We start from the raw sequence: 57,671 nt of genomic DNA on the forward strand, positions 1-57,671 counted from the left end.
TTTCAGGCTGTCTCTCTTTTAAAAGTTTCAAAGGCAACGCAACATTATCATAAATTTTCAAATTTTCTAACAAATTGTAATGCTGAAACACCATCCCCATTTGTTGCTGCTGCTGGCGGACTTCTTTTTTAGAGAAGGTTTGAACATTTCTGCCATCAATGCGAATTTCCCCTTCACTCGGTTGTTCCATTAAATTCAACAAACGTAACAACGTGGACTTGCCAGAGCCACTTTTCCCAACAATCCCAACGATTTCTCCTAGTTGGACAGAAAAGTGAATATTTTTTAACGCGTGTGTCTCTTGATAGACTTTCGACACATTCACTAACTCAATCATGATTACCTCCTAAAGGCCGACAAACAAACTGTAACAACTAAAAAAACTGTATAACAATTAAAGTAATTCTGTGAAACAATTAAAAAAAACTATTACGAATTAAAAAATAACATACGTTTCTAAAAACAGCTTCATACCAGAGATGTAACTACTTACATCATCTACTAAAACAGAAAAAAAAGCAACCTTTTTATTTGTAAAAAAAACACTATCTGTTTTTTGTCTGTATTATTTTGTACAAATGAATTAAAAATTTCCTGTTTCTACAGCTATTTCCCCACGCTCCTCTAAAAAAAGACATTCTCAGAAACGAGGCATCCAAAAAGGGAAAAGCGCTCGTAACGATAATGTCTCTAATGGTTTACTTTTTAAATACAACTGTTTCTTCGACAGTAATTCTTTCAGCTAATGATTGAATCACTGGACAGTTTGGGGAGACAAGCTTTAAACACCGTGTCGCCCGTGCTTGAAAGGCTTCTGGAACAGCCACATAAAAGTGAATCGCCACCTGTTTTAATGGTTGCGCTCGTCTCTCTGCTTCTCTTGAATATGTGACCTCTATTTTTTCAAACTCAAAGGGAATGTGTGAATTTTCCAAAACGGATTGATACACGTAACCGCCACAAGCACCAATTGCCGAAACAAGCATTTGAACTGGCGAATATCCCTCTTCTTTTGCTAGCACCCAGCGCGCCGTTTTCGTTTGTAATTCAAATTTTTCCACACCACGAATAATCGTCAAACGTTCTACCATTGCCATCTTCACTCCTTTTTACTCTTTCTTAAAAGATACTACAAAACAGCGTTAAAACAAACATTTCCAACTTCTCAACTTAGCAAGTCCTAAAAAAAACAAAATTCTCACTTGACAAACAACGTAACACCTGATAATATACTTCCGTTCAAATCGTAACCATTACGATTTAGATTTTATAAATCCAAAAAGAAAGGAAGTGCCTTATGGCTAAAAAATCAAAAATTGCTAAAGCAAAAAAACAACAAGCAATGATTGCAAAATATGCGCCTATTCGCCAAGCCTTAAAAGAAGCTGGCGATTATGAAGGTCTTAGCAAATTGCCAAAAGATGCTCGTCCAAGTCGCTTAAAACTCCGCGATCAAACAGATGGGCGCCCACGTGGCTACATGCGTAAATTTGGCATGTCTCGGATTCGTTTCCGTGAATTGGCTCACCAAGGCTTGATTCCTGGCGTCAAAAAAGCAAGCTGGTAACTCATTATTTCGATAAAGACAACTAGCGAGGACAGTCGCATTTGGGCTGACCTCGCAGCCCCCTTTATCTTTTATACGCAATTAAAAAAATCAAATTGGAGGACGGTACTATGCGCCAAACCATTACGTTAGCTTGCGCTGAAACTGGCGAGCGCCTTTACTTAACAAGTAAAAACAAACGAAATACACCAGAAAAATTACAGCTGAAAAAATATTCACCAAAATTACGGCGCCGCGCACTTTTCACTGAAGTCAAATAACAGGAGGAAAACTTGATGGGCATTCCAATCACCATTGTTTCTGGCTTTTTAGGCGCAGGAAAAACAACCTTAATTAACCATGCGCTTGCGCAATCACCGTTTCCTAAAGAGGAAATTATTATTATTGAAAATGAATTTGGTCAAACAGGCGTTGACCACGCATTACTTTTACAAACCACGGAACGAATTATTCAATTAAATAACGGTTGCATGTGCTGCAGCTTACGAGGAGATCTTCTTGCCTCTTTATCAGCAATCTTAGAAGTGTATCAAGAAGAACAACAACCCATTGCCCAAGTCATTTTAGAAACAACAGGCATTGCTGATCCGCAACCAATCATTCAAACAATTTTAACGACCCCGCACATCAAAAATCATTTCTATATAGACAGTCTCTTAACGGTCGTTGACGGGCATCATTGGCAACAGCAACTTCAAGAAACCGAAGCCATCAAACAACTGGCCTTAGCAGATCGCCTCTTTTTTTCTGTCAAGGAACCAGCAGACATTACTCAGCTACCAACGTTTCAAAAAACCCTTCGTACCATTAATCCTTTTGCTGATATTTTATCCTTTCAAGCCAACGAGCCTCTTTTAGCAAGTGACTTTTTTCAATTAAACAAGTTTACGGCAACTCTTACAGAACACGAAATGACTCATTCCCCGCATGAGCACGCCCACGAGCATCATCACCATACCTTTCACTCCCTCACGCTAACGGCGTCCGCAGCCCTCAACGAACCTCTTTTCACTCGTTGGCTTGATTGGTTAATGTACACGCATCAGGAAAAATTATACCGTTTCAAAGGGATTCTCGCCTTACAGGAGCATGACTTGGCCATTGCCATGCAAGGCGTCAACCAGCAAGTGGCCTTTCAAATGACGAATCAAGCATCCCAAGAAACGACAATTGTTCTAATTGGCAAAGAATTAGAGACAAAAAAAATTCAAGCAACTTTTCAAACTCTCAATAAAATAGCTACTCCGTAAATTTTTTACGAATGGAGGTCCTATATATAATGGAAAAAACTGATTTATCTAGCGCTTATCGTCGACTGAAAAGTCCCAACATCAAAACACGAAAACGCGCACTTAAAATCATTAAAGAACATAAGCGCAATAAACAAAAGAAAATTGCGTAATTCACTAAAGGAGCACACCTATGAAAAAATTTACTCTTCCCCTGTTAGCCGCCTTATCACTAATCCTTTTCGGCGCTTGCGGCAAAACAAACACCTCTGATAAAACCGCTGACGGTAAAGAAAAACTATCCATTGTCACGACTTTTTATCCTATGTACGATTTCACTAAAAATATTGTAGGCGCTGAAGGAGACGTCAAATTGTTAATCCCTGCTGGTTCTGAACCTCACGATTATGAACCATCCGCCAAAGATATGGCTACCATCCATGATGCTGATGTTTTCGTTTACCACAATGAAAACATGGAATCTTGGGTACCAAAAGCTGCTAAAGGCTGGAAAAAAGGAGCCCCAAACGTCATTAAAGGCACCGAGAACATGGTCTTACTTCCTGGTAGTGACGAAGACGGACACGACCATGACCACGAACATGGCGAAGAAGGCCACCACCATGAATTAGACCCGCATACTTGGGTTTCGCCCCATCGTGCCATCCAAGAAGTCACAAACATCAAAGAACAATTAGTCAAACTTTACCCTAAAAAAGCCAAAACATTTGAAACAAACGCAGAAAAATACTTAACAAAATTAACGGCCTTAGATAAAGAGTTTCAAACAGCCTTGAAAGACGCTCAGCAAAAAAGTTTTGTTACCCAACATGCTGCATTTGGTTATCTTGCCTTAGATTACGGCTTAAAACAAGTGCCAATAGCTGGTTTAACACCTGAACAAGAGCCAACAGCAGGGCGCTTAGCAGAGTTGAAAAAATATGTCACAGACAACCAAATTCGCTATATTTATTTTGAAAAAAATGCCAACGATAAAATCGCTAAAACGTTAGCTGATGAAGCAAATGTTCAATTGGAGGTCCTAAACCCGCTAGAAAGCTTGACACAAAAACAAATGGATAATGGCGAAGATTATCTTTCTGTAATGAGAGAAAACTTAACCGCCTTGAAAAAAACAACAGATACAGCTGGGAAAGAGGTTCAGCCAGAAACCTCTGAAAAAACAGAAAAAACTGTAGCTAACGGCTATTTCAAAGACAGTGAGGTGGCTGAGAGAACATTGGCAGATTACGCTGGAAATTGGCAATCCGTCTATCCTTTATTAAAAGATGGCACATTAGACCAAGTCTTCGATTACAAAGCGAAACTGAAAAAAGATAAAACACCAGTCGAATACAAAACCTACTATGATGCTGGCTATCAAACCGATGTCGACCACATTAACATCACTGATTCCACCATTGAGTTTCTGGTCGATGGCAAACCACAAAAATTCACCTATAAAGCAGCCGGTTATAAAATTTTAAACTATGCAAAAGGCAACCGTGGCGTCCGTTTCCTTTTTGAAACAGACGATGCCAATGCTGGGCGGTTTAAATACGTCCAATTTAGCGACCACAACATCGCACCAACGAAAGCCGCTCATTTCCACATCTTCTTCGGCGGCGATAGCCAAGAAAGTCTATTCAACGAAATGGACAACTGGCCAACATATTATCCAAACGACTTAAGCAAACAAGAAATTGCTCAAGAAATGATTGCGCATTAAGCATTCAAAAGAGAGGAGGCAGCATTAGCTAATGCTGCCTCCTCTCTTTTTTTATTTAGTCAAGCACACCATGCTCTGCTTCAAACGTCGCTAGCAACTGGCGCACTTCATCCGTTGATTTTGTATTCATTAATTGTGCTCTTAAATCACTGGCACCTGGAAAGCCTTTGACATAAATTTTGAAGAAGCGATGCAATCCAACAATGGAGCGAGGCACCAATTCCGCATATTTGTCTTGCAAATCCAATTGTAAACGTAACAACCCCAGCAATTCTTGTGGCGTATGTGTTTTGGGTTCTTTTTCAAAGGCATAAGGATTTTTAAAAATCCCCCGGCCAATCATGATCCCATCTACACCATATTGTTCTGCTAATTCTAGGCCCTTTTGACGATCGGGAATATCCCCATTAATCGTAATTGTCGTTTGCGGTGCGACACGGTCCCGAATAGCCATAATTTGCGGGATGACCTCCCAATGGGCATCCACTTTGCTCATCTCTTTTCGTGTTCGTAAATGAATGGATAGATTCGCAATGTCTTGTTCTAATAAATGCGTGATCCACGCATCCATTTCCGCCATTTCAGTAAACCCAATGCGTGTTTTGACACTAACAGGTAAGCCACCTGCTTTGGCGGCGTCAATCAATTCAGCCGCAACTTCCGGGCGTAAAATCAGCCCGCTGCCTTTCCCACGCTCAGCCACGTTAGGCACAGGACAACCCATATTTATATCTAATCCTTGAAAGCCCATCTCCGCTACGCCGATACTCATTTCACGGAAAAATTCAGGTTTATCTCCCCAAATATGTGCCACCATCGGCTGTTCATCTTCTGTAAAAACGAGGCGCCCGCGCACACTGTCTTTCCCTTCAGGATGACAATAACTATCTGAATTAGTAAACTCTGTAAAAAACACATCTGGCGCCCCAGCTTCTTTCACGACATGACGAAAGACCACATCAGTGACATCTTCCATTGGTGCTAAAACAAAAAAGGGCTTTGGCAATGTTGCCCAAAAATTCTTGCTCATCTTCATATACTCCATTTCTGATTTTTTCTTTATTTTCAACGACAACTTGTCGACATATTCTGGTGCGAAACATTGCTATTATACAGGGAAATGCACGAAGAATCAAAAAAGGCATACTTAGAAACAAGAAAGCTGTCTGAATCTGCTCGCTAGAGTGAGTGATTCAGACAGTTTAATCTTTTTACGTAAGGCTTAACTACGTAAGCCACGCCCTGTTTCTACAAGGTACCAACAAATGCCATATAAAACGACAATAAATAAGATTAAAATGGTCATAGAAATACCAATTGGCACATCTTGAACCCCTAGAAAACCGTAGCGGAACCCAGAAATCATGTAAACAATCGGATTAACTTTTGAAACAGCTTGCCAAAATGGCGGCAACATGGAAATGGCATAGAAAACCCCACCTAAATAGGTTAAAGGCTGTAACACAAAGGTCGGCACAATCGATACATCGTCATAGGATTGCGCAAAAATACCATTTAACAAACCAGCTAAAGAAAAAAGAATCGCAGTCATCAATAAAGTCATGATGACCATCAGCCAAGAAACAACGTGCAACGGCACAAAAAATAGAGAAATGATGGTGACTAACGCTCCGACCAAAATACTACGCCCAACGCCACCAATCACAAATCCCCAAATAATCACATGAGTTGGAACTGGCGCCACGAGAATTTCTTCGATATTTTTCTGGAATTTTTGTGAGAAAAAGGAAGACGAAACATTGGCGTACGAGCTTGTAATGGCTGACATCATAATTAAACCTGGCACGATAAATTCCATATAAGAAAAACCGCCCATGTCGCCAATTCGACCCCCAATCATTTTCCCAAAAATCACAAAATATAAGGACGTCGTAATCACTGGCGGCACCAGTGTTTGGACCCAAATCCGTAAATAACGGTTGGTTTCCTTCACAGCTAAACTTTTTAAAGCAGTAAAATACAGACTAAACATGTTGATCCTCCCTTTGGTACGTATCCTCGGTAATCTTCAAGAAGAGCTCTTCCAAACGGTTGGACTTATTCCGCATTGACAATACTTTGATTCCTTGTTGACTTAGCTGTTCAAACAAGTGATTGACTCCTTGGTTTCGTTCCACTTCCACCGCTAACGTTAACTCGTCCTCAAATACGCTTTGATAGCCTTCAATAACTGGCGCCTGCGTATAAGGGGCTAAATCAAAAATAAACGTTTCAAATTGTAATTTTGCTAACAAGTGCTTCATGCTGGTGTTTTCAATCAATTCACCAGACTGAATAATCCCAATATTGCGACACAACATCTCAGCTTCTTCTAAGTAATGGGTCGTCAAAATAATCGTGGTTCCCTGCGCATTTAACTCTTGTAAAAAGGCCCACATTTCACGGCGTAATTCAATATCGACACCTGCAGTTGGTTCGTCTAAAATCAATAACTTCGGCTCATGCATCAGCGCGCGAGCAATCATCAAGCGACGTTTCATTCCGCCAGAAAGCATTCGCGCCCGTTCGTTCCGTTTTTCCCATAAATTGGATTGTTTTAAATACTTTTCACTCCGTTTCATGGCTTCTTTACGAGATACCCCATAATAGCCCGCTTGATTGACCACAATCTGCTGGACCGTTTCAAACGGATTGAAGTTAAACTCCTGCGGCACTAACCCAATTTGTTGCTTCGCTCGAACCAATTCCGTATCCAAATCATACCCAAAAATTTTGACTTTCCCCGAAGTCTTATTAACTAACGAGGTCACAATCCCAATCGTCGTTGATTTTCCTGCGCCATTCGGTCCCAAAAGAGCATAAAAATCGCCTTCTTCAACTGTTAAATCAATTCCCCGCAGCGCTTCGACACCTGAAGCGTACACTTTGCGTAAATCTTGTATCACAAGAGCATCAGTCATTCGTAACTCTCCTTAATGTATAAATATTCATGAGTATTATTGTAACACTTCTCGATAAAAACGGGGGTTATTTTGATTAATTTTCAAAATTTTGTTTAGCTATTTTTCGGTAACAAACTAGCTAGCGATTAACGTGTTTATTTTGACTCGAAACTGTTTAAACAGTTTCAAGAGCGTTAAAAACCTTTTAAATCAAGGGTTTAGAGTTCTCTTTTTTTGGCATAGAACTTGCTTTATATAAAAGTGAGGTGAAAAGAATGAAAAGAAAATTTTTAATTGCTAGTCACGGAAACTTAGCGAAAGGCTTCCAAAGTTCCTTGGATATTCTCGCAGACAAAGGAAAAGAGCTGGCGGTCATCAATGCCTATGTAACTCCTGATGACTACACGCCAATTATTCAAACGTTTCTTCAGTCCCTTGGCGCCGAAGAACAAGCTATTATTTTAACAGATTTATATGGCGGTAGTGTCAATCAAAAAATTGTTCAAGAAGTCATGACGACAAAACCAGACAATGTTTTTATCATTTCCAATGCCAACTTAGCCATTGCCTTGTCGCTGATTTTCTTAAAAGAAGGCGAAAAGCTAACCAAAGAAGATGTTCAAGCAGCAATTGCTGAAGCACAAATTCAATTCGTTGAATTAAACCCATCAAATGAAGAAGAGAACTTTTTTTAGGAGGAAGTTAAAATGATTACACAAGTACGAGTAGACGACAGATTAATTCACGGCCAAGTAGCCGTAGTTTGGACCAAAGAATTGAATGCCCCTTTATTAGTTGTAGCGAATGATGAAGCAGCCAAAAACGAAGTAATGCAAATGACGTTAAAAATGGCTGTCCCCAATGGCATGAAATTATTAATTCGCTCAGTCGATGATGCGATTGATGTTTTCAATGATCCTCGTGGCAAAGACAAACGAATTTTTGTAATTGTGAACAGTGTAGCGGATGCTACTAAAATTGCGAAAAACGTGACAGATATTGAAAGTGTGAATGTTGCCAATGCTGGTCGCTTTGACAAATCAGATCCAGCTACCAAAACAATGGTTTTCCCAAGTGTCCAATTAAACCCTGAAGAGTTAGAAGCAGCCAAAGAATTAGCCAGTTTGACTCACGTGGAAAGTTATAATCAAGTACTGCCAACCAACTCAAAATTAAGTTTAAAACAAGCCGTCAATTAAAAGGAGGAAATGAACAATGCTTATGCATGCAACAATGGCAGCTTTAGCTGTATTTATCTGTTTTGCTGGAAACTATTTAACTGGTCAAAGTATGATGGAACGTCCCTTAGTCGTTGGATTAGTCACAGGAATTTTAATGGGCGACATGAAAACAGGGGTCCTAATGGGTGCCTCTTTGGAAGCAATTTTCTTAGGCAATGTTAATATCGGTGGTGTTATCGCAGCGGAACCTGTAACTGCGACTACTTTAGCCACAACGTTTGCAATTATTTCAAATGTCGAACAAAAAGCCGCCATGACGTTAGCCGTGCCAATTGGGATGTTAGCCGCTTTCGTCGTAATGTTTTTAAAAAATGTCTTTATGAATATCTTTGCTCCTTCTCTTGACAAAGCAGCCCGTGAAGGCAACCAAAAAATGGTTGTGACACTGCATTATGGAACGTGGATCATTTATTATTTAATCATCGCTTCGATTTCATTTATCGGAATTTTAGCAGGAAGCGGGCCAGTAAATCTGTTTGTTGAAAGCATTCCACAAAACTTGATGAACGGTTTAAGCGCAGCTGGCGGACTTTTACCTGCCGTTGGGTTTGCTATGTTAATGAAACTATTATGGGATAATAAATTGGCCGTCTTTTACATTTTAGGCTTTGTATTAACCGCGTACCTACAATTACCAGCCGTTGCGGTGGCGGTCATCGGGACAGTAATTTGTGTCGTGAGTGCCCAACGGGATGTAGAATTTCGCGACATTCTAAAAAGAAAACCTGCGGCGTCTTCTGCGGTTGAAGGCAGCGCGAAAGAAATCGAAGAGGAGGACTTTTTCGCATGAAGTTAAAAGAGAATTTATCTAAAGAAGAGAAAAAAATGATGCGCTCTGTTTTCTGGCGTTCTTGGACGATGAACGCTAGCCGGACAGGAGCTACACAATACCACGCAGTGGGTGTCATGTACACTTTACTCCCAGTTATCAATCGTTTTTATCAAACCAAGGAAGAACGTGCCGAGGCATTGGTGCGCCACACCACTTGGTTCAATGCAACCATGCACATCAATAACTTCATCATGGGGCTCGTTGCTTCGATGGAAAAACAAAACAGTGAAGACGAAAACTTTGATGCTAGCTCTATTACAGCGGTTAAAGCCTCATTAATGGGGCCACTTTCAGGCATCGGCGATTCCTTCTTCTGGGGCATCTTACGTGTTATTGCTGCTGGTATTGGGATTTCATTAGCTAGCACCGGTTCGCCATTAGGTGCGATTGTCTTTTTACTTTTATACAACGTCCCTGCATTCTTAATTCACTATTATGCGTTGTATAGCGGCTACTCAATCGGTGAAAGTTTTATCCAAAAAATGTACGAATCAGGCGGAATGAAGATACTTACAAAAGTATCGAGTATGTTAGGTTTAATGATGATGGGCAGTATGACTGCCTCGAATGTAAAATTCAAAACGATTCTTGAAGTTTCTGTTAAAGGAAGCGAAGACGTAGTTAAAATCCAAGATTATTTGGATCAACTATTCATCGGTATCGTACCATTAGCCGTGACGTTACTTGCTTTCTGGTTATTACGCAAAAAAGTCAATGTCAACGTGGTGATGTTTGGCATTATGTTCTTAGGCATCTTGCTAGGATTACTAGGCATCTGTTAAAATTGAAGCAATAAACATTTAATTATTAAACACTTAGAGCCTGAGACAAAAATCCAAAGTGATTTTTATCTCAGGCTTAAAAGCTGATAAACGGCGGGAACAGCAACCCCTGTCCCGACCTCTCTTTTGGAAGGACGATGAATCATGCGCTTGGAGACCTACCAACACTTAGTTGATATTTTAGAAACCAGCAATACCCCGATGAGCACACAAGAAATTGCCACAAAAATCCAATTAAGCCGCTCGGTAACCAGCTTATACTTAAATAAATTATTGGAAAAAGGTGAAGTCCAACAAACGGGAAAAAAACCCGTTTATTGGCAATTAACCCGTGCAACAAACCCAACGACCGATGTGTTTCGACAATACATCGGTAGCCAAGGCAGCGCCAAAAAAGCCATCGAACAATGCAAAGCCGCTATGTTGTATCCCCCATTGGGTATGCCTTTATTAATCCATGGAGCCAGTGGCGTCGGCAAAAGCTTTTTGGCAAAACTGATTTATGAGTATCTGAAAAATGAACAAATCATTGGCCTGGAAAAATTTTACACCTTTAACTGTGCCGATTATGCCAACAATCCCGAATTACTGTCATCCATTCTCTTCGGCCATACCAAAGGCGCATTTACTGGGGCTGAATCAGAAAAGCAAGGACTCTTAGCCCAAGCTAATAATTCCGTACTCTTTTTAGATGAAGTACATCGATTATCCAACGAAAACCAAGAAAAACTCTTTCAGTTTATGGATACAGGGACCTTCCGCCCCATTGGTGAAGAAGGAAAAATGGTCCATTCCAAGGTTCGACTACTATTTGCGACCACCGAAAACCCGAAAAAAGTCTTATTACCAACCTTTTATCGCCGAATTTCCGTAATCGTCTCACTTCCCAACTTCAAAGAGCGCCCCATTCGAGAACGGATTGCGATTTTGAAAAACTTATTCCACCGAGAAGCGAAACGAATGACCAAAGACATCAACGTGGACGAAGAAATCTTTACGGCATTATTAGAAAATGACGAACCTGGCAACGTGGGGAGTTTATCCAACAAAGTGCAGCTCCTTTGCGCGTCGCAATTACGAAAAACTTTGCCCAATCAACCCGTCGTCATTGGCGATGCGACTCAACCAATGATTGCGATTCCTTTAGACAAAGAAGTGTTAGAAGAAGACACACTTTCTTCCGATATTTTCGCAACCTTTGAAGCCTTATATACAAAAGAAAAAACACTGGCCCACTTAAAAACTGAACTAACACAATTCATTAAATATTGTTTAGACGATGAAATAACCTTGGAAAATGATTATTTTTTACAAAACCTAGTCACGAAAGTCCAAACCAAAAACAAACTAATTATTAACCAACCTGAGCAAACTGAAAAACCGATGAAAGATGTTGCCAAATTGCTGAAAATTTTACCGCCAACATTTAACGAAACAATGCTCCTTCCAGTCCAAGCACAGTTAAAAGAACACTATCCGCGAACGGTTTCCCTCGTGAAAAACTTAGTCAGTCCGCTGCCAGAAGAATACCTTTTCTTGACAGAGGTACTCTTATCTGTATTACTTAGCGGAGAAATTTCTGAAACGATTCCTTACCAAGCGCTCCTCGTAGCGCATGGTGAATCGACTGCCACAAGTATTCAAGCCGTTGCCAACAAATTATGTGGTACCTATATTTTCGATGCGATTAACATGCCCTTAACCTCCTCCGTCCGAGATATCGTCGCCGAAGTTAAAGACTGGCTTTCTCAGCGGGACACATCACAAGGCGTCATCATGCTCGTCGATATGGGTTCCCTGACACAACTTTATAAAAGTTTGAAACCGCAAATTCTTGGAGAACTCTTGGTGATCAACAACCTGACCACTGCCTATGCGTTGGAAATTGGTCATCAATTAATGAACGAACAACTTTTCTATGGTATTGCTAAAACCGCTGAAAAAAAATTTAAAACCGATGTACAGTACTTTGAAGGCTTTTCAGTGGAAAAAAATATCATTGTCTCTAGTATTTCAGGTCTGGATATTGCCAAGCAAATCAAACAAATCTGTCAAAAATACCTGTATACTGACATTAAAGTCATTACCCTAAAATACAAAGATTTGGTGAACACATTAGACATTGCCAACGCCGAAGAAAATTATTTAAAAGAAACCTCGCTGATTTTGACGACGTCCTACTTAGACAACCATACAAATGTTGCTAGCGTGAATCTCTTAGACATGTTAGACGAAGATGCAGGAACCCAGTTGATGGAACCTTTCCAAAACTTGATGCATCCCAATAACATTGATAACATGATTAACGAATTTGTTCACTTCTTCTCGAAAGAGGGCTTGTCAGAAAAACTAGAATTTCTAAATCCTGACGTCATCATTAAACAAGTCGAAAACGTTACAAAGAATATTGAAAAACGCTTCGATCTCACACTCAGCGGCAAAATGAAATTTAACTTAATGATGCACAACGCGCTCATGGTAGAGCGGACAATGCTCGGCGTTGAAGACTATGAAATCCCTGCTAACCTAGAAGAACTAACCATTAACCAAAAACCATTTTTCCAAAATGCTAAGAACATTTTCTATACCCTAGAACAGTTTTATCGAATAGATATTTCCAACTGGGAACTCTATGTGATTTATGAAATTTTGTCTTCTCGGTGAGTGTTATAGGAAGAGTCTCTTTTGTTCAGATGATTACCTTAAAATATAGCTAGTGGGCCATAAGTCATTTCGACTTATGGCCCACTTTTTTTAGTTTGTATTAAAACACTTTCTATCAACAGAAAGTGTTTCAATAAATATTTCGTTTAGGCAGCGCCATTTCCTGTAGTGTAAACGAACAGGACAGTGAACAGGATGGACACGCCAACCATTATTAATTTTTTCGTTTTGTCGGGGTCCTCTTGAAGTAGCCATTTAATCAACAGACTGCCTCTAATCCGTTGACTTGCCTTCTCTTTTTCAGTCGCTGACTTTGTATAACGCCAACCACAAAAGTGCCAACGAAGTAAATTGGCGTACCAAGCTCGATAGTTTTTAGATAGAAAACCACCACAGATGAACAAAGCTCCTAATAAAATATCCAAATACAACCAAACAATAAATGTTAACGGAATATCGATTAATGAATAATTCTTCACTTCAATCACTTGATCTTTCAAACCAAATTGATGAATAATCCGTTCTTGGTATTCAGAATCCGTCTCCGCTTCTTCTTTTCCCCCAACAACTTTTATGGCTGACTCGACGCCCATACCTTTTATAAAAGCTTGCTTGGAATGACAATACTTACATTCCACCACTTGATCAGCGGTATCGTACCATCTAAACGCATTCGCCCCACAACTTTGACAAACCACACTACTCATTTTTTGCCTCCGATATTTGTTATTTTTTATGGTTATGTTTCATTACTTAATGATACCATTTTTTGGAGAGGATTGGCGTGGGTTAGAGAGATTGTTAAAAAAGACACTTTCTCGCAACGAGAAAGTGTCTTGAAACATTGTAATTGATTGGTATGCGAACACGTTCGTAGCGACTCCAAATAATTAACGTTTTGAGAACTGTGGTGGTTTACGAGATTTTTTAAGACCTGGTTTTTTAGCACCAAATTATAGTAAATATTAAAATCCTTATAAAATGTGGTGTTCAGCAATCCTGTAGTGAGAAATAATTCAAATTTTTTACATTTGTTTTAGTTAAATGGTGTGAATTTTTTATAATAAAATTGAGCAATTGCGAGCCGAACAAGTACTAAAAACTAGATAACTTTATAAAGCTGTCTAGAAAAAGTGCAGTTACTTAAACTAAGTATCAATTCTATTTAAAATTTCATTAAGAGTATAGTAGGTAATGAGAATTGGTTCTGGAATTTCTATCTGCAGTTCTTCTACCCATTGATTTTCAACATTCTTTGAAAAGAAATGATCGTTCAATTTTCGAATTTCAACCAATAATTCATCTGGACCAATACATTTTTGCTCTTTTCTATATTCTGTAACTTGACAATAAACAAACTGTAAATTGCCCATTGTTTTTATTTTTAATGCCATATCTTCTATAAATTTTTCTAAGACATCCCTACGTTTCTGATCTAAAAATGAGATTTGGGCTTTAAAATTAGAATATACTTTCGCGTCTTTACCTTGACCTTTATGAATCTCTGTTTTCCAAAGTATTTTTCCATCATGAGATTCATAATTTTGTAATTCTGTTCTAAAACGATTTATTATTAGATAAGGAACATGATATTTAAATCTTGCTTTCTCTCTCTTTGGTTTTTCTTTTTTGTCTTCAAAATTAACCCCGTTCAAATTGTAAAAATCATCATCAAAAAAAGTTTTTCTTTTAAATGTATTAGAAATCGTTAAATGATCTTGTTGTCTTATTGCATCTGCTAAAGCAAAGGAGAATTTTGGTGGCACTGCATTTCCTACAAGTTTATATTTAACGGAATCAGATTCACCATAAAATCTATAATCGATAGGAAAAGACATGCAAGTTGCTAATTCCCTTATAGTTGGATATCTATACCTACCATTCTTATAGGGAAAAATCATCGATTCTCTAGACGATGCGCTCATTGTGGCCATTATGGTTCTGGAAGGTTTTTCTTCATTTTCTGGAAAAGACATTTTCCCCATATAACCTTTATCAAGCTTTTGTCTTTTAGCTTTACTCCACTCAAATTCAGGTATTTCTTTAATATAGTGATGATCAGTTACTTCATTTCCCAACATTTTAAAATCATAATTTGGATCAGTTATTAATACTTCCTTTTTATCTTTAGGAAGTCCTAATGAAGTTTTTACAGTTTTTAAAGTGACAAAATCTTTATCAAGCGTTTTTTTCGGAGCAGGAAACTCTCCGCAAATAAACCTTTCCCGATTAGATGGGACTCCGTAATACTTTACATTATAGATACCAGAGCTATTGAGATTTATATGTAGTACTTCATCTCCTGTTAGCCCTAACTCTTCCATAGTGTAACTTTCTTGAATATAATTTTTTATATTTTTAACGTTTTCTAATATCCAATATTTCAGCATAGAGTTTTTTTTGAATTTTTTCCGTGCAACAATTCTTAAATACGATTTCAACAATAAGATTCCTAGTGTCTTATCAGCTTTACCGGACCTATTTGAATTTGAAAACGCCACGCAAGGAGGTGACCCTATAATTATTTCTGTATCAGGTACAATTTTTTCAAATTCTTCATCAGGTAAAATTGATAATTCATAAATATCGTATTTAATAGCTATTGGTTCAACATTACTAGGATGATTTTTATTATGAGTTAGTAATGCAGGTTCCCATATATCAAAAGCTCTAACAATTTCAAAACCAGCTTGATGGAACCCTTCGGAGAAACCACCTCCACCACAGAACAAATCAACTACTTTGTATGACATTTTTTTCACCTATCAATTCTATTTTTTCAGATTGCCATGTTACTTTATAGCTTTGAGGAGAAAGTACTCCGTTACTTTCAATATAACTGATAACGTTACATATTTCTATTGGTTTTTGAGTTAATGAGTAATGAACTAAGTATAAATAATACTCATTGGGAAATTGAGTTGCTTTTTCAATTTCATTTTTACTTATAAAGAAGGAGTAGTTATCTCCTACACACTTTACCTCAATCATTTTTGTTGGTAATTTTTCTTTTTTTGAGAAAAATGAACGGATATCATAACCAGCTTTTGTATTTATTGGAGAAATATATTCAACATTCTTATTAGGATATCTATGTCTTTCAATATTTAAAACGTATCTTTCTGCTAATTCACCTAACTCTTCTTGCTTAGATAATTCTTTGTATAATTCCTCTAACGTCTGTTGAGAAACAGTCCTTCTCTTTTTTATAGACATTTTTTCCACATTTTCGTAATCATTAAAAGAAAACGAATCATCTTTATTCCTTTTTATTATCTCTAATTCCAAACATAGATTTCTAACCGCAAAGTATCTCATAGGTATATTGAATTTTTTTATTGTATCGTATGAACAATCAAAAAAATCTTCTCTCTCATTTATTAAATACTCTATTAAATAAAAACTGAATTCATCTATTGAAAACTTATTCTCTAACTTTATTATATTAAATAGTGCAATAGTATTACCTAATGCTTCACTTGAGAAGTCGTTAAAATATTGCATACAATACTCTACGTTTTTCTTCATCTTGTTACATATCTCAAAAACATAGTGTATTTCAGGCACCGAAAGTAAACTTTTCGGAATTTCGTTTTTCATAATCACAAATCACCGCCTTGATATCCTCTTTGTCTACCTCGTTTTCATTCAACAAATGGAATAAAGGTATTGTTCTACTCTCTGTTACTCTTAATAATACACTTTCTTTAAATTTCAATCTATCATGAATTGTTTCACCTATAGAATTTTTTGAAGATAGATAGTAATAATTGGTGTCTATATTTTTACTAAGACCATACCTGTGGATCCTATCTTTAGACTGAAGAAACCTTGCTCCATCAAAATTTCTTTCTAGATAAATTGCATTGTGACAATTTTTATGAAGAGAAATTGATTCAGCTACAGCATATGGATTTGCAATAAGTACATCGAATTCAGAATTTTCAGCACTAAACTCTTCTACTATTTTTTCTCTGGTTATTATGTCTTGATCTGTCAATTCATTTTCAACAGGAGTCTCACCGTAAATTATTCTATTATTTACTCCATTTTGATTAAGAAATTCTGAAAAGAAATGCAGTGTATCAATATAAATTGCCCAAACTACAACTCTTCCACCAGAACTAATAATTTTCTTGATTTTTTCCAAAGCTGAAAAATATAAATTTGGTACTTTTTTATTCTTATCATATTCTCTAACTAGAGATAAAAATTCTTCATCTTGTTCTGTAAAAAGAGTAAATTCTTTTATATATTCGTTTATTGGTTTCAATAGTAGTCTTGGATTAGAAGCTGATTGCATAAGTCTTATAAGCTTTGCTTTTCTCATATTTGTTAAAAGGATGTCTTCAAAATCTGTATCAGATATAAATTTTTTTTCAACATAGTTGTATATTTCTTTTTGAGCATCATCCATTTCAATTCTTTCAAGTTTATTTTCAGTCTTTGGAGGTAATTTCAAATCAGATTTTCTTATTCTTACAAAATATGGACTTATATCATCTAATAATATTTCAACTCTTTCATCATTCAAGTTCTCAGTCATATCATCTAATTGATTTGGCTTAAATCGAATAATTTCTTTATCCGGCCAAATAAACTTGAATAAATTACTTAAATCCTTGTAGCCATTTGGAGCAGGAGTACCAGTAAGAATAACTCTACTTTGGGCAAACTTAGATAATTCCATAGCAGTTTCTGCAATTTTTCCGCCTTCAGTATTTTTAATTTTGTGTGCTTCATCTAAAACCAGCATAACCTGATTGTTTTGCAAAAATGATTTTAGTTCAGTTTGTAATCCTAGTATACCTTGATATGAAATCAGGGTAATCTGTGAGGTTTTTTGAGAATAAAAGTATCCTTTTTTTTCTTCCTTATCCATTGAGGCAGTGATAGTTGTCACTGAAGGTGATGTTCCAAAACAATCTGTATATTCTTTTTTCCAAGGACCAAAACTACTTAATGGACCAACAATAAGTAATTTATTCACAAATTTGCTGTCTTTAAGTGAATTTAAATAGGCATATGATCCATATACAATACTTGTTTTTCCTGCTCCTGGAACAGAGAAGTTACATGCATTTTGCGAAAAAGACAAATGATATGCAGAAAGCAATTGGAGTGGATATAATTTTCTAATCAGCCTTGAATCCAGAATTTTGCAAAACCTCTCAAACTCTTCTTTTACCACATTACCTTTCCATATATTTTTGGCTTGCCTTGAAAACTCTTTAAAACGTTGTCTCTCATTTTCAACATTATAAAGGTTTTTTTTTGCTTGTTCTGTAATTTCAAAATCAACTTCTTCTATTTCCTCTAAATAATCTATTATTTCTCCAATGTCTTTATCTTTAAGCTCTTCGCAATTTATATTTATGCATTCATTGGTTACTACTGTAGTATAACAATAATTTAAAAACTGTCTATTTTTCTTGGGAAATTTACTTATTTCCCCTGATATAACAAGTTCTTTATCTGTTAACTCTATAGAAAAAATTTCTTTACGCATCTTCTTCACCCTATTTATCTTTCAAACCTTTTTTAAGTTCTTTTTTAAAGTCCCAAGTTAATTTATTAATCTCTTCCACCAAACTTAGTACATCTTTATCAATAAATGCGGGGTTGTCTACATCAATGGTATTTAACGTCTTTATAGCTTTTTGTAATAAATCTAAAGGCTTATCTGCTTCTTGAATATCCTCTAATGTCCTAATGCTTTGTCCCATATTACGTTTCATAATATGAGACACTTTTTTCGCCCACTCATTATCTCGTTGATTCAAAATTTCTGTGATTTTAGAAGAATCACTATAATGACTTAAATACTCATCAATTTCTTGTTCTTCAACATTTCGAATATCTTCGTGCTTTTTCTTAAAATCATCCCAAAGAGCTTTATTTGCAAAGAAACTTTTAGGTATATTACTTTTTGAGTTTTGAGCTATATATCTAAACTCTTTACCTTCATATTTTGCTCGAATATAATCGTAGCTAATTTGAATCATATCAAAAACATCTTTTTTATCAGGAGCCCAATTGGTTTTCCCAAAACCAGAGCCTTTAAGATATATGTTTTCATAGCTAGAGAGATTAACAAATTGGCCCTCTCTCTTTTCTAATAAGGAGTACATATTCTCATATCCACAATATTCAAGATAGCCATCCATAGTTTTTAAAATGGTCATGTTATTATCTATTGTCGCTTCTTTCTCACCCATCATATCGGCAATTTCATCTTTTTGATAATTAAAATCAAACAATTCTCTTGTTTTTAAATATTTTTCAATCGGATTATAGTCTAATTTCTCATCCATTCCCATCTGATAACTTGTTTCTAACTGCAATATTTCTCTTTGGCTAACATCCTCTTCAAGAATTACAGCATTAAAAAACTGGCAATGTGTTACATCATATCTTTTATACTTCTCTCTTTCCCTATATATTTTATTTAAAATACTAGCTCTTCTATTACCATCAATTATGATTCCATTTCCAGATACAATTCCATATTGTTGTTGCTTCATCTTAACTAAACTATCTAAAGTTTTTTTGTTTCTATCAGGCTTAGAATCCCAAAGAAATTGTTCAATAATCTCATTATCTTTAGAATTTTCAGCATCAAGTTTGTGATTTTTAACTTCAAAAGTCTTTACCAAAGTTCCAATTCTACCATTATAAGGATTGTACACTAAATATTCTAAAGGAATTCTGTATACCGAATATTCTTTATCAACCCCTTTAAAAGGAAGGCGTATACCAGTCATAACTGGTTCTCTTTTCATTATCTCTATCAATTTTTGTTTACGTAATTCTTCTTTCATTGGTTGAAACAAATTTTCTCCCTCATTTCTTTCATACTGTTAATTATATTTCTTATTATACAGGTTTTCATCAAATAATTAAGTAAAATCCTAATATTCCATATACATTTATTTTTATATACACATATAAACTCTTTACTTCGCAAAACTAAGAATATTTTTAATCCATTTAACATGGCTATTACACATAAAAAAGATACTAATATATTCAAAATACTTTTTAGCATCTCTAATTTCTTTATGTTGGTATACACTTAATTTATATCTAGTAAAGCTTGTAGTGACCCCAAAAAGTTAGACTTTTTATAGAGTGGATTTTTTGGAGTTGTCAAGAAAAACCGGACACTTAGTTAAGAGAATAAGTGGATTTTTTTCAAAATCTTTAGGAGATTGATAGCCCTGGGCAGAGTGTAGGCGTTTTGTGTTATAGTAAGTTTCAATATATTTAAATATCTCCATTTGAGCCTGATCAATATCTCTAAATTGAGCGTCATTGATTAGCTCTCTTTTTATCGTTTTGTAAAAAGATTCCATTAAGGTATTATCATAAGGGTTTCCTTTTCGGCTCATACTAGAGCATGCTTCTTTTTTTCTTAACACCGATTGGAATTTAGTACTTGTATATTGTGAGCCTTGATTAGTGTGAATAATTACCCCTGGTCCAGGCTGCTCTTTTCCAAATGCTTGAAGAAAGGAATCTACAACTAATTGATCTTTCATTCTAGGTGACATAGACCACCCAACAATTTTTCTCGTACAGACATCAATAAATACAGATAAATAAAGCATTCCTTCTTTCAGAGGGATGTAAGTAATGTCTCCTAACCAAATTTTATTTTTTTCTGTCGCCTTAAATGTTTGATTAACAAGATTGGGTTGTGAGAGTGATGGGGACTTCCGATTATAATACTTGTATTTATAGGTACTTCCTTTAGCATAAAGACCAAGTTGATGGAGAAGCTTTCCTACGCGTTTTCGATTAACAAGAATTCCTTTTTTATTTAATACTTTTGTTATTCGAATCGCTCCGTACCTTCCATGATGTTCCTGAAAATAGTAGCGATTTCTTCTTTCAAGAGTTCATTCTCTTTTTTTCTTTTGGATGGTTTTCTTTTAAGAAACTCATAAAAACCGGCTTTTGAAACGTTCAATGTTTGACAAGCTCTCCGGATATTTAACTCATTTTTGTGTTCTTTTAAGAACTGAAATCTTACTTCTTGTTTGGCTTCAAGAAGACCAGGAACTTTTTTAATAATTCTAATTCCTCTCTTAGTAGGTAACGATTTTCTTGTTCGAGTTTCTTTATTTCATAATGGGCATCAAAAAGCGCGCTCCCTTTTCCAGGGAACGCACTTTCTCCATATTTTTCAACTTCTTGAACCCATCGATACAAGCTATTAGCGTGAACTTCTAGCTGTAGGCTAACTTCTTTAATAGAAAATCCTTCTTCCGACACCAGTTTTACAGCGGCGATTTTAAATGCTTTATCAAATGAACGCCTTGGCATAATCTAGATCCTCGCTTTCCCTTAATTTTTTGTCTAGTTTATTAGACCAAGTCCACTTCCTCAAATAGGGCATATGCACATGAATAAAATTACTATTCAGTTGAACCTTTGGTGACAAAAAAAAATATCTTTCCATATTCAGGCTATAAAAAGTTAGTATCGTATATAAAACAAGTCATGCGTTATGCTGAAAGAAAAGAAATTGTAAAGATAAATCCGTTTGAGCTACTTCAGTTACCTATAAATGCAGAGTTCAAAAAACAAGCAGAACAACGTAGGAAAGAAAAATTCTATTCTAAAGAAGCTATTAAACAATCTTTATACTTCATATGCAAACATTATGGACTACAAGAATATACCTTAGCACTTACCTATTCTATTGGAGCAGGAAAAGGTGAGATTTATCCATTAATTTGGAAAGATATAGATTTTGATAATATGACGATCCAATTAGAGCACAAACTACTCAAAAATAAAAAAACAGGGCTTCATACCAGAGTTTTAGGAGCAAAGAATGATTATAGATTGAGGGATATCCCCATCTCTTCCGAACTTGTTGCATTGCTAAAAGAGTGGAAAATGGAACAGTTTAGGCAACTACAAGAAGTAGGTATTTTTCAGTCAAATGAACAATTCTTATTTACGTATACGACTCAGAAGGGACTAATTAACCAACCCCTACATCCTGATTATTTAAATAATAAATTAGATAGGTTGGAATTAAAATATGGGCTACTTCATATTACGCCGCATGGATTACGTCATACGTATATCAGTGACTTAATTAATAGTGACATCAGCGAATCGATTGTTCAGTCATTAGTTGGGCACGTTGAAGGATTCAATGTAACAATAAAGAGTTACACTCATTGTGATCTAGAAAAACAAAAAGATGTTCTAAGAAGATTGAATGAAGAGCGTCGAAGTATTGGATTATGAAAACTCGTAATCAAAATAAAAAAGACACTTTCCAACCTAAGTGGAAAGTGTCCAAAATCCTTGGTGTAACAACGATTAACGTTTTGAGAACTGTGAAGCTTTACGGGCTTTTTTAAGACCTGGTTTTTTACGTTCAACCATACGTGCGTCACGAGTAAGTAACCCAGCGCGTTTTAAAGCAGAACGGAAGTCAGGATCTACTTGTAACAATGCACGAGCGATTCCGTGACGGATAGCTCCTGATTGTCCAGCATAGCCACCACCGTTTACGTTTACGATTACATCGTAAGCGCCTTTTGTTTCAGTTACGCCAAATGGTTGGTTGATAACTTCACGCAAGTCAGCATGTGGAATATATTCTTCTACGTCTTTTTTGTTTACAGTAATTTTACCAGTACCTGGTACTAAGCGTACGCGGGCAACTGCATTTTTACGACGGCCTGTGCCGCTATATTGTACTTGTGCCAATGAATTTCCCTCCTTAAATTAAGTTCGTGATATCTAATACTTCTGGTTGTTGTGCAGCATGTGGATGCTCAGCTCCACCGTATACGTTCAATTTAGTAAATTGTTTACGTCCTAAAGTGTTTTTAGGTAGCATACCTTTTACAGAAGTTTCGATAAGACGGCGAGAGTTTTTGTCGCGTAATTCACCAGCTGTCACTGATTTTAATCCTCCAGGATACATTGAGTGACGGTAGTAAATTTTGTCTGTAGCTTTTTTACCTGTTAATTTTACTTTATCAGCGTTAATTACGATTACGAAATCTCCAGTATCCACATGTGGTGTGAATGTTGGTTTATTTTTACCACGTAGTACAGAAGCAACAACTGCTGATAGACGTCCTAAAGGAACATCTGTTGCATCTACTACGTACCATTTACGTTCTACTTCGCCAGCTTTGGCCATATATGTTGTACGCACGTTTCTTTCCTCCAATTTTGTTTTCGATGTTTGACATACACTTGAGTTTCCGGGGCTCATTGTGGGGCAAACAATACCATTTAATATTTTACCTTCAATCACTGATAAAGTCAATGTTTTTCTGCGCTTTCAGAAAATAGATTTTCACTTATTTTTTCGTGCCTTTTAAACAGAAAAAAACCGCCAACGTCAACGTCAGCGGCTTTGCGAGTCGTTTTAAATTATGCGTCAATACCAGGCGCTTTGCCAAGTTTGGCTTGTAACATCCAAATATTTTTTTCGATGTCTGTTTTGTTGGCGATGAAAATGTCTTGTGTGCAGTCGTCGCCTTCTTCACCAGAAACTTCGATTCCTTTTGCGTAAAGGTCTGCTAAGTAACGGTAGCCTGCTACTAATTTTTCCATACGTTCTGGAATAGTACGGTCCCAGTTACCAATTTCATCTTCAATTTTTGTATTTTCTGCGAATTCACGCAATGTTGAGAATGGAGAGCCGTCCAATGTGATTAAACGTTCTGAAACAACATCTAATTGCTCATTGATTTGATCCATGTATTCATCCATTTGTGGGTGAAGTGTTAAAAATTCAGGTCCACGCATATACCAATGTGTTTGATGAATTACCACGGAAAATTGGCTTAAATCTGCAACGAGTTGGTTCAAAATTTCTTTTGTTTTTTCAAATTTCATTCTTTGTCATCCTCCTAAATATTATTTCTACACTCTTAGTGTAATATGAATTGTGAAAAAAGTACACTGAAAACCTTTCTTTTTTAAAATTATTATCAAATTATAATAATTACAATTAAGAATCTCATTAATTTCCTGAAATGACTGTTCCTTCATCCTCAGCGACAACTTTTTGTTCCGCTTGAGTAAGGATCGTATCGAGCGCCTCTGTCAACTCGTCAGCATCTTCTTTTCCTGTGACGAAAGCTAAAAAAAACTGATTCAGTCTCAGTTGCTCCGCCGCCGGCAAGTACCATTGTCCTTCTACTTGCTTAACCGTTAATGGCAGTTCAACTGGCTCATGGCTGACATTGATTTGTTGGATTTCTTTTTTTAAAACGGCTAACGTGTGCTGCATGTCTAGCGCTTGTGTCGCCTGTTGCGTTTGCTGAAGAAGAGCAGTGGTGGTGTCTTCAATCGCCGTCACAAAATCTAAGCCCTTAATCTGAAAAGTGATTGTCGCTTGTCCATTCAATTCTTTCGTGGCTACTAGTTGATATGAGGCTTTTTTCTTTACTTGAGCCAGTAATTCTGCGCTAAGTTTCTGGGCTTCGGTCTCGGTGACTTCAGCGTTCATTTCTTTTAAGCTATTGAAAAACTGCTTCTGGAACTGTTGACGGCTCGTCTGCAAATGCTCCGCCAAGACTTTCGGTTCACGAAAAGTTTGAGAGAATGTCGCTGTCTTTTCTTGATAAATAAAGTAATCTACCAACTGTTGCGCTGCTTTTTCGCCGGAACGAGACGGCGAACTGCAACTTGCTAATGCCCCAATGAATAACAGAAATAGTGGTAGTAGCTGTTTCTTCATTCCTCATCCTCATTTCCTCAAGTCTTCATCTCTCTTCTAGTTAAGCAACTTCTCAGCCATTTGTCAAAGCTATTTACTATCAATTATTTTCGGAATTCTGCTAATTTTTGATAACTTTGTGCTAAAACTTGTTGGGTTTCTTGAAAAACAGGATACAGCTCTTGATAAACTAGCAATTGATCTGCTCGTGGCGTGACCGTTTCATGAATCAATACCTGTTGCGCCGCTGCTTGTAAATTTGGTAACTGCCCTAAGCCTTGCCAGCCTAGCAAAACAGCGCCTAATGCCGAAGCTTCGGTGCTATCAGTGAACGATAACGTTTCTCCCAGCACATCAGCCATGATTTGACGGAACACAGGGGAATCAGCAAAACCGCCTGTCGCTCGAATCTCCTGAACGGGTCCACCGAGTTGTTTCAAATCCTCTAAAATGGTTTTTAAATTGAAACAGATTCCTTCCACCACCGCTCGAGCTAAATGTCCGGCATGGTGATTTTTGCGCAAGCCAATAAAACTTGCGCTCGCCTCTGCATTCCACAGCGGTGCTCGTTCACCTAGCAAATAAGGATGAAACAGTAAGCCATTTGCCCCAGCTGGCACGGTTGCAATTTTGGCCATAATTGGGTCATAAAGATTGGTCCCGTTTTGAATAGCTTGCTGACGTTCTTCTGCAAAAATCGTTTGGCTCGCCCAATCTAACGCAACTGCACCATTACTACTTGCGCCACCAATCACCCAGTGCTGTTCATCTAGAGCAAAACAAAACGTTTCACCTTGTGGATGCAAAAAAGGTTCTTCGACAATATACCGAAGTGCACCACTCGTACCAACGGTCAAAGTCGCTACACCCGTTCCTAGCGCTCCCAAACCTAAATTAGACAACGGGCCATCCGCGCCACCAAGAACTAAAACCGTTTCTTCTTCAACACCAAGCATCTCTTGCCAAGAAGGCGCTAACGCTGGAAAAATGAACGTTGACGGGGCAACTTTTGGCAACTGTTCCTCCTCAATAGATAAATACGCTAAAATCGACGATTCCCATTGTCGCGTGTGAATATTAAATAAACCCATCCCCGAAGCACTACTATAATCTGTCCAGTATTCGCCAAAGAAACGGTAAAAAATGTAGTCCTTAATCCCAATAAACTTGGCCGCGCTCTGCGCAATGGCTGGCTGATTTTCCTGCAGCCAGCGAATCTTGTACAAAGGTGCCATTGGATGAATTGGCATGCCTGTCAATTGATAAAATAATTGGGCCGCTGGCGTTTCTTTTAACGCTGCCGCATAATCAGCCGCTCGTGTGTCGGCCCAAGTAATCACTTGGGTCAACGGGCGCCCTTGCGCATCCATGACAATTAAGCCATGCATCGCTGAAGCAAAAGAAATGAGCCCAATTGGTTGATTCTTCACTTGTTGTGTGACGGTTCGAATACAGTTCACCACAGCTTGGAACAGCGTCTCTGGGTCTTGCTCCGCCATTCCTTCAGCCTCTTGAATTAATGGATAACGCACATAGCTAGAAGCTACGACTGTGCCATTGGGTTGAAAAGCCACTGCTTTGGCTTGCGTGGTGCCAACGTCGACACCAATCGCTAATTTTTCCATTTGATTCCCTCATTTCTTGTTTCTTTTATTATTCCTAACAAAAAAAGATTTGTCTAGTTAAACGAAAAATTTTAAAAAAAAGCGTAGTTTATTTTTAAGGAGGTAGTCTATGTTTTTCTTGAGTCTCTTTTTGATTGGTGCCTGTTTCGGTTCTTTTTTATGCTTGGTGGCGGAGCGCTTACCAGTAGGGCGTTCTTTGTGGTGGCCCCCTTCCCACTGCCAAGGCTGCCACCAGTCTTTACAAATCTATGAATTAATTCCAGTTGTTTCGATTTTGCTGCAGCGCTTTCGTTGTCGAAAGTGTCAGCAGCCAGTAGCTAAGAGTTATCTTTTAGCAGAACTTGTCGTGGGCGGCTTAACCGCAAGCTGTTTTTCAGCTGGCCTGACGATTGATGCTTTGATTATCTGGTGGTGGCTGACGAGCGCTTTTACATTAGCTTTGATTGATTATTGGTATTTAGTAGTCGAGCCGAAGATTCTTTATCCTAGTTTTCTTGTACTTTGCTTACTGAAAGTGGCGGGTCAGCATTCGTTTTACTTACTGACTGGCATTTTTTGTTTTTGTTTTTTCCGAGCCGTCCTACACTATTTTCCAGAAGCCATGGGGCGAGGGGATCTTTTGTTACTGGGTTTGTGGGGCTGTTTTTTACAGGTACCTCAGTTGCTGATGCTACTATTTTTTGCCAGTAGTTATGGCCTAATCTATGGCTACAGTTGTAAACTTTTGGGATATCCAGTTGAACAGAAACTTCCCTTTGTCCCCTTTTTAAGTTTGGGCTTACTCACAATCAGTTGGTTATAGCAAATAAAAAAGCCGCAAGGAGCATGCTCCTTGCGGCTTTTTAGGGTTTATTTATTGATGTTTTTCAACGCATCTTCAGCAGCCATTTGTGCTTCAATGTCTGAAATACTATAAACGTTTTCGCTAGCTACGCCAACTTCTTTTGGTTCCATGTTACGGTAACGAGCCATACCAGTACCAGCTGGGATGATTTTACCAATGATAACATTTTCTTTCAATCCAAGTAATGGATCTTTTTTGCCACGGATAGCAGCATCTGTTAATACGCGTGTTGTTTCTTGGAAGGATGCAGCAGATAAGAAGCTGTTTGTTTCCAATGACGCTTTGGTAATACCAAGTAAGACTGGACGACTAGTAGCAGGGACGCCACCAGCAACTAATGTGTCGTAGTTACGGTCTTTAAATTCTGCGATGTCCATTAATGTTCCTGGAAGGATTTCAGTGTCACCTGGATCCATTACGCGGATTTTACGTAACATTTGACGAACCATTACTTCGATATGTTTGTCGCCAATTTCTACCCCTTGCATACGGTAAACACGTTGTACTTCACGTAATAGGTAGTTTTCAACAGATAAAACATCACGAACTTGTAATAATTGTTTTGGATCAATTGAACCTTCTGTCAACGGTGCACCACGGTGGATGATGTCGCCTTCAGCAACTTTCATACGTGCAGTGTAAGGGACAGTATAGGTACGTGTATCTGTTTTTCCTTTGATGGTTACTTCTTTTTGACGTGTGGCAGGATCTTCAGAAATATCGATAACTTCACCGGTTACTTCTGTAATCACTGCTTGCCCTTTCGGATTACGTGCTTCAAAGATTTCTTGGATACGAGGTAAACCTTGAGTGATATCGTCACCGGCAACCCCACCGGTATGGAACGTACGCATGGTTAACTGTGTACCAGGTTCCCCGATTGATTGAGCGGCGATTGTACCAACTGCTTCTCCGACTTCAACGTCAGAACCAGTTGCCAAGTTACGTCCGTAACAGTGCTTACATACACCATGTTTTGTGTTACATGTAAAGACAGAACGGATGGTTACTTTTTCAATACCAGCGTCCACGATTTCTCTGGCAAGATCTTCAGTGATTAATTGATCCGCACCAATGATGATTGCACCAGTTTCTGGATGAACAACTGATTTACGTGTATAACGACCTAATAGACGTTCGTCTAATGGTTCGATAATTTCGTTACCTTCACGAATGGCTTCGATTTCAAGACCACGGTCAGTGCCACAGTCGTCTTCACGAATGATTACGTCTTGGGCAACGTCAACTAAACGACGTGTTAAGTAACCTGAATCGGCTGTCTTCAAGGCCGTATCGGTCATCCCTTTACGAGCCCCGTGAGTTGAGATAAACATTTCTAAGACAGAAAGTCCTTCACGGAAGTTTGAGATGATTGGTAATTCCATGATTCGTCCATTCGGAGCGGCCATCAAACCACGCATACCAGCTAACTGTGTAAAGTTGGAGATGTTACCACGGGCGCCAGAGTCAGACATCATGAAGATTGGGTTACGAGCTTCCATACTTTCGATCAGTTTTTGTTGGATTTCGTCTTTGGCACCGTTCCAAACGCCGATTACACGTTCATAACGTTCGTCATCAGTAATTAAACCACGACGGAATTGTTTGGTAATTGTTTCAACTTGTTTGTGGGCAGCATCAATGATTGCTTGTTTTTCATGAAGAACCATGATATCGGCAATCCCTACCGTCATCCCAGCATACGTTGAGTGTTTGTAACCTAAGTCTTTCATGCGGTCAAGCATTTTAGAGGTTTCCGTAATGTGGAATCTCTTGAAGACTTCAGCAATGATATTTCCAAGATTTTTCTTCTTGAATGGTAAAACTAATTCTTGCTCTTTAATGTGTGCAGGAATGTCTGTACCAGCTTCTACGAAGTATTTATCTGGTGTTTGAACAGTTAAGTTATAGTCTGTTGGTTCGTTCAAGTAAGGGAACTCAACAGGCATGATTTCGTTAAAGATGATCTTACCAACTGTGGTGATTAAGATTCGTTCTTTTTGCCAATCAGTAAATGGTTTGTCACCTAAAAGTGTTGTTTGAACCCCAATCCGTGAGTGTAAATGCACGTAGCCATTTTGCCATGCTAAAACAGCTTCGTTCATGTCGCGGAAGATCATGCCTTCCCCTTCACGGCCTTCTTCTTCCATTGTTAGGTAGTAGTTACCTAAGACCATATCTTGAGATGGTGTAACAACTGGTTTACCATCTTTCGGGTTCAAGATATTTTGGGCAGCAAGCATTAACATACGCGCTTCGGCTTGTGCTTCTTCGTTTAGAGGCACGTGAACCGCCATTTGGTCTCCATCGAAATCGGCATTGTAGGCTTCACATACTAATGGGTGAAGACGAATCGCACGACCTTCAACAAGAACAGGTTCGAAAGCTTGGATCCCTAATCTATGCAACGTAGGTGCCCGGTTAAGTAAAACTGGGTGTTCTTGGATAACTTCTTCTAAGATATCCCAAACTTCATCTTCGCCACGTTCGATTTTACGTTTCGCATTTTTAATGTTTGTCGCAATTTCACGTTGTACTAATTCACGCATTACAAATGGTTTGAATAATTCAATCGCCATTTCTTTTGGTAAACCACATTGGTACATTTTTAAGAACGGACCAACGACGATTACGGAACGACCAGAATAGTCAACACGTTTACCTAGTAAGTTTTGACGGAAACGACCTTGTTTCCCTTTCAACATGTGAGAAAGAGATTTCAATGGACGGTTACCTGGTCCAGTAACTGGACGGCCACGACGACCATTATCGATTAAAGCATCGACCGCTTCTTGTAACATCCGTTTTTCGTTTTGAACGATGATGCTTGGCGCATTTAAGTCTAATAAACGTTTTAGACGGTTGTTACGGTTGATCACACGGCGGTATAAGTCGTTTAAGTCACTTGTTGCAAAACGACCACCTTCCAATTGAACCATCGGACGTAAATCTGGTGGAATAACTGGGATAACATCCATTACCATCCAGCTTGGTTGGTTACCAGAAGCACGGAATGCTTCTAAGATGTCTAAACGACGGATGGCACGTGTCCGTTTTTGACCAGAAGCTGTTTTCAATTCTTCTTTTAATTGCGCAACTTCGCCATCTAAATCGACGTTATCTAATAATTGTTTCACGGCTTCGGCACCCATAGCAGCTTTGAAGGCTTGGCCATATTGTTCACGTTTTTCACGATATTCGCGTTCCGTTAACAATTGTTTTTTCTCTAAGGTTGTGTCACCTGGTTCGATGACAACGTATGAAGCAAAATAAATGACTTCTTCCAATGCACGAGGGCTCATGTCTAAAACAAGACCCATCCGAGATGGAATTCCTTTAAAGTACCAGATATGTGAAACTGGTGCGGCTAATTCAATATGTCCCATACGTTCACGACGTACTTTTGAACGAGTGACTTCAACGCCACAACGGTCACAGACAATACCTTTATAACGGATACGTTTATATTTACCACAAGCACATTCCCAGTCTTTGGTTGGACCAAAAATGCGTTCACAGAATAACCCTTCACGTTCGGGTTTTAATGTACGGTAGTTAATTGTTTCGGGTTTTTTAACTTCCCCATAAGACCAGCTTCTGATTTTTTCTGGTGAAGCAAGCCCTATTTGCATACTTTCGAATTTATTTACATCGATCAAAAGGAATTCCCTCCATTTCCTTATTTAGAGAAGCTGAGTCAGCAACTTGTTAGCAAATGGCAAGCATCCCTTGAAAGAAGGTCTAACGACACTTGGAACAAGTAATGGCTTGCGCAGTTGCAACAAAGTCGCAGTTGAATCAACTCATCAGAGTGGTAGCGACAAATTAGTCTCTGTCTTCGGCTGTTTCAATTTCTTGAACAACGTCTTGCGCTTCTTCTTTCACGACTGATTCTGCTTCTTTTTCCAGCTGTTTCGCTGATTGTTGTTCCGCAAATTTGGTTAGTGCGTCAACGGTGATTAAATCATCATCGTCATCGTCCATATCGCGTAACTCAATCTCAGCTTCCTCAATGTCCAAGACACGCATGTCTAAACCAAGTGATTGTAATTCTTTCACTAATACGCGGAATGATTCAGGCACACCTGGTTTTGGAATTGGTTCACCTTTAACGATGGCTTCGTATGTTTTCACACGTCCGACAACGTCATCAGATTTGTAAGTTAAGATTTCTTGTAATGTGTAAGCAGCACCGTAAGCTTCCAGTGCCCAAACTTCCATTTCCCCGAAACGTTGTCCACCGAATTGAGCTTTACCACCCAACGGTTGTTGCGTAACAAGAGAGTAAGGTCCGATTGAACGAGCATGCAATTTGTCATCAACCATGTGGGCTAATTTAATCATATACATGACACCAACGGAAATACGGTTATCAAATGGTTCACCTGTACGTCCATCGTAAAGAACTGTTTTAGCATCGCTAGCCATACCAGCTTCACGAACCGTTTCCCAAACGTCTTCATCGGTTGCCCCATCGAAAACAGGTGTTGCGACGTGAATACCTAATTGGCGAGCAGCCATACCTAAGTGTAATTCAAGTACTTGTCCGATATTCATACGAGAAGGTACCCCTAATGGGTTCAACATGATATCAACAGGTGTTCCGTCAGGTAAGAATGGCATATCTTCTTCCGGCATAATACGGGAAACAACCCCTTTATTTCCGTGACGTCCCGCCATTTTATCTCCTTCGTGAATTTTACGTTTTTGAACGATATAGACACGAACTAACATGTTAACACCTGGTGATAATTCATCGCCAGCTTCACGAGTAAAGATTTTCACATCATGAACGATACCGCCGCCACCGTGAGGTACACGGAGAGACGTATCACGAACTTCGCGGGCTTTTTCCCCGAAGATTGCGTGTAATAAACGTTCTTCTGCAGATAATTCTGTAACCCCTTTAGGTGTGACTTTCCCAACTAGTAAGTCGCCATCTTGAACTTCAGCACCAATGCGGATAATCCCCATTTCGTCTAAGTCTTTCAATGCGTCTTCCCCAACGTTTGGAATTTCGCGGGTAATTTCTTCAGGTCCTAATTTTGTATCACGCGCTTCTGATTCATATTCTTCAATATGCACAGAAGTGTAGACATCGTCTTTAACTAAACGACGACTCATGATAATGGCATCCTCGTAGTTATAACCTTCCCATGTCATGAAGGCAACTAAGACGTTTTGCCCTAAAGCCATTTCGCCTTCTTCCATAGAAGGTCCATCCGCTAAAGTATCGCCTTTTTCAACTTTTTCACCTAAGTGAACAATTGGACGTTGGTTGTAGCTTGTTCCTGAGTTTGAACGACGGAATTTTGTAACCATATATTTGTCTAATGCGCCATTGTCGCGACGAACGCGAATTTCTTTGGCATCGACGAATTCTACGACACCGTCATGTTTACATAGTAAAGCAGCACCTGAGTCATGGGCTGATTTATATTCCATACCTGTACCTACCCACGGAGAGCGTGGTTGAATTAACGGCACCGCTTGACGCTGCATGTTGGCACCCATCAAGGCACGGTTGGAGTCATCGTTTTCTAAGAAAGGAATACATGCTGTTGCGACTGCGACTACTTGTTTTGGTGAAACGTCCATGTAGTCAACTTTGTCTACGGCAACTTCTAAGTTTTCACTTTGTAGACGCGCCATAACAACATCATTGGCAAATGTGCCATCTTCATTTAAAACTGAGTTTGCTTGCGCTACGATATAATGGTCTTCGATGTCTGCTGTTAAGTAATCTACTTGATCAGTAACACGGCCTGTCGCACGATCAACACGGCGATAAGGCGTTTCGATGAAACCAAATTTATTCACTTTTGCGTAACTAGATAAACTATTGATCAACCCGATATTTGGTCCCTCAGGCGTTTCAATTGGACACATACGACCATAGTGAGAATAGTGAACGTCACGAACTTCATAACCGGCACGGTCACGAGTCAAACCACCAGGCCCTAAGGCTGATAGACGACGTTTATGGGTTAACTCACCTAATGGGTTTGTTTGGTCCATGAACTGTGATAACTGTGAAGAACCAAAGAATTCTTTGATACTTGCTACCACTGGACGGATGTTGATTAATTGTTGTGGTGTCAATGTTTCTGTGTCTTGAATAGACATTCTTTCACGAACCACACGTTCCATACGGGCTAAGCCAATACGGAATTGGTTTTGTAATAATTCGCCCACTGAACGGATACGACGATTACCTAAGTGGTCGATGTCATCGACATTGCCGATATCTTCCATTAAGTTGAAGAAGTAGCTCATTGAAGCAACGATATCTGCTGGACGAACTGTTTTGACACTGTCGTCTGGATAGCCGTTACCAATCACATTTACGATACGTTCAGGATCTTTTGGTGAAAGAACTTGAATCACTTGGATCGTCATTGGTTCAGTTACTACCGCATCTTCGCTTGGATAGTAAGTTACGCTGTTTAAGCCGTTGTCAATGTATTCGCCTAATGTTTCCATGATTTGGTGTGTTAAAACCGTGCCTTTTTCGACAATGATTTCACCAGTTTCTGGATCAACTAGCGTTTCAGCTAAGGTTAAGTTTAATAGACGTGTTTTTAAGTCTAATTTTTTGTTAACTTTGTAGCGACCAACGTTTGCCAAATCATAACGTTTTGGATCAAAGAAACGAGCAGTTAACAAGCTACGTGAGCTATCTGCTGTTTTTGGTTCGCCTGGGCGAAGACGTTCATAAATGTCTTTCAAGCCTTCTTCTGTACGAGAATCACTTGCATTTTTGTGTAAATCTTTTTCAATTGTGTTGCGTAAGCTTTCGCTGTCGCCGAAAATTTCGAAGATGGTATCATCTGAACCGAAACCTAAAGCACGAACTAACACAGTTAAGGGAATTTTACGTGTGCGGTCAATTCGAACATAAGAAATGTCTTTCGCATCTGTTTCCATTTCTAACCATGCACCACGGTTAGGAATGACTGTTGAGCCAAAGCCTTCTTTGCCGTTTTTGTCCACTTTTCCATGGAAGTAAACACCTGGAGAACGAACTAATTGGGAAACGATAACACGTTCTGCCCCGTTGATGATGAAGGTCCCCATTTCTGTCATTAATGGGAAATCGCCGAAGAAGACTTCTTGGGATTTAATTTCACCTGTTTCACGGTTGGTTAAACGTAAGGTTACATGTAATGGCGCAGAATAGTTGGCATCATGTGCGCGGGCTTCTTCTACTGTGTACTTTGGTTCTTTTAATTCATAGTCAACAAATTCTAAGGATAAGTTTCCTTGGAAATCGTCAATTGGTAAAATGTCTTCAAACATTTCACGAAGTCCCTCATCTAAAAACCATTGATAAGAGTCTGTTTGGATTTCAATTAAATTTGGTAATTCCAATACTTCACTGATACGTGCGAAACTTCTACGTTCGCGATGCTTTCCGTATTTTACTACGTGTCCAGCCAAGCTCTTCACCCCTCTAGTTATAAGTCTATCAAAACACCGATCCGAAAAATTACATTTACGTTACATATATTAAATATATGTAACAAAAAGCATTTTTTGCAGTTTTTAAGCAAAAAAAAACCAAAAATAGAACCTGCTTCCGAAAAATTTTCTGGCGTTTCTACTTTTGTTTTCCTATAAAAAACCGGAACGGACAATATTTCGCTCCTGCTTCGTCACTTTCAGATAGTTTTTGCTCTATAGATTCTACTACCTTTATCTAGAAAAGTCAAGGGTTTCTTTAAGGTTTTCTTTTTCATAAAAAGGAGTTTTTTTGTAAAGGGTTTCTAGCAACTATAAGCTGATTTTTTTCTGGACTTGACCATCAAAATTAAAATAAGCAACTTTTTAATATTTTAGCTATCAAAAAAAGTTAGGGTTTAGTAAACTTATTATTAATAGGAGGTGAGAAAATGAACTTAGTAATTGAAACGATTACAAAAAAGTTTGAAGAAAAGGTTATTTTCGATGGGGCTAGTTTTCAATTTCAAAAAGGGAAGATTTATGGACTACTCGGCCGGAATGGCGCAGGTAAGACAACTTTATTTAACTGTATTTCTCGAAATCTTTCACTCGACAGTGGTCAAATTTATTTGGAAGAGGACGGCAGACAGAATCTAAACTATGATAATACTGAAATTGGGTTTGTTTATACAACGCCCCATTTACCAGCATTTATGACGGCTTATGAGTTTGTTCGTTTCTTCATAGACATTAACCGTGAAAAAATCAATGACTTACAGCTGCCAGAAGAGTACTTACTAACTATTGGGATTGCTAGTGAAGATCACCATCGTTTGTTAAAAGATTTTTCACACGGTATGCAAAATAAGGTCCAAATGTTGGTTTCTTTGATGGTCCAGCCGCCCGTATTATTATTGGACGAACCGTTAACATCCTTTGATGTAGTAGCAGCTCATGAAATGAAGGAACTGATAATTCGTATGAAATCTAACTCAGTGATTATTTTTTCAACACATATTCTCCAATTAGCACAGGATTTATGTGACGAAGTCGTATTGTTGCATCATGGAAAATTACAGGCCCTGCCAGCTAATCGCATTCATGAACCTGATTTTGAGCAGGAAGTTGTACAGTTATTGTTGGACAAGGAGGCATTAAGCGATGAACCAATTCGTTAGTTTCTTCAAAGAAGATTGGCAATTTTTCAATTACAAATTAATTAAAACGCTGAACGGGTTCCTCTACTTTTTGCGAAAACTACCTGGCATAAAAAAATGGATTAGCGAACGGGTTTACTCTGCCTATGATTTGAAAAATGTTTTAGGCATTTTCCTAACCGTTCTGAAAGTTTCCACTTCTTTTTTTATGAAGATTGTCATTTTTGTAGCAGTCGCCCTGCTTCAGATATTCCTAATGAATTTTTTTAAAGGAAGTCAGTCTGCCAATCTTTTTTCTCAAATTAATCAACCGATGTTGGCGCAAAGTGCGTTTCTATGGTTTGTCTTTGTCGTCCTCATTTTAGGCTTTTACAATCATTTTTCAGTGACTCTTAATAAAACCGCCATTGATTTTTATACAGAATTTGGCTTATCACGTCATCGATTTATCTTAGGTCAAAAATTTATTGCGCTTTTTAAAAATACGTGCTTTTATTTTTTGGCTGGCTTACTGTACAGCTTAATAGCTGGCAATTTGTCCCTAGCCCTAATTCTTCCACTTTCCTATTTAGCCGGTAACTTTTGGTTATTTATTTTCTGTCGATGGCTCTATATGTTCAATCACAGCAAAGCTACTCGCCGTTGGATTGGCGGAATTGCTACCGGGTTATTTTTAATGCTCCTCTTTAGTTTATACTATTTTGGCCTCATGGCTCCTTTGACCAAACTCTACACCAGTTGGCTTTCCTTACCCATCTGGTTAGTTTTAGCTTTCTGGGGCATGAAAGCTGCGTGGACCTACCCTAAACAGACGGCATTTATTGACAAAATAATTATACAATCGTTATCCTTTTACGATGCGCTCACAACTAAAAAACCTGAGCAAGACCAGTATATTGGTCAAGGTCTCAAAATGCAAAAACAGCTACAAGTGAACAAGGATCAACAAGTGGATAAGTTAGTTGGTACGGAATATTTAAACGCCCTGTTGTTTAGCCGTTACCGTCAAGTGTTTAATAAAAAAATTCGCTATTTGTCCATCGGCTTTACTTTGCTGGTTATCAGTCTTATCGGTCTGCGACTAGCGAACATTCGTGGGTACATCAGTGAAACTGAAACAATCCAACTTTTACCATTACTATTTATATTAATGTATTTTCTTTCTTTTGGTAAACAAGTCGTGCAAATGTTGTTTGTCAATTGTGATTCTTCCATGCTCTATTATCCTTTTTATCGAGAACAAAGAACTATTTTAAGTGGCTTCGTCTATCGATTAAGGCAAATATTTAAATATAACAGTTTGGTTGTTTTGGGAATTTTTCTATTATTCCTCTTGTTACAAATACTGAATGATTTTTATTTAAGTTGGCAATTTTTTGGTACCTTATTGTTATTATTAGTAGCCCTGAGCTTTCTCTTTTCTTTTCACGAGTTGTTTATTTACTATCTACTTCAACCTTTTACGGTCGATATGACCGTAAAAAACCCGCTATATAAAGTCATCACGTGGATTTTTTACTTTTTTGCTTATATGAATACGTACATTAAATTTACAGGTTTTTTCTATGTCATTTGCGTATCCATTCTTAGCATTTTATATGTCGCTATCGGGTTGCTAATCATCTACCATAAAGCCCCGAAAACTTTTAAAATAAAAGAATAGGATTCTTTTATTAGTGATTTCCCTACAAAAACTATTGAAAAAAGAGCCTGAGACAAAAATTACTTTGAATTTTTGTTCCAAGCTCAAAAACTGATAAACGGCGGGAACAGAACCAACTCCTTCGGAAATAAGCCGAAATTCCCCAAAAATTAAAGAGCAATTTTCGGAAATTTCTTCTTATTTCTCGGAGCTAAACGATTCTGTCCCGACCTCTTTTCCCCTATCTTCCTATTCACCAACAGAAAAACGAATGCATCTTTGCATTCGTTTTTGACTAACCGCCACCTAATAAAAAGTCTAGGACATTCATGCCGCCGCTTGTTTGGCTGCGATAAAGTTCGGTGTAGCCGCATTGGGTACAGCTAATTGTAATAAATTTTTTATTTTGAACATCAAAAATTTTCGCAAAGTTCCCACCTGTTGCTTGAAATTGATCCGACACATAGTGCATGTTGCCACATTTCTCACAAACATATTGTTGCTTTTCCATTCCCCTCACTCCTTCTCAATAAAACAAGTATAGCAAACGCCCACTTCATTTTCCTCCATCCTAAGATTGATTTTTTCACTAGTTGACCAAGCCTTTTCCTTTCCGCTACAATAAGCATAACGAATCGGAGGAAAAAATATGTCGACAAAAAGCCAAGTCCTAACTTTATTGATGAAACAAACGCCCGCATTCCTTTCGGGCGAAGAGATGGCACAACGTCTGTCCTTGTCCCGCACAGCTATTTGGAAAGCGATTAATGAATTGAAAAAAGATGGCTATCAAATTACTAGCGTGCAAAACAAAGGGTATCGCCTTGAAAAATCAGATGTCCTTTCTGCAGAAGGCATTCAATTGGCGTTATGGCCTCAAACGCCACCTTTAACAATTACCGTCCTAGAAACATCTGAATCTACCATGACCGATGCCAAGCGGGCGATTTTAGACCAGACGCCCGACAATACTTTGATTGTTGCTGACATGCAAGAAATGCCGCGGGGCAGGTTCGGTCGGCCGTTTTTCGCTACGCCAGGTAAAGGGATTTACATGAGCATGGTGCTTCAACCGAACCAAAATTTTGAAGAAATCGCCCAATATACCGTGATTATGGCCGTAGCGGTCGCTCGAGCAATGGATGCTCTGGCAGGCGTTCAGACAGAAATTAAGTGGGTCAACGATCTTTATTTAAACGGCAAAAAAGTTTGCGGAATTTTATCGGAAGCCATGAGCAATGTGGAAACAGGACAGATTTCCAATGTCATTATCGGCATGGGGATTAATTTTTCAATTACAGAAACCGAATTTCCTGAGGACATCCGGCAGAAAGTGACTTCCCTTTTCCCAGATGGTGAACCGACGGCGACGCGAAATGAATTAGTCGCCAACATTTGGAATCATTTTTACCAAATTTTAGACGAACGTTCAACGAAAGACTTTTTAGAAGAATACCGACAACGCTCCTTTGTGATTGGCAAAGACGTCGCTTTTACCCAAAACGGGCAAGACTTCCGCGGCGTTGCGACAACCATTAATGGAAATGGAGAATTGATTGTCCAGTTGCCTGATGGCACGGCCAAAACGTTGTCTTCTGGAGAAATTAGTTTGGACCAGATTGGTGAATGGCGTCGAGGATAAGTGGGGAAGTTTAGAAAAAAGAAAGCGGGACATCAGTCGTTTTGACTGATGCCCCGCTTTCTACTTCTGAAGATAATCAGCTGAACAAAAGCAGCCCCTTCGGAAATAAGCCGAAATCGACTTTCTCACACAAGTGTTCGGCGTATCTTAATCCTTCCAAGTGTTGAGAATCACGAAGAACGTAGTGATTCGATGATGAACAGTACCTACTTGGTTCTTGGCGCTAAGCACTTTTGTTTCAGCCGCATTATCTTGATACCTGATTATTGAACATTAACATCTATCGCTTGATAAAATGAATTAATCGTGTCATTGATATCCCAAACGGCATAAATAACATGGTATCCTTTCCTATCAGCAGGAATCTTTATTCTGTGTGTTTCCGTATCATTGACCATAAATCCTTGGCCAGGAGGTAAATCTTGACCGATCGGTTGCCCTACTACGCCAATCAGTTCCATTTCGTCCATCGTTAATGGTGCATTAGGATTCCATCCAGGTTTCGTCATATAGTATCTAAAACGATTGGTCTTATGCTTTGCCGTCATCACCCATTTAAAATTATTCTCTCCTGTTGTTATATTACTTTTTACCCAACGAGTGGCTGTTTGTTCATCTAGTTTGGAATAGCTTGCTAATCCAGCTGAAGGCAACCTTCCATTTAATTGACCCGTGTCTAATAATTTAGTTGGCGCTTCTATTCCTTGGGGTGTCGTGATAATTTCTGGCTGGGAGCTGTCTTGACCAGGTCCCCATCCAAATCCGTTTGCTTCCGCATTTTTGACTCGACTGACTGGGCTATCAACATAGCCGTGTGCATAACTCTGCTGTGCATCTCCTAAAGCAAAAACACTGATCATCGTTGCGCCTACTGCAATTATGAATAACATCATTTTTTTCATGTATATCGCTCCCTTATAAGCAAAACCCTTCAAAAAACATGTAATCTTAATCAACTGAAACGTAAAATCTCCACAACATCATTTTACTTTTTTGATAGCGACCATCAACTTTGTGCACAATTATTGTCGACATATTTATTTTAAATGAACTAGTAATTCAATAGCAACTGTTCGCCTTTTTTACTGAAAAAAACTTATATCACTCTTATAAAAAATGTTTGTTTTTTAATTTATCATTATTGAACACCAACTATTTATAGCGATTAACCGAGAACATCCTTGCCCACTCTTTTTTTTAGAATGCTCAAGTACTGTTTTTTTAACTGCTTCACTTCCCCACACCTTTAAATTTATTTAAAAAACAATAAATTTTCTTAAACTTTATTGTGAGAACCTCTGCATAAATTCTATACTTCTAGCGTTAGATAAAATAACCTTGTTAGGTGAGGCTCCTATCCAAACATAGGCTATTGCGCAGAAATGTCGAAAGACACCAATGTGTAAAACAGGAATGGTCGAATTAAGGCTCTTCTAAAAATAGCTAAGAGAAATCTTTACGTTGGATAGTGCTAAAGCTCAGACGATGAGAACCGATTGGCTTGCTATGTCCTAATTAGTCGCAAGCGCTTATTTACAATCGATGCTGGCTTAGTCTACTCTTTCAAGGGAAAAAGAAAGGGATTCTCATGCAAACATCGAATAAAAAATTTCCACTTTATGCCCTAACAACGCTTGGTTTTACTTTCCTCACTTTGTTAGTGGCGGCTAGTCCAAATTGGTTTCAACAAATGGACGAAGCTATCTATCACATCAAATGGCAATTAAATGCCCCGCTTTTAACAGCGGTCAATCTGTTGGCAAAAACAGCCACGATTGGGCCAATGTTACTATTCTTCTTATTATTAATGGTGTACCTTTTACGTAAAAAAGAAAAAATCCTAGCCTTTTGGGCTGTCAGTAATCTATTAGCTGTCGGCTTTTTAGGCAGCGTTTTTAAACATGCGGTGGGTCGGGCTCGACCAAACCTAGGCGCTTTAGCTGATCGAAGCTCTGCCAGCTTTCCCAGCGGACATTCATTGTTAGCGATGGCGCTGGTCTGTACGATTTTCATCATTTTGGCCTATCTCCATGTTGAAAAAACCAAAGGCATCAAAATTTTCTTACTAACTTATTTAGTTTTAATTGTGATGGGCCGCTTAATCTTACGCGTTCATTATCCTAGTGATGTCATCGCTGGGATGCTCCTAAGTTATAGCTGGATCAACTTTTCATTTCAAATTGTGCAACGTTATTTGCCGGCACCTGAACCAGAGGAAGCAGAAGTACCGACACAACGTCGGAGCCGCCATTCTCGTAAAAGAAAAAGTTTATTCGTAGTCTTCAGTTTAACCCTGTTATTTTTAGGCACACTTTCTGTTTCGGCCTACGGTATCAGCATGTATCGTAATTTGCAAAAAACGGCGAACACCATGTATAAACCAAGAAAATCTTCCACGAAGAGTCCCGATTTAGCCAAAGGGGAACCTGTTAGTTTCTTAATTATGGGAATTGCGAATGACTCAAAACGTAAAACCGATTATCGCTCCAACGCCTTAATGGTGGTCACAGTGAATAATCAATTAGAAAAAACTACCATCACCAGTATCCCGCGCGACTACTATGTGGAGATGGCTGGTACTAATGGGGAATACAATAAAATCAATGCGGCCCACGTTTTCGGTGGTGCCGATATGCAAATCAAAACTGTTGAAAACGTCCTAAATATTCCAATCAATCATTACTTTTCAATTGATATGGATGCTATGAAGGACCTTGGCGATGCAGTGGGTGGCGTCACTGTTGACAACGCCTTTGCTTTTGACGCTGAAGGGATTCATTATCCGAAAGGCAAACAGCATTTAGGTGGCTGGGAAGCTTTACAATACGCGCGCATGCGTTACGAAGACCCTGAAGGCGACTATGGGCGTCAACGCCGCCAACGAGAAGTTTTAATCGAATTGACCAACAAGCTACTTTCTTTTAACAGCTTGCTAAAATATCAAGAAATTCTGGACGTCATCGGCGAACATGGTGAAACCGACTTGTCCTTTGACCAAATGATGGCAATGCTAAAAAAATACACCCCGGCACTAAAAACGATCGAAACCGATCAATTGAAAGGCTACGATTATACTGGAGATGGCGTGACAGGGATTGAAGGTATATCTTATCAGCTTGTCGAAGAAAGCGAACGCGAGCGTGTCGAAAATGCTATTAAAGAACAAATGGGGATTCGTACAACTACCCAAACAGAAGAAAACTAAATTTTTTTCATAAAAAACAGTCATCTCTTTTTAAAACACCGAGGTGACTGTTTTTATAAATAGATAAATGCATACAGAAAGTCAGCTCTTAAGTCCGTTTTTACAAGACAGCGTTGTTTTTGAGAAAGATTATGCGACTCGTATTAAAAAACATTTATTATTTTTCATTAATGATCTATCCTGTTAATGTACCTAGTATACAACAGAAAAAGAAGGGAATGGTTAAATGAAACGTTCAGCTAAGTTATTTATTTTAGGAATAGGACTAACTTTTGGAGGTCTTATAACGAGTGTTCCAGCAGAAGCAAAAAATATTGTGACGAGTAACTATGAATTAGGAAGTTTTGCTCAAAATGACCCTGTCAATCACCCCTTACTAAGAAGTAAACGTAGTCTCAGTGAAACACCTCCGAGAGTGGATTTTATCGATATTTCCTCTCACAATGGAGAGATTTCTGTAGAACAATTTCAAAAGATGAAAAACATGGGAATTAAAGGCGTAGTAGTCAAATTAACTGAAGGAACAACCTACAAAAACCCGTTAGCCCCTAGTCAAATTACCAATGCTAAAAAAGCAGGTCTAACTGTTTCAACGTATCATTTTTCTTGGTTTGAAAATCAACAAGAAGCAATTGATCAAGCCAATTACTATGCGGATTACGCAGAAGAATTAGGGCTATCCCCAAATAGCGTCATGGTTAATGACGCAGAAACCACGCCAATGATTAACGCGGATGCCACAAAAGTTTCTGTTTACTTTAGAGATCAATTAGCAAAACGTGGCTTCAAAAATGTTGTCCATTATTCTAGCGCTAGTTGGTTCAATAATAATTGGATGGAATATGACGTTTTAGGTAAAGAAAATAGTTGGGTAGCAGAATGGCCGGCAAATCCAAGTGCTAATAACTTACTACACACAGACACAGCTGCTTGGCAATGGAGTAGTCAAGGCTCTTTTGATTTCGTTCCTGGAATTAACTTTGATTTCAACGTGGATTACTTAGGACGTTTTACAACAAATTAGTCAGTTATAAAACTAGAACGAAGGTATCCCAAGCACTAGTGCTTGGGATACCTTCGTTTGTTTGGACAAAAAAAGGATTGGGATAACAGTCAAAATGACATTTATCCCAACCTCATCAAAAAGTGCACTTGCCAATGGCTTTAAATATGACTCTGTGCTAAGACTTAAATTTTCATTCTCCATATTGTTTGTGCGCTATCTGGTGTCCAACCGGGGTTAGAAACATGCGCAACCATGCATACATACACACGATTATTGTAAGTCACTTCATCCCCCACTTGATAGTGGTAGCCTACTTGCCAATCAGGTGCTTTCTCTGGTGTTGTGACACTCACAATGTTACTAGCAGCTGATACTCTACCATCCATGTCTACCGCTTTAACATAAAACTGATAAGTTGTCTTCTCGTTTAAATCAGTTACGTTATAAGGAACAGTGGTGGTGGTGGTTAAATACTCATCATTTTTGAAAATTTGGTAAGCAACCGCACCTGCAGGGTTATTCCAGCCCAAGTAGACACTTGAAAATGTTGGTGTCCCAATAATCTGTAAAGCAGGAGCGACTGGCGGTTCACCATCTACTGGTAATGTTCTAATATGAACGGGTTCACTCATATCAGATTTGTTGCCAACTGTATCAACAGCCTGAACCGTTAAGTCGTATTCTGTATCTGCCGTTAAGCCGCTTAATAAAGCTTTTGGCTGATGATCCAATGTGGACATGAATAGTTTTCCATTAGCATAAATATCATAACGAGAAACACCATAGTTATCTGTAGACGGATCCCACGTCAAAGCAGCGCTATTGTTCGTAATGTTGGAAACCAACAAGTTTCGAGGCGTGGTTGGCGGTTCCGTATCCACTTCATTTTCCCCACCAAAATCAACATCAATCGCTTGATAAAAGGCATTATTGCCATCACCAATATTCCAAACAGCTAGAATCACTTGATAACCTTTTCTTTCAGGAACATTGATTATTTCATCAGAAGTCGCTACATTAGCAAATGGAGTCAATTCAAATTGATCTCTTGTTAACGGTTTATCAGGATTCCAATGTTCTTTGGTAATAAAATATTGATATCCCGCTGTTGCATGATTCATTGTAATGGTCCACTTAAAATGATTGGGGCCTGCTTTTATAGGTTCTTTGGCCCATCTGTCAAAAGTCTGTTCATCTAATTCAGCAAATTTTCCGCCACCACTGGCAATCTTGCCATCATCTGGCCCATTCCAAGGGAAACCTTTAACGCCTTCGACACTTTGAGGTTCAACTGTCACAGCTCCACATGCACTGTTGTTTCCTAAATTACACTGATACGCTCTACTCTTAGGTGTACTTACATACCCATGAGCGTCAGAGATAGCTGCTCCTCCCATAAACCCGATTGCAACCGCCACAAAAGCTAGTGTACTTTTTAACAAACTAATTTTCATAAATATTCCTCCCTTCAAAATTGGTAAACGTTTACCCACAAAGAACATAACACACTCTTTTTTATATTTCAAATAATATTATTTTCAAAAATATAAAAAATAAATTATCCAAAAAGCTGAATAAAACAATATATAAAAGAAGTTTACAACTACCTAAACTCTTTATATATAAAAAACGTGCACTTTTAAATATCATTTGATTATTAAACAAATAAATAATATAGTGTTTTAGAAAGAGGTGATTTCTATGAACATCAAAAAAATTTTACTGCTTATTGTCTTTGGTGCCTTTCTCGCATCCTGTAAGCCCCAGGATTCTTTAGTAAATGACCAACTATCCTATGAACAAGTCGTTAGCCAATTCAATCCAGTAGAACCAGACCATTTATTGAACAAACAGTTACCAAAAGGTTCTTTATTATATGTAGGAAGAGCTAGTTGCAAATATTGCCAAGAATCCAAAGTTGAAATCAACAAGTTACTAAAGTATCGTTCTGATGTCTATTACCTAGATACCGAGGACTATGAAAATAATTTGAACACACAAAAAATTTGTGCGCAATATAAAATAAGTTATATACCTACATTAATCCTTTTCAAAAATAAAGACACACTAGAAAAGTTTAAATTTAATAATGATGAATCTTTAGCAGAATGGTTGAATAAACACGTCAAAGATCCTTTAAACTAATATAACAGCGAAAGATTGAAGCAGGCGGAAAGTAAACTCCATAGAACGTGCTTGACTTTAAAACAAAAAAAGTGAGCCTGAGACAAAAATCACTTTGGATTTTCGTCTCAGGCTCAAAAACTGATAAGCGGTGGGAACAAAGAACTTGCTGAACAAGACCTTCTTCACCAAGCAATTGTTTTAGTAATTTAATAAATAATACCTTTTTAAACTGAAACATAAAAAAATAGTAATATTAAAGTAAACACTATAATAAATTTCCAGTTTTCCAATTTTTTCATAACTATCCTCCCTTACTTTCGATCAAACACAGCTTTATGTTCTGTTTTATTCCAGTTGTTTTGTGGTTTAAACCATGTAAAGAACCCAACAATTTGAGCGACCATATATGTCAGAGAATTATAAACAAAAGCGAATACTAGCCTTATAAAAAAAAGGACTTTCTTCCAAAATGTACGTTCATCACGAAAATACTCCTCCGCTTCTTGCAGAAAATAAATCGTAGGTATAATTAAGAAGTTAAAAAATTCCATACTTGCCCAGAAAATTAATACCGAAAAAAGATTTGGTAAATAATCAAAGAGACGTTTATCTATTACGCTTAATAATAATATAATCAAAATCGCTACTGGTCTCACCATTGAATACGAGTAAAACATCGTTTCTATTTTACTTAAGAGTTCGGTAATGTTTTTGGACTTAAATAACGAGATTAGCTGACGTTTAGTTGTACTAAATGCAACATACCAGTGCCCTTGAGCCCAACGCGTTCTTTGCCTATGACTAGTTAATAAAGAATCTGGTTTTTCATCATAAACTATTGCAAAATGATTCCAGCCACTTTGTTTTCCTTCAATAGAAAGTTCAACTTGCAGTTCAAAATCTTCTGTATAACTACGTGGGTTCCAACCATGTTCGGCTAAATAGCTCGTGTCTAACATAAAACCTGTACCGCCAATCGCTGCGTTCCAACCTAAAAAATAGTTAGCGGCTTGTACGGCGCGATTGGTTATAAAATATACTGCAGCATATCCTGAAGCTGTAAATGAAGAACGAACATTTTTCATTCCTAAATAGCCTTGAATAACAGTTAAATTAGGATGAGCAATACTTTGCGAATTCATTTCTTTTAAATAACTTGAATTCACAATATTGTCTGCATCAATAAATACGACATAATCGTATTTACGCCAATGATTAGTCTGAACGTATTTAGCGATTGCATGTGGCTTGCCTCTAGGCTCATCTTTTTGAGATGAATTTTTAAATAGAATAACTTTTGAATAGGAGGCTGCAATACTTTCTGTATTATCAGTACAGTTATCTGCAATAACAACAATGTCGAATAGTCGATAGTCATAGTCTTGATCAATTAAGCTCTGTATTGTTGCACCAATCACCGCTTCTTCATTATGCGCAGGTATAACGATAACGAACTTTTTTTGGTCTGGCATAATTTTATAATCACGTTTTGGTTTTTTTAAGCCGAAGATAGATAACGTTGTAAAATAAATTAAATTAGCAAAAACAATGGTTACCAAAAATAACGTTAGCCATTTCATCGGCAAAAAAATAAAATCAGGTAAAACAAACATATTACTCCCCCCTAAATTCAAAAGGCGCGGCAGCTTTTGAAGGCACCCGCACCTTTCGCACTAAACAATACTGCGGTTACTCAATCACAATAAAGCACTGACCATCTTGAACTGCAGTTGAAATATTTTTCCCAGAAACTGTTCGGGCATCTATTTCATCAAATTTATTTCTGTACGGTGTCGTTTCTCTCTTAACTTCTTGATTACTTTGGGAAATCAGATCTTGTTTCTCATCAATAGACGGTCCTGTAATCCCTACTTGAACTTTGTATTTTCCCTCTGGAAGAGAGGCTAAACTTTCATTGGTTAAAATAGCTTGGTAGCCGTTAAATCTTGATGGATCGCCAAACCAATTAGTATTTGCAGCATCTACTTTTAACGCTGTGTCGCCGTTTTCTGCAATTAGGTTTATAAATTTGTGAATATTGTCTGTATTTGACAAGTCCCACTCTTTATTATCTATTAATCCTTCTAGAATCATTCCATAATCTTGCCAATAGCCTAGGGCAAACATGTTTTCAGTTTTTGCATCTAAATGTTGAACTTCTTGTTTCACCGCCTCTGAAACTAAATGGCCATCTGTTTGAACCGCTTCTACAATTGCCCCTGCCGTCAATTTATCCTTCAAAGGGCATACCCATTTACCGACAGAATCCACGACTGTTTCACCTATTTGAACACCTGCAACAGAAAGAATAATTTTATTTCCAGGAATTCCTGTTCCAGTCAACTGCACATCTTGATCCGTAATTGAATTTAAAATAGGTGTTTCAATCTTTTCTTCTGAACCATTTAATACTAAGTGATTAGTTGCCGGAATATTCCAATGGTCCAAAATGTCTAATTGGTTACTTTGCACTAATTCTGTTGTATTGCCATTAATAGCAATAGTTGCTTCTAACAGATTCGTATTTTGATAATCTGGAACTTCAGTAGCATTGTTATACCAAGACTTCAAATTGTCAGTAACCACATCTAATGTTGTTTTCTTAGCATCAAAAACCTTGTATCCTGGTGAAGTTTTTAATTCTATATTTTTAGCTTTATTGAACATTATTGAAGAATTATTTTCTGATTTGAAGATAGGAGCTTGTACATTCGCTTCATGTAAAATATTTAAGCTTGCAGTTGGCTCTACGTCAAAACTACTATTGTTTAATTTAAGAGTAGCTATTTTATTATTGCTATAATTTCTTAAAATATTTGTCATAGAATTTTCAAGGAATTTTACATTACCAGCATGGCCTAACCTAAACAATTCTCTTTGAGTGTTAACATCAAACTTAGCATCTTTTCCGATAGTAATATCCAAAGGTTTCGTAGCAGCATGATCGACATAAAATAAGGTGTTATATAGGATATCCATCTGCACTTTAGCGTTATCTGCAATATTTAAGTATGGTCGATGGTCATTTCCTAATCCAAACCAAAAGGCTGAATCCGTTTTTCCTTCGTGAACTAACGTAAATTCACCCGAAATATCAAAACCTAACCCTTCAAATAATTCTTGGGCTACATCTGAATTAGTTGAATTTTTGTGAATATTAATAGTGTTATTCCCTGTGAATTTCGCATATCCATGAACGTTGTGAACCAATTGAGGGCCTCTATAAATAACATTTTCATAGTTAAGAGTAACACCTTTAACTGCGTCATCAACATTCACCGGTCCGTAATAATTAAGTCCTTCTATAACCAAATTTTTTAAAGAAACATCATTTGTAGTATTATTTTTGGAAATATAAATCGTGCCATGGGCCCCTTTTCTTTTCTCTTTTAATGTGTGACCCGCTCCATCAATAATGACAGATTTTTTGTTTGGATTAATAGAAATTCCGTTTGTAATTTCAATATCCGCTCCCAATTCTACTTGTGTAATGCCATTATTCTCTGACAACGCCGCTTTCAATTCCTCAAAAGTACTTACAACCAACCGTTGCGTCACGTTCTCAACTTGTCTATCGTCAACTCCGACATTCATATTCTCCTGTGCATAACTTACCGATGAATTTACCATTAGCGCTAACATAGCTGTCGCACAAAATAGCCTAACCTTTTTCATAAAAAACCTCTCCCTTTCCATATAAAAATTTTTTAAGTAAACATTTACAATGAAATAATAACAAATATGTAAGCATTTTTTTATTAATTAATGGCTTTTTTACAGCCATAAGTTTGTAAAAAATCGATATAAAATCCGTTCTCAAAAAATAACAATTGTGTTAGTATGAACGAGCACTTTAATAAAACTAAATTTTATATATATAGAAAGGAACATAATAAATTATGGGAAATATTTTTTTATCAAAAAGAAGTATGAATAAACTAACTATCTTAAAAAATTTATTATTTTCTGCTGAAGGGCTTCCTTTGAATAAAATTCTGAATGACCAACCCAGAACCAGAAGAACCTTACTACGATATATAAATGACTTAGAGGAAGATCTCCACGATATTTTTCCAAAGGAAGTTATCAATATTCAAGAAGTTGCTCAATCTGAAATTTATACAATAGAAAACAAAAAAAACTATGCTGTGGATTACATCATAGACTCTATTCGAAATAAGTATATCGAAGAAAGTAATGCCTATAGCGTTCTTTTCGAATTGTTACAAAATAAATTCTATTCAGCGAATCAGTTAGCGCTAAAACTAAACATGAGTTCTTCAAACTTATATACAATAATAAATAAAATCAATCTAACGCTTAAACCGTACAATGTTAAAATAAAATTTGGAAAATCTTTAGATAATTTTATCGGTGATGAACAAGGGATCAGAATAGCTATTTATTTTTTAGGCTGGTCTTTATTCAGAAAAAAACACACGTTAAAAAAATTTACTTCTGTTCCAGAAATCTATTTTGATACTACAGCCTTGAAAAATTCTCTAAATTTACCTATTCAAACAACCCGATCCGTGGAAATACGACTAAAAATAATTCAATACATTAACTTAAAACGTATATTACTAGACAGAAAACCAGTTGATTTACCAGATAAATTCTACATAGATACCAAATTTTTGTATCAAAATAATTTAACTTTTGCTAAAGAGATTGAAGAAAAATTTGATTCCAATGTACTGTCTAAAGAAAAAGTCTTTATCGATTTTTTTTTAAAAATCTTATTGTATGATGCCTATTCTTTTAAATATAAAGAAAAAGTCGTAAATGATTATTTGGCCTCTGATTTACAAATTTCGGAAACGGTAAAAACTTTTATATCTAATTTAAAAAAATTTTTTAACTTACAAGTGACCCATTCTGATTACATTGAAATATATTATATTTTGACTCTAATAATCATATTCATTAAACATATAAAAATTGATATATCGGCTATCATAAATTACAATATCAACCCAAAACAATTAACAGAGACTTCTTTAAAATATGGCAATTTAAAGGAGAACCTAAAAAGGTTCATCCTAGAACAATCTGATCTTTTAAAATTTGATTTCAATAACCAATTATTTATACAGATACTGGTTTGGATGCTTTATTTGATTGAGCAACCTGACCCAGTCAAAATATGTGTCCAAACATCGACAAATCTTTATTTATCACAAGCAATCAAAAAAATTTTAAAAGATTTCTTCCCTGAAAAAGCTTATGTCTATTCTAACGATCCGTATGACATAGATATTCTTATTACTGATTCCTATGAGGGAGATTTACCAGAAACAAAAATATTTTATTTCAATTCACCAAATAATCCTGATACTTGGATTGATTTGATTAATTGCATCAATAAGTACCGTTGGGAAAAACGTGAGGTTGGAAAACTGCACACGTTAAATATTGATTATTGCGTTTAGTCGACCTTGAAAATTTGTTCTCAACGTTCCCTTTAGTTGTTTTAAAAATGACTTTCATAAAATTTCTTTATTCAGAAATTTTATGAAAGTTTTTTATTTTTTATAAATAAAGCAAAACATATTATACTTACACTATAACGAAAACAGAGACACTGACGCTCTTGCAGAGAGAACATGATGGCTATTTTTAATTCGGGTATCCGTCAATCAAGGAGGAAATTTTAATGAAAAAACCGATTGTATTATTGGGGTTGTTTTTCGTCATCGGGTTAACAGCATGCACGAAACAAAATGAAACAAATCAAACAACGACGCCTACTACTGCGAGCACGACTAAAGATGCGAAAAATGATAAAAGTTTCGAACGATTAACTGCACAAGAAGGAAAAGAAATTGATGAAATGATGGAAGAAATCGATTATGAAAGACCAGAAGTAAAGGTGGATGGGGATGCCCTCGTTTATAAGGGCGCTTTGTACTATAGTGGTTTGGTGAAATTAGAAAAACTCTATAAAGAGAATCCCAAAGTGACTAGATTGAAATTAGAATCGCCTGGAGGCGTCACACTGCTGGGAATGAGTTTCGGTGAATTTGTCCATAAAAACAATTTAGACGTAGAAGTAACAGGCACTGTTTTTTCATCCGCAGCAAATTATATTTTTACTGCTGGTAAGAAAGTTTACTTGCATAAAGACTCTATCATTGGGTTTCATGGTGGTGAAGGTGATCCCACTGAGCCGATAGAAGGTATGGAAGAACGTACCAAAGAAGAACAAAAAGAGTATGAAGCGAATGCTCGACGTGGATATAATTGGCAAACAGAATTTTTTAAAGAATTAGGTGTTAATCCAAGTATTGTCAACTTAGGACAAGACAAGAAGTATGAAAAATATTCCGATGAAAAAATCGTGGGCTGGACGTATACGTTAGAAGCGTTTAAAAAATTAGGTATCAAAAATATTGAATTAGTAGATGGTGAATGGAATACGCCAACAGACATGGGGGATGGCGAGTCCTTGTTTGTCATTCAAGCCAATGACATAAAATAAAAAAAAGCGTGGGCCAAAAGTCATTATGAACTTTTGGTCCACGCTTAAAATCTGGCGTATTATAAAAATAAACCCGAACATCTATTGAGGCTAATGGGCATTTTGCCATATTATTAAGGGCCACTCATAATAGTCCACACTAGTTCCCCCTTATATAAACCGCATGTATCTATAGGGTGCAAGGACAGCCGTAGACAATCTGCAAGTTTCATTTGCAGATCCCCTTCTCCTTTCAACACTGGTTGATTTTGTGAATTAATTCGGTAAGTATGTCCGTTATACTCTATACTTAATCGATTCAAAAGTAACGCGCCAGCAGTTTTTTTCAGTGGCAACTCCTCGCGAAGACAGATTGACCAGCCCTTTTTACTGTTATCCAAAACTTTAATTTCTTGCTCATTCGTCGGTTTAACTTCTGCATCTACAGCTGGAATTTCTTGGGTTCCAAAACTGATTTCAGATGGTAGAATGACCTGTGGACCGGCGTATTGAACGACTGTACTAGCTACAGCGCTTAAATTCCAACGCATCGCTACAGCAACAACTTTTACTCCTTCTTTTAGCTTGGGTACCGCCAATTGATACTTGCCTTGTTTATCCACTTTCCCACTAGCAATAACCTTATTGTCTACTTTTATATCAATTGCGGCCTCTGGTTCGGCGGTTCCACTAACTTGTGTACTTTCCGTAGTCAATGGGTCGATTGTTGTTGGAGCAAGTTCTTTTTTCTTTGAAAACCTGCCTCCTGTGATTTTCCCAATTTTTCCAGAATCAAAAGTATTTTTAAATGTTAGATTATCTGATTTTAAATCTAATGTATGCTGTTCGGGTGTATACGTATCTAAAGAAAAACTTGCTGATAAAGGTCCCGAGTAACTAGTATCCGGATTTTCTAAACCACTCTTCCCAAGATTCCAAGTATTTATTCCTTGAGGAGAGGCAAGTGTTACGGCCGTTTTTTGTGCCCAGGCACCTAAAGCGTTCCCTTTGCTGTTTGCTATCAAAAAATTTGCTCCTTCTTGTAAAGCCAATTGATTCCCTGTTTGCACTGTGGATTGTATCCCTTCTGAAGTTGCTACTAAGGTGCCGTTGGCTTTAACTATTATAGAACCGTTATACATCAAAATAGCTTCTTCCTCTGTTCTTTTAGAGCTCACACTTAATTCAGCCTCATTTTGCACCACTAAAGTGCCGTTATTCGCAACACTACGAATAGCAGAATCCATCGCAGACGTAATTTCCGCTTTGCCATAAAGATCAATTTCCCCGTCATTATTCGACATAAGTAGTCCTAGACCTTTCGCGTGAACAGTTAAATTTGCCTTTTCTCCTACAGTTACACCGTCATTCGTGGCGATGGCAACAGCACTTGCAGTATCTTCAAACATGATCTTAGCATCTTTAGCGATATTCAGCTGTTTTCCCTGAAAAACTTCTTCTAAACTAGCACTAGCTTCGATAGTTCCGCTAAGATTAGCTGTTCCAGCTGCTAAATAAATAAATTGATTCCCCGAAGAAGTCACATTTTTATAATTAACGATAACCCCGGGATACTCAGACCAAAAGAATGAGTAAATCGGCTGATTTATCAAGTGAACTTCTTCGATGTCGCAGACAGCATTACTTAAAGCCACCCCAATACTTTGAAAATTAACATCAATAGTATGACCATTTCCTATAATTTTTTTACTCCCCACAAAATTAAATGATTCCTGGATTTTAATGTCTTTCTCTATAGAAATTTGTTGAATGTCGGCATTGAGTAAAGCTGCTTTAAACTCTGAATAAGTGCTGACAGTTGTATGACTCTGACTTACACGCTCTTCAGCAGTTTGCTGGTCTTCTTTTTCAGTTATTGCAGGCTCTTTCGTACTTGTTGTGGCAGGCGTTTCTTTTTCAGATGATGTTAAACTCTGTTGAGATTGCCCAGATTCCACAGTTTCGCTGGTTGTCTTATCCAGTTGATCATTTTTATCAGAGGCCACTGTTAGTACGTGATCTTCAGCAAAAGCGACTTCCCTATTACTTTGGTAGCCTCCTATAACTCCCAACAGTAAAAGAGTGATGACACTATAAATTTTTTTGGTTGGATTCTTCATATTCTAACCTCCCGTTGACGCCGCTATTAAACAATTCAGTTAAATAACCGTTGTAATCTAATTCAAAATAATCGTATCATACCTTATTTCTTCAAATTAGTTCTAATTTTTTCTCTGGTCTAGAATTAATTTGAAGGATTTGCCTTTTCTGACTATCTTAAAATCGATACACTGATTTAAAAATGACAATAAAAAATAATTCAAAAGATCACCGGCTTAAACGGCTCTATACTAGAGAGATATGTTAGTGCCTCTCTCTTTTCGCTTCCGTTATAGCACACTCTGTCCAAAAAACGAATAAATTCATACATTATTGTGACGTTACCTGTAAAATCATGCCCTTAAAAAAACACGCCCCAGAGAGGAAACCACTCTGGGGCGTGTTCGGTTGGCTATCCTCTCTGAAAGCTGGTTCGTTCTAGGAGAGTACTTCTGGATTTCAAGGAACCAGATAGCCAACGCTCTTGTTCTACCCCTCGCTGTCTGGGCCGAGGAAGAACAAGAACTATTAAATAATCTGAGGTTGGTTTCATTGGTAAGCTTATGAAACCAACCTCAGAAAATCCCTAATTAAAAGTTGTTGCTGTTAGTTGTCACTACTTATTACGGCCCTGTTACTAAATTCCACGTAACAGTGGCATTGTATTGCTCGCCTTTCGTCCCTTGATTAGCAGGAACTTCGAGTTTAACGTTATTGAAATTGAAGTCCAAATTATAGACATCATTGCCTGTGAATTGTTTATTGGTAATCACATTCGTGACCGAATTATTGGCAGTTAAACTAAGGGTTGGTGTCGTGCCCACTGGATTCAGCATTTCCGTTACTAAGTTGTAGTTATCAACTTTTGAAACAGCCGCTTGACCTAGTAATAACCTTGTCGCAGTCGGCAAGCTGTCTTTCGCTGACTTCGGTTGTGATAATTGAGCGGTCAGTGACCAATTCGGTTGTGATTTTTTAATTCGAACAAACGGATTACGGGTACCGTTGCCATAATAATCAGCTGCTTTCTTCAAGCCATGTTGTGTCGTAGCACCAGCAATGCCCACTTGACCGAAATCAAATGTTGGTAAGCTGATAAAGCCTTCACCAACTGGATCAGTCACTTCTTGATCCGCCCCTTCGATTCGAACGGTATCGGAAACAGTCGTCGTTGGCATATTGCCTGATAAAGCGACTTCAGCTTGTAGTACTTCCATTGGTTTTCCAGTAGCAAGTGTTGTCATACTGACTGTCAAGGTCCCACCTACAGGCACCTCAACACCTAAATTTGCACCGTTTGCCCATGATTCTGCTGTAACTGAAACAAGTTGATTCGGTCCAGAACCTAAGCGAACACTTAATTGTTTAGGGTTCGCTAGCCCTTTTGACCAGTTCGCGGTTGGTGTGATTTTCAGATCAGTTAACGGGGCTGTCCCAGTGTTCTTAATCGTCATATTCCACATCTGGTTGCCACCACTTGGCATCACTGTGACCATTCCTTTTAGTGAAGCCGCAACACTGGCTGTACCTTCTTCATAGACCACATTCAAGTCATCATTGTCATCAAAAGTGGTGTTATACGTTGGCGTAGTACTTGTTGTCAACGTATTCGGTTTCGTTTTGCCTTTGTACCAGCCTTGAAAGACGTAGGTTTTACCACCTGCTGAATAACTAGCTGGTAAAGCTTTTGCGCTCGTATACTTGAAGGTGTCGCTAGTCATCGGAATCTGGTTGCCTTGGGTGAAGCCAGTTGGTGCACTTGGTAATTTGGCACCGCTAGCATCAACAAAGTTTTCGGTGACTTTGCGATTGGTTAATTGGTAGTAAATTGTTCCTACTGGTGTGTAATAGGAATTAAATAAATTGGGTGCACTTGATACATACAATCGATTATACAAATACTTCGATTGTTCTGGAATTGTAGTAGTCGTATCAAACTCATTCACTTTAAATTGTGTCGCTGTCATTTTGTTTAGTCCGTAATACAATGGCGCATTACTGGCTGGGTTACCGATTAATGTATTATCTGCAGTTGAATAACGATTCAACGTAGCTTGTGTATAAGCACTTCCCGTGTAGACAGAGATATTTTCATAAAATTTTGGAATAGTGATTCTTGTATTGGTTGTTCCATAACTATTCACGCCACCTAAAGATACATCTGCTCTGATTGTTTTGGCGGGAATCGTTACCTGTTTGGTATTTCCTGAATTAGCTCCAGTAATTGATCCAAGCTTTGTATAAGTAGAATTAATTTCTTGTTGTAAATCAGTTGTAATTGTAAAAGGTGTTGGCGATATAATCGTCCCAGCTTCATTGACAAATTGGAAATTCACAGTCTTACTTGGGAAATTATAGTCTTTAGTCGTGTCCACCTCATACACCACATTCAGATCATCCTTATCATCAAACGTCACTGCATAACTTGGTGCTTTCGTTGTCTGAATTTTGGTTTTGTCTGTGCCTTTATACCACCCTTTAAATTTATATGTTTTTGTGCCAACTTTGTAGCTATCAGGTAAGGTGCCACTTTGTTTAAAGGTGTACGTGCTACTATCAATCACGGTTTGTTTGCCTTGGGTGAAGCCAGTTGGTGGCGTGATTTTAGTACCCGTGTTATCGACGAAGTTCTCGGTAACACGGCGGTTTTCTAAATAGTAATAAATGGTTTTATCTGGTGTTGCTAAGTTGTAGTTATTGCCAACCACTCCAGAATAGATGCCCATTGCATACGCTGTTTTATTCGAATCCCATGCCCAAGCTAATCGCCGAGTCCCAAAAACTATACCATTTGTTGTTAAACGATAAGATGTTGTGCCACTAACTGTGCTGGCAATGTCATTCGGAACGTCAATAGTTTTACGTACTTCGTCTGCTACAGGATATTTTGTCTTATCACCTGTATAAGTAGCGGTTGGAGTAATCGACATTGTTTTATAATATTTAGGAATAGTGTGATTCACATAGCGAGTGCCATATGTTTTAATACCACCCTCTGGAATCGTGTACGATTTCCCAGGAATGGCAAGTTTTTTTAGCATGTTACTCGCATCATCCGTAGCATGAATTTTTGATAAAACAGTGGTTTCTGTTTCATCGCTTTCGCCTAATTCAGCTTCGATAGTAAAGTCGGCTGGATTGACTAATTCTCCTTTTTCACCAACATAGCCGAAAGAGATTTCTTTACTTGGCAGTGTGTATGCTTTGGTTTTTACTTCTTCATACACCACATTCAAGTCATCGTTATCATCATAGGTGACTTTATAGGCTGGTGTCCCTGTGCTTAACGTATCTGGTTTGGTTTTCCCTTTGTACCAGCCTTTTAAGACGTAAGTTTTGCCGTCAGTACCTTTGTAGCTTTTTGGTAAGGTGCCACTTTGGGTATAGGTAAAGTCATTGTTGGTGATACTGGTTTTCCGTCCTTCTTCAAAGTTCGGTGGCGGCGGAATGATTGCGCCTGCTGGGTTTTTGAAGGATTCGGTGACTTTGCGATTAGTAATGCCTAAAGTAAAATCCTTGTTTGGAAACATTGCGCCGAAACTAGTAGCATAATTTGACATAGATGTATATACGATGCCAATTGTTGTATAGTTAAAAAGTTGAGGTTTTATCCCACCGTAAGCGCTAGGCCACGGTGCCGAAAGTTTATATAACGTATCATTAACCTTTGATGTTTTTAAAAAATCCATCTCACGAGGTTTTGTTAAACCATTCCAAGCTGCTTCTAGTGTAATTAATTGAGGATTATCCACAAACTCCACTGATT

The 57,671-nt window shown here is 37.8% G+C and carries 44 protein-coding genes, 1 pseudogene and 1 riboswitch (2 of these 46 running past the window's edge); of the genes and pseudogenes, 20 read left to right on the top strand and 25 right to left on the bottom strand.

Annotation, left to right across the window (positions count from 1 at the left end):
- Together IGL49_RS11530 and IGL49_RS11535 are read right to left on the bottom strand one after the other, a co-directional pair.
- Nucleotides 1-337, bottom strand: the 5' end (the start) of a protein-coding gene (locus IGL49_RS11530; protein ID WP_104854388.1) for an ATP-binding cassette domain-containing protein. Its footprint begins 386 nt before the window's first position; only the first 337 of its 723 coding nucleotides appear in the window; it begins with the start codon at nucleotides 335-337; the stop codon falls past the left edge of the window.
- Nucleotides 338-698: 361 nt separating this feature from the next.
- Nucleotides 699-1,097, bottom strand: a complete 399-nt coding sequence (locus IGL49_RS11535) for an OsmC family protein (RefSeq protein ID WP_164982933.1) — start codon at nucleotides 1,095-1,097, stop codon at nucleotides 699-701.
- 200 nt (nucleotides 1,098-1,297) lie between these two features.
- Between IGL49_RS11535 and rpsN the strand changes: the two genes are divergently transcribed.
- The 5 genes from rpsN (at nucleotide 1,298) to IGL49_RS11560 (ending at nucleotide 4,525) form a co-directional block, all read left to right on the top strand.
- Nucleotides 1,298-1,567 (top strand): 30S ribosomal protein S14, encoded by a 270-nt coding sequence (gene rpsN / locus IGL49_RS11540; RefSeq protein WP_104854387.1) that lies wholly within the window; start codon nucleotides 1,298-1,300, stop codon nucleotides 1,565-1,567.
- A gap of 110 nt (nucleotides 1,568-1,677) precedes the next feature.
- The gene (gene rpmG, locus IGL49_RS11545; RefSeq protein ID WP_002354818.1) at nucleotides 1,678-1,827 is read left to right on the top strand and encodes a 50S ribosomal protein L33; all 150 of its coding nucleotides are present in this window, start codon (nucleotides 1,678-1,680) and stop codon (nucleotides 1,825-1,827) included.
- 15 nt (nucleotides 1,828-1,842) lie between these two features.
- Nucleotides 1,843-2,817 carry a CobW family GTP-binding protein gene (locus IGL49_RS11550; RefSeq protein ID WP_104854386.1) on the top strand — a complete coding sequence of 325 codons (975 nt, stop codon included), beginning with the start codon at nucleotides 1,843-1,845 and terminating at the stop codon, nucleotides 2,815-2,817.
- 29 nt (nucleotides 2,818-2,846) lie between these two features.
- Nucleotides 2,847-2,969 (top strand): putative metal homeostasis protein, encoded by a 123-nt coding sequence (locus IGL49_RS11555; RefSeq protein ID WP_002383181.1) that lies wholly within the window; start codon nucleotides 2,847-2,849, stop codon nucleotides 2,967-2,969.
- A gap of 20 nt (nucleotides 2,970-2,989) precedes the next feature.
- Complete coding sequence (locus tag IGL49_RS11560; RefSeq protein ID WP_104854385.1) at nucleotides 2,990-4,525, top strand: zinc ABC transporter substrate-binding protein AdcA; 1,536 nt, start codon at nucleotides 2,990-2,992, stop codon at nucleotides 4,523-4,525.
- 55 nt (nucleotides 4,526-4,580) lie between these two features.
- On the opposite strand, the gene IGL49_RS11565 is transcribed toward IGL49_RS11560, so the two are convergent.
- The 3 genes from IGL49_RS11565 to IGL49_RS11575 form a co-directional block, all read right to left on the bottom strand.
- The gene (locus IGL49_RS11565; protein WP_010710860.1) at nucleotides 4,581-5,555 is read right to left on the bottom strand and encodes a tRNA dihydrouridine synthase; all 975 of its coding nucleotides are present in this window, start codon (nucleotides 5,553-5,555) and stop codon (nucleotides 4,581-4,583) included.
- Between the two features lie 192 nt (nucleotides 5,556-5,747).
- Nucleotides 5,748-6,518 carry an ABC transporter permease gene (locus IGL49_RS11570; protein WP_002354811.1) on the bottom strand — a complete coding sequence of 257 codons (771 nt, stop codon included), beginning with the start codon at nucleotides 6,516-6,518 and terminating at the stop codon, nucleotides 5,748-5,750.
- Nucleotides 6,511-7,446, bottom strand: a complete 936-nt coding sequence (locus IGL49_RS11575; protein WP_104854384.1) for an ABC transporter ATP-binding protein — start codon at nucleotides 7,444-7,446, stop codon at nucleotides 6,511-6,513. The genes IGL49_RS11570 and IGL49_RS11575 overlap by 8 nt, the downstream gene beginning before the upstream one ends.
- 257 nt (nucleotides 7,447-7,703) lie before the next feature.
- On the opposite strand from IGL49_RS11575, the gene IGL49_RS11580 reads away from it, so the two are divergent.
- The 5 genes from IGL49_RS11580 (at nucleotide 7,704) to IGL49_RS11600 (ending at nucleotide 12,947) form a co-directional block, all read left to right on the top strand.
- On the top strand, nucleotides 7,704-8,123 hold the full coding sequence (locus tag IGL49_RS11580) for a PTS sugar transporter subunit IIA (RefSeq protein WP_104854383.1): 420 nt from the start codon (nucleotides 7,704-7,706) through the stop codon (nucleotides 8,121-8,123).
- A 12-nt stretch (nucleotides 8,124-8,135) separates the two neighbouring features.
- Nucleotides 8,136-8,627: a PTS system mannose/fructose/N-acetylgalactosamine-transporter subunit IIB gene (locus IGL49_RS11585; RefSeq protein ID WP_002354800.1), complete on the top strand. Its 492-nt coding sequence runs from the start codon at nucleotides 8,136-8,138 to the stop codon at nucleotides 8,625-8,627.
- Between the two features lie 16 nt (nucleotides 8,628-8,643).
- Nucleotides 8,644-9,459, top strand: coding sequence for a PTS mannose/fructose/sorbose/N-acetylgalactosamine transporter subunit IIC (locus tag IGL49_RS11590; protein ID WP_002365419.1), 816 nt, complete (start codon nucleotides 8,644-8,646; stop codon nucleotides 9,457-9,459).
- The gene (locus tag IGL49_RS11595) at nucleotides 9,456-10,283 is read left to right on the top strand and encodes a PTS system mannose/fructose/sorbose family transporter subunit IID (RefSeq protein WP_104854382.1); all 828 of its coding nucleotides are present in this window, start codon (nucleotides 9,456-9,458) and stop codon (nucleotides 10,281-10,283) included. The genes IGL49_RS11590 and IGL49_RS11595 overlap by 4 nt, the downstream gene beginning before the upstream one ends.
- 144 nt (nucleotides 10,284-10,427) lie before the next feature.
- Nucleotides 10,428-12,947: a sigma 54-interacting transcriptional regulator gene (locus tag IGL49_RS11600; protein WP_104854381.1), complete on the top strand. Its 2,520-nt coding sequence runs from the start codon at nucleotides 10,428-10,430 to the stop codon at nucleotides 12,945-12,947.
- 146 nt (nucleotides 12,948-13,093) lie between these two features.
- On the opposite strand, the gene IGL49_RS11605 is transcribed toward IGL49_RS11600, so the two are convergent.
- The 6 genes and pseudogenes from IGL49_RS11605 to IGL49_RS11630 all read right to left on the bottom strand — a co-directional run bounded on the left by IGL49_RS11605 (nucleotide 13,094) and on the right by IGL49_RS11630 (nucleotide 21,275).
- Nucleotides 13,094-13,654 carry a hypothetical protein gene (locus IGL49_RS11605; RefSeq protein ID WP_002370144.1) on the bottom strand — a complete coding sequence of 187 codons (561 nt, stop codon included), beginning with the start codon at nucleotides 13,652-13,654 and terminating at the stop codon, nucleotides 13,094-13,096.
- Between the two features lie 441 nt (nucleotides 13,655-14,095).
- A complete protein-coding gene (locus IGL49_RS11610; protein ID WP_104854380.1) occupies nucleotides 14,096-15,700 on the bottom strand; it encodes a DNA cytosine methyltransferase in 1,605 nt (534 codons plus the stop codon).
- Entirely contained in the window at nucleotides 15,681-16,547 is an 867-nt protein-coding gene (locus IGL49_RS11615; RefSeq protein WP_104854379.1) for a DUF3883 domain-containing protein, read from the bottom strand. The genes IGL49_RS11610 and IGL49_RS11615 overlap by 20 nt, the downstream gene beginning before the upstream one ends.
- On the bottom strand, nucleotides 16,507-18,456 hold the full coding sequence (locus IGL49_RS11620) for a DEAD/DEAH box helicase (protein WP_104854378.1): 1,950 nt from the start codon (nucleotides 18,454-18,456) through the stop codon (nucleotides 16,507-16,509). The genes IGL49_RS11615 and IGL49_RS11620 overlap by 41 nt, the downstream gene beginning before the upstream one ends.
- A 10-nt stretch (nucleotides 18,457-18,466) precedes the next feature.
- A complete protein-coding gene (locus tag IGL49_RS11625) occupies nucleotides 18,467-19,780 on the bottom strand; it encodes a hypothetical protein (protein ID WP_219842245.1) in 1,314 nt (437 codons plus the stop codon).
- A gap of 291 nt (nucleotides 19,781-20,071) precedes the next feature.
- A pseudogene (locus IGL49_RS11630) lies at nucleotides 20,072-21,275 on the bottom strand (IS3 family transposase).
- Between the two features lie 111 nt (nucleotides 21,276-21,386).
- On the opposite strand from IGL49_RS11630, the gene IGL49_RS11635 reads away from it, so the two are divergent.
- The gene (locus IGL49_RS11635; protein ID WP_129317355.1) at nucleotides 21,387-22,214 is read left to right on the top strand and encodes a tyrosine-type recombinase/integrase; all 828 of its coding nucleotides are present in this window, start codon (nucleotides 21,387-21,389) and stop codon (nucleotides 22,212-22,214) included.
- A gap of 75 nt (nucleotides 22,215-22,289) precedes the next feature.
- On the opposite strand, the gene rpsI is transcribed toward IGL49_RS11635, so the two are convergent.
- The 5 genes from rpsI to IGL49_RS11660 form a co-directional block, all read right to left on the bottom strand.
- Nucleotides 22,290-22,682, bottom strand: coding sequence for a 30S ribosomal protein S9 (rpsI, locus tag IGL49_RS11640; RefSeq protein WP_002354786.1), 393 nt, complete (start codon nucleotides 22,680-22,682; stop codon nucleotides 22,290-22,292).
- Between the two features lie 13 nt (nucleotides 22,683-22,695).
- Nucleotides 22,696-23,124 carry a 50S ribosomal protein L13 gene (gene rplM, locus IGL49_RS11645; RefSeq protein ID WP_048670019.1) on the bottom strand — a complete coding sequence of 143 codons (429 nt, stop codon included), beginning with the start codon at nucleotides 23,122-23,124 and terminating at the stop codon, nucleotides 22,696-22,698.
- A 236-nt stretch (nucleotides 23,125-23,360) separates the two neighbouring features.
- Nucleotides 23,361-23,828 (bottom strand): Dps family protein, encoded by a 468-nt coding sequence (locus IGL49_RS11650; RefSeq protein WP_002354782.1) that lies wholly within the window; start codon nucleotides 23,826-23,828, stop codon nucleotides 23,361-23,363.
- A gap of 127 nt (nucleotides 23,829-23,955) precedes the next feature.
- Nucleotides 23,956-24,675 (bottom strand): DUF5105 domain-containing protein, encoded by a 720-nt coding sequence (locus IGL49_RS11655; protein ID WP_104854377.1) that lies wholly within the window; start codon nucleotides 24,673-24,675, stop codon nucleotides 23,956-23,958.
- An 83-nt stretch (nucleotides 24,676-24,758) separates the two neighbouring features.
- Nucleotides 24,759-26,279 (bottom strand): gluconokinase, encoded by a 1,521-nt coding sequence (locus IGL49_RS11660; RefSeq protein WP_104854376.1) that lies wholly within the window; start codon nucleotides 26,277-26,279, stop codon nucleotides 24,759-24,761.
- A gap of 109 nt (nucleotides 26,280-26,388) precedes the next feature.
- On the opposite strand from IGL49_RS11660, the gene IGL49_RS11665 reads away from it, so the two are divergent.
- A complete protein-coding gene (locus IGL49_RS11665; RefSeq protein ID WP_104854375.1) occupies nucleotides 26,389-27,081 on the top strand; it encodes a prepilin peptidase in 693 nt (230 codons plus the stop codon).
- Nucleotides 27,082-27,128: 47 nt separating this feature from the next.
- Here the strand turns inward: IGL49_RS11665 and rpoC are convergent, their stop codons facing one another.
- Together rpoC and rpoB are read right to left on the bottom strand one after the other, a co-directional pair.
- The gene (rpoC, locus tag IGL49_RS11670) at nucleotides 27,129-30,782 is read right to left on the bottom strand and encodes a DNA-directed RNA polymerase subunit beta' (protein WP_104854374.1); all 3,654 of its coding nucleotides are present in this window, start codon (nucleotides 30,780-30,782) and stop codon (nucleotides 27,129-27,131) included.
- 166 nt (nucleotides 30,783-30,948) lie between these two features.
- Nucleotides 30,949-34,563, bottom strand: coding sequence for a DNA-directed RNA polymerase subunit beta (gene rpoB, locus IGL49_RS11675; RefSeq protein WP_010712913.1), 3,615 nt, complete (start codon nucleotides 34,561-34,563; stop codon nucleotides 30,949-30,951).
- 452 nt (nucleotides 34,564-35,015) lie between these two features.
- Here rpoB and IGL49_RS11680 point away from each other — a divergent pair, with 452 nt between their 5' ends.
- Nucleotides 35,016-35,744 carry an ABC transporter ATP-binding protein gene (locus tag IGL49_RS11680; RefSeq protein WP_104854372.1) on the top strand — a complete coding sequence of 243 codons (729 nt, stop codon included), beginning with the start codon at nucleotides 35,016-35,018 and terminating at the stop codon, nucleotides 35,742-35,744.
- Nucleotides 35,728-37,386, top strand: a complete 1,659-nt coding sequence (locus IGL49_RS11685; protein ID WP_104854371.1) for a hypothetical protein — start codon at nucleotides 35,728-35,730, stop codon at nucleotides 37,384-37,386. Before IGL49_RS11680 ends, IGL49_RS11685 begins: the two co-directional genes overlap by 17 nt.
- A gap of 274 nt (nucleotides 37,387-37,660) precedes the next feature.
- Here the strand turns inward: IGL49_RS11685 and IGL49_RS11690 are convergent, their stop codons facing one another.
- The gene (locus IGL49_RS11690; RefSeq protein ID WP_002354768.1) at nucleotides 37,661-37,876 is read right to left on the bottom strand and encodes a zinc ribbon domain-containing protein; all 216 of its coding nucleotides are present in this window, start codon (nucleotides 37,874-37,876) and stop codon (nucleotides 37,661-37,663) included.
- Nucleotides 37,877-38,014: 138 nt separating this feature from the next.
- On the opposite strand from IGL49_RS11690, the gene IGL49_RS11695 reads away from it, so the two are divergent.
- Nucleotides 38,015-39,007 carry a biotin--[acetyl-CoA-carboxylase] ligase gene (locus IGL49_RS11695; RefSeq protein ID WP_002378862.1) on the top strand — a complete coding sequence of 331 codons (993 nt, stop codon included), beginning with the start codon at nucleotides 38,015-38,017 and terminating at the stop codon, nucleotides 39,005-39,007.
- A 263-nt stretch (nucleotides 39,008-39,270) separates the two neighbouring features.
- Here IGL49_RS11695 and IGL49_RS11700 read toward each other — a convergent pair whose 3' ends face one another.
- Complete coding sequence (locus IGL49_RS11700; protein ID WP_104854369.1) at nucleotides 39,271-39,909, bottom strand: lytic polysaccharide monooxygenase; 639 nt, start codon at nucleotides 39,907-39,909, stop codon at nucleotides 39,271-39,273.
- Nucleotides 39,910-40,337: 428 nt separating this feature from the next.
- A riboswitch (M-box (ykoK) riboswitch) is annotated at nucleotides 40,338-40,504 on the top strand.
- A gap of 91 nt (nucleotides 40,505-40,595) precedes the next feature.
- Here IGL49_RS11700 and IGL49_RS11705 point away from each other — a divergent pair.
- A complete protein-coding gene (locus IGL49_RS11705; protein ID WP_104854368.1) occupies nucleotides 40,596-42,212 on the top strand; it encodes a phosphatase PAP2/LCP family protein in 1,617 nt (538 codons plus the stop codon).
- A 226-nt stretch (nucleotides 42,213-42,438) separates the two neighbouring features.
- The gene (locus tag IGL49_RS11710; protein WP_104854367.1) at nucleotides 42,439-43,236 is read left to right on the top strand and encodes a GH25 family lysozyme; all 798 of its coding nucleotides are present in this window, start codon (nucleotides 42,439-42,441) and stop codon (nucleotides 43,234-43,236) included.
- Nucleotides 43,237-43,400: 164 nt separating this feature from the next.
- Here IGL49_RS11710 and IGL49_RS11715 read toward each other — a convergent pair whose 3' ends face one another.
- Nucleotides 43,401-44,672: a lytic polysaccharide monooxygenase gene (locus tag IGL49_RS11715; protein WP_174128030.1), complete on the bottom strand. Its 1,272-nt coding sequence runs from the start codon at nucleotides 44,670-44,672 to the stop codon at nucleotides 43,401-43,403.
- Between the two features lie 247 nt (nucleotides 44,673-44,919).
- On the opposite strand from IGL49_RS11715, the gene IGL49_RS11720 reads away from it, so the two are divergent.
- Entirely contained in the window at nucleotides 44,920-45,363 is a 444-nt protein-coding gene (locus IGL49_RS11720; RefSeq protein WP_104854365.1) for a thioredoxin family protein, read from the top strand.
- A gap of 293 nt (nucleotides 45,364-45,656) precedes the next feature.
- Here the strand turns inward: IGL49_RS11720 and IGL49_RS11725 are convergent, their stop codons facing one another.
- Complete coding sequence (locus IGL49_RS11725; protein WP_104854364.1) at nucleotides 45,657-46,958, bottom strand: glycosyltransferase family 2 protein; 1,302 nt, start codon at nucleotides 46,956-46,958, stop codon at nucleotides 45,657-45,659.
- A gap of 76 nt (nucleotides 46,959-47,034) precedes the next feature.
- Nucleotides 47,035-49,020: a pectate lyase-like adhesive domain-containing protein gene (locus IGL49_RS11730; protein WP_104884640.1), complete on the bottom strand. Its 1,986-nt coding sequence runs from the start codon at nucleotides 49,018-49,020 to the stop codon at nucleotides 47,035-47,037.
- Nucleotides 49,021-49,244: 224 nt separating this feature from the next.
- On the opposite strand from IGL49_RS11730, the gene IGL49_RS11735 reads away from it, so the two are divergent.
- The gene (locus IGL49_RS11735; protein WP_104854362.1) at nucleotides 49,245-50,777 is read left to right on the top strand and encodes a helix-turn-helix domain-containing protein; all 1,533 of its coding nucleotides are present in this window, start codon (nucleotides 49,245-49,247) and stop codon (nucleotides 50,775-50,777) included.
- Nucleotides 50,778-51,001: 224 nt separating this feature from the next.
- On the top strand, nucleotides 51,002-51,826 hold the full coding sequence (locus tag IGL49_RS11740; protein ID WP_104854361.1) for a hypothetical protein: 825 nt from the start codon (nucleotides 51,002-51,004) through the stop codon (nucleotides 51,824-51,826).
- 113 nt (nucleotides 51,827-51,939) lie between these two features.
- Here IGL49_RS11740 and IGL49_RS11745 read toward each other — a convergent pair whose 3' ends face one another.
- Nucleotides 51,940-53,925: a pectate lyase-like adhesive domain-containing protein gene (locus tag IGL49_RS11745; protein ID WP_104854360.1), complete on the bottom strand. Its 1,986-nt coding sequence runs from the start codon at nucleotides 53,923-53,925 to the stop codon at nucleotides 51,940-51,942.
- Between the two features lie 603 nt (nucleotides 53,926-54,528).
- Nucleotides 54,529-57,671 carry the 3' portion of a WxL domain-containing protein gene (locus IGL49_RS11750; RefSeq protein WP_104854359.1) on the bottom strand. 748 nt of this gene lie beyond the right edge of the window, so only the last 3,143 of its 3,891 coding nucleotides appear in the window; the start codon falls outside the window, past its right edge — the gene reads right to left on this strand; the stop codon is at nucleotides 54,529-54,531.

Source organism: Enterococcus sp. DIV1337a, assembly GCF_051712285.1.
Taxonomy (GTDB): Bacteria; Bacillota; Bacilli; order Lactobacillales; family Enterococcaceae; genus Enterococcus; species Enterococcus faecalis.

Bases quoted from the DNA above. Each gene is read 5' to 3' on its own strand.
- IGL49_RS11710 (WP_104854367.1), top strand. From the start codon at position 42,439: ATGAAACGTTCAGCTAAGTTATTTATTTTAGGAATAGGACTAACTTTT.
- rpmG (WP_002354818.1), top strand. From the start codon at position 1,678: ATGCGCCAAACCATTACGTTAGCTTGCGCTGAAACTGGCGAGCGCCTT.
- IGL49_RS11590 (WP_002365419.1), top strand. From the start codon at position 8,644: ATGCTTATGCATGCAACAATGGCAGCTTTAGCTGTATTTATCTGTTTT.
- IGL49_RS11685 (WP_104854371.1), top strand. From the start codon at position 35,728: ATGAACCAATTCGTTAGTTTCTTCAAAGAAGATTGGCAATTTTTCAAT.
- IGL49_RS11610 (WP_104854380.1), bottom strand. From the start codon at position 15,700: ATGTCATACAAAGTAGTTGATTTGTTCTGTGGTGGAGGTGGTTTCTCC.
- IGL49_RS11615 (WP_104854379.1), bottom strand. From the start codon at position 16,547: ATGAAAAACGAAATTCCGAAAAGTTTACTTTCGGTGCCTGAAATACAC.
- rplM (WP_048670019.1), bottom strand. From the start codon at position 23,124: ATGGCCAAAGCTGGCGAAGTAGAACGTAAATGGTACGTAGTAGATGCA.
- IGL49_RS11570 (WP_002354811.1), bottom strand. From the start codon at position 6,518: ATGTTTAGTCTGTATTTTACTGCTTTAAAAAGTTTAGCTGTGAAGGAA.
- IGL49_RS11575 (WP_104854384.1), bottom strand. From the start codon at position 7,446: ATGACTGATGCTCTTGTGATACAAGATTTACGCAAAGTGTACGCTTCA.
- IGL49_RS11650 (WP_002354782.1), bottom strand. From the start codon at position 23,828: ATGAAATTTGAAAAAACAAAAGAAATTTTGAACCAACTCGTTGCAGAT.
- IGL49_RS11580 (WP_104854383.1), top strand. From the start codon at position 7,704: ATGAAAAGAAAATTTTTAATTGCTAGTCACGGAAACTTAGCGAAAGGC.
- IGL49_RS11740 (WP_104854361.1), top strand. From the start codon at position 51,002: ATGAAAAAACCGATTGTATTATTGGGGTTGTTTTTCGTCATCGGGTTA.
- IGL49_RS11550 (WP_104854386.1), top strand. From the start codon at position 1,843: ATGGGCATTCCAATCACCATTGTTTCTGGCTTTTTAGGCGCAGGAAAA.
- IGL49_RS11720 (WP_104854365.1), top strand. From the start codon at position 44,920: ATGAACATCAAAAAAATTTTACTGCTTATTGTCTTTGGTGCCTTTCTC.
- IGL49_RS11555 (WP_002383181.1), top strand. From the start codon at position 2,847: ATGGAAAAAACTGATTTATCTAGCGCTTATCGTCGACTGAAAAGTCCC.
- IGL49_RS11620 (WP_104854378.1), bottom strand. From the start codon at position 18,456: ATGCGTAAAGAAATTTTTTCTATAGAGTTAACAGATAAAGAACTTGTT.
- IGL49_RS11560 (WP_104854385.1), top strand. From the start codon at position 2,990: ATGAAAAAATTTACTCTTCCCCTGTTAGCCGCCTTATCACTAATCCTT.
- IGL49_RS11660 (WP_104854376.1), bottom strand. From the start codon at position 26,279: ATGGAAAAATTAGCGATTGGTGTCGACGTTGGCACCACGCAAGCCAAA.
- IGL49_RS11695 (WP_002378862.1), top strand. From the start codon at position 38,015: ATGTCGACAAAAAGCCAAGTCCTAACTTTATTGATGAAACAAACGCCC.
- IGL49_RS11735 (WP_104854362.1), top strand. From the start codon at position 49,245: ATGGGAAATATTTTTTTATCAAAAAGAAGTATGAATAAACTAACTATC.
- IGL49_RS11715 (WP_174128030.1), bottom strand. From the start codon at position 44,672: ATGAAAATTAGTTTGTTAAAAAGTACACTAGCTTTTGTGGCGGTTGCA.
- IGL49_RS11680 (WP_104854372.1), top strand. From the start codon at position 35,016: ATGAACTTAGTAATTGAAACGATTACAAAAAAGTTTGAAGAAAAGGTT.
- IGL49_RS11655 (WP_104854377.1), bottom strand. From the start codon at position 24,675: ATGAAGAAACAGCTACTACCACTATTTCTGTTATTCATTGGGGCATTA.
- IGL49_RS11565 (WP_010710860.1), bottom strand. From the start codon at position 5,555: ATGAGCAAGAATTTTTGGGCAACATTGCCAAAGCCCTTTTTTGTTTTA.
- IGL49_RS11585 (WP_002354800.1), top strand. From the start codon at position 8,136: ATGATTACACAAGTACGAGTAGACGACAGATTAATTCACGGCCAAGTA.
- IGL49_RS11605 (WP_002370144.1), bottom strand. From the start codon at position 13,654: ATGAGTAGTGTGGTTTGTCAAAGTTGTGGGGCGAATGCGTTTAGATGG.
- IGL49_RS11700 (WP_104854369.1), bottom strand. From the start codon at position 39,909: ATGAAAAAAATGATGTTATTCATAATTGCAGTAGGCGCAACGATGATC.
- IGL49_RS11705 (WP_104854368.1), top strand. From the start codon at position 40,596: ATGCAAACATCGAATAAAAAATTTCCACTTTATGCCCTAACAACGCTT.
- IGL49_RS11535 (WP_164982933.1), bottom strand. From the start codon at position 1,097: ATGGCAATGGTAGAACGTTTGACGATTATTCGTGGTGTGGAAAAATTT.
- IGL49_RS11690 (WP_002354768.1), bottom strand. From the start codon at position 37,876: ATGGAAAAGCAACAATATGTTTGTGAGAAATGTGGCAACATGCACTAT.
- IGL49_RS11600 (WP_104854381.1), top strand. From the start codon at position 10,428: ATGCGCTTGGAGACCTACCAACACTTAGTTGATATTTTAGAAACCAGC.
- IGL49_RS11665 (WP_104854375.1), top strand. From the start codon at position 26,389: ATGTTTTTCTTGAGTCTCTTTTTGATTGGTGCCTGTTTCGGTTCTTTT.
- rpsN (WP_104854387.1), top strand. From the start codon at position 1,298: ATGGCTAAAAAATCAAAAATTGCTAAAGCAAAAAAACAACAAGCAATG.
- IGL49_RS11730 (WP_104884640.1), bottom strand. From the start codon at position 49,020: ATGAAAAAGGTTAGGCTATTTTGTGCGACAGCTATGTTAGCGCTAATG.
- IGL49_RS11745 (WP_104854360.1), bottom strand. From the start codon at position 53,925: ATGAAGAATCCAACCAAAAAAATTTATAGTGTCATCACTCTTTTACTG.
- IGL49_RS11595 (WP_104854382.1), top strand. From the start codon at position 9,456: ATGAAGTTAAAAGAGAATTTATCTAAAGAAGAGAAAAAAATGATGCGC.
- IGL49_RS11725 (WP_104854364.1), bottom strand. From the start codon at position 46,958: ATGTTTGTTTTACCTGATTTTATTTTTTTGCCGATGAAATGGCTAACG.